Genomic DNA, 57019 nt, shown 5'->3' with positions numbered 1-57019 from the left:
ACCGCTTCGGCGTGGAGCAGCGCGACGCCCTGCGCGGCAAGGGCAAGCAGCCCCCGCACCTGCTGGTGATGACCGCGACACCCATCCCCCGGACGGTCGCCATGACCGTCTTCGGCGACCTGGAGACCTCGGTCCTCGACCAGCTGCCGGCCGGCCGGTCCCCGATCGCCAGCCACGTGGTGCCCGCCGCCGACAAGCCGCACTTCCTCGCCCGCGCCTGGGAGCGGGTCCGCGAGGAGGTGGAGGGCGGCCACCAGGCGTACGTCGTCTGCCCCCGGATCGGCGACGAGGAGGAACAGAAGCAGAAGAAGGGCAAGGCGAGCCCCGAGGACGAGGCCGAGAAGCGCCCGCCGCTCGCCGTCCTGGAGGTCGCCGAACAGCTGCGCACCGGGCCGCTCGCCGGGCTCCGCGTCGAGGTGCTGCACGGCAGGATGCACCCCGACGACAAGGACGACGTCATGCGCCGCTTCGCCGCCGCCGAGGTGGACGTCCTGGTCGCCACCACCGTCATCGAGGTCGGCGTCAACGTGCCCAACGCCACCGCCATGGTGATCATGGACGCCGACCGCTTCGGCGTCTCCCAGCTCCACCAGCTCCGCGGCCGGGTCGGCCGGGGCTCCGCCGCCGGCCTGTGCCTGCTGGTCACCGAGATGCCCGAGGCCAGCCCCGCCCGGCAGCGGCTCGGCGCCGTCGCCTCCACCCTCGACGGCTTCGAGCTCTCCCGTATCGACCTCGAACAGCGCCGCGAGGGCGACGTCCTCGGCCAGGCCCAGTCCGGCGTGCGCTCCTCGCTGCGGATGCTCACCGTCATCGACGACGAGGAGGTCATCACCGCGGCCCGCGAGGAGGCCACCGCCGTCGTCCTCGCCGACCCCGACCTCACCGCCCACCCCGAGCTGCGCACCGCCCTCGACGCGCTGCTCGACAAGGAGCGGGAGGAGTACCTGGAGAAGGGCTGAGACGCGTACGGGCGGCCCGCGCCCGCCCGTACCGGCTCCGTCCGCCATAAGCTGGAGCGCACGCACTGCCTTATGGATGACGAGGACCCCAGATGACCCGCGTGATCGCCGGCACCGCCGGCGGACGCCGACTCGCCGTGCCGCCGGGCACCGGCACCCGACCCACCTCCGACCGGGCGCGGGAGGGCCTCTTCTCCACCTGGGAGTCGTTCCACGGCCTGGAGGGGGCCAGGGTGGCCGACCTGTACGCGGGCTCCGGCGCCGTCGGCCTGGAGGCGCTCTCCCGTGGCGCCGCGCACGCCCTGCTGGTCGAGGCCGACCCCCGCGCCGCGAAGACCGTCCGGGACAACATCGGCTCGCTCGCCCTGCCGGGCGCCGAGCTGCGCACCGGCAAAGCGGAGCAGATCGTGACGGGCCCGGCGCCCGCGGAGCCGTACGACCTGGTCTTCCTCGACCCCCCGTACGCCGTCGAGGACGCCGATCTTCGGGAGATCCTCCTCACAATGCGCTCAGGGGGCTGGATCGCCGACGATGCCCTCGTCACCGTGGAGCGCAGCACCCGGGGCGGCGAGTTCGGCTGGCCGGACGGCTTCGCACCACTGCGGGCCCGTCGCTACGGCGAGGGAACGTTTTGGTACGGTCGCGCCGCCTCTACGTGCGAAGACGCACGATGACCGGACCGGAGAGCGAGGGACCCACGTTGCGACGCGCCGTCTGTCCGGGGTCATTCGACCCCATCACCAATGGACATCTCGACATCATCGCCCGCGCCTCCAAGCTGTACGACGTGGTGCACGTCGCGGTGATGATCAACCAGTCGAAGAAGGGCCTCTTCACGGTCGACGAGCGGATCGGGCTGATCCGAGAGGTCACCGCCGACTTCGGCAACGTCGAGGTCGAGTCCTTCCACGGACTGCTCGTCGACTTCTGCAAGCAGCGCGACATCCCCGCCATCGTCAAGGGGCTGCGGGCCGTCAGCGACTTCGACTACGAGCTCCAGATGGCGCAGATGAACATCGGGCTCTCGGGCGTCGAGACCCTGTTCGTGCCGACCAACCCGACGTACAGCTTCCTGTCGTCCTCGCTGGTCAAGGAGGTCGCGGCCTGGGGCGGCGACGTCTCGCACCTGGTGCCCCCGGCGGTCCTCGGCCGGCTCACCGAACGGCTCGCCGAGCAGCGCTCCGGGCAGTGACCCGCGGCCACCACACCTGACGCTCCGTCACCAGGTCCCGGACGGGGCCCGACTGGCCTTACAGTCGTCCCGTCCGTCTCCATCCAGCTGTAGAGAGTGGCGAGCACCGGTGGACGTGCAGAAGAAGCTCGACGAGATCGTCGCGACGGTCCAGAGCGCCCGTTCCATGCCCATGTCGGCCTCCTGCGTGATCAACCGGGCCGAGCTGCTCGCCCTGCTCGAAGAGGTGCGCGAGGCCCTGCCCGGCTCGCTCGCCCAGGCGCGGGAGCTGATCGGCGGCCGGGAGCAGATGGTCGAGCAGGCCCGCCAGGAGGCCGAGCGGATCATCGAGGCCGCGCACGCCGAGCGCGGCTCGATCGTCTCCGACAGCCAGGTCGCCCGGCAGTCCCAGGGCGAGGCCGACCGCATCCTCACCGAGGCCCGCCGGGAGGCGGAGGAGGTCCGCGCCGAGGCCGACGACTACGTCGACTCCAAGCTGGCCAACTTCGAGGTCGTCCTCAACAAGACCATCGGCTCCGTCGACCGCGGCCGCGAGAAGCTGCTCGGCCGGGGCCCCGGCCTCGACGCGGACGGGTACGCCGACCCGGACGCCCCCGAGTACAGCGCGGACCCGCAGACCCTGATCCACCGCGCCGACGCCTACGTGGACGCCAAGCTGGGCGCCTTCGAGGCCGTGCTCTCCACGACCCTGGAGGCGGTGGGCCGCGGCCGGCAGAAGCTGCACGGCCGGATCGCCTCCGACGACCTCGCCGAGCACATGGCCGCCCAGGACGCCGCCGGCGCCGCCGTGCACACCAGCGACGCCGACTACCTGGCCGGTCTCGCCGAGCTGGCCGACCCGGAGCCCGTGCAGATCCCGCAGCAGCAGGCCCCGCCGCAGCCGCAGCACGACCCGTACGGGTACGCGGCCCAGCAGCAGGTCCCGCAGGCGCAGCCGGTCCCGGTCCAGCAGCCCGACCCGTACGGGTACCAGCAGCAGGACCCGTACGCGTACCAGCAGCCGCAGGCGGATCCCTACGGGTACGCGGCCCAGCAGCAGTACGGCTACGAGCAGCAGCAGCAGCCGGCCCAGCCCGCGCACCAGCCGCAGGCCGCCGCGCTCGACGAGACCAGCTTCTTCGACACGAGCATGATCGATCTGGAGCAGCTGCGCCGCTACGAGCAGGGGCACTGACCGGGGGAGCTCACCCGGATTGGGCCCTGGGCGAAGCGTCCAGTATCCTGGCTCTTCGGTCGCGCGTATGCCCGCGATCCTTGCTGCCCACGGTCGGCAGCCCCCCTCACGATGTGAACGATCCGAAAGCAGGAAGAGCCCTGAGTACGCGCCTCGACCACCGCGACCCCCTCGTGTTCGACACGCACGAGCTGGGGCGGCGTCCTGGCGCCCTCCAGCGGATCTCCCGCACGGTCGACGCCCCCAGGGATCTGGGCGTCGCGGGGGTCATCGGAGTGCCCGAGGGCGCTCCGGTGGAGATCGAACTCCGACTCGAGTCGGTCATGGAAGGGGTGCTTGTCACAGGCACCGCCCGTGCATCGGCCGAGGGGGAGTGCGTAAGGTGTCTGGAGTCCGTGGAGCTTGAGCTCGACGCCGACTTCCAGGAGATGTTCTCGTACCCCGACTCCGACGACCGGGGCCGCTCTAGGGCGGCCGCGGACGACGAAGCCGAGGACGACGAGGACATGATCCCCCTCGAGGACGGCATGTTCGACCTCGAGCCCGTGCTGCGTGATGCGGTGGTGCTCGCACTGCCGATGCAGCCGGTGTGCCGGGAGGACTGTGAAGGTCTGTGTTCCACCTGTGGAATCAACCTGAACGAGAACCCGGACCACCACCACGACGCCGTCGACATTCGTTGGGCGGCACTGCAGGGACTCGCCGGTTCGCAGGGAACCGATGAGAAGGACAACATGAGCGGCTCCTCTGACGGTGACGTCCGAAGCGCCGCCGAGAAGCAGGAGAAGTAGCCGTGGCTGTTCCGAAGCGGAAGATGTCGCGCAGCAACACGCGCCACCGCCGGTCGCAGTGGAAGGCTGCGGTCCCCACCCTGGTTTCGTGCGAGCGTTGCCAGGAGCCGAAGCTGCAGCACATCGCGTGCCCGAGCTGCGGCACCTACAACAAGCGCCAGGTCATCTCGGTCTGAGTGGCTGGTGAGAGGCACGATGTCTGACCACGTCAACACAGCCTCGTCCCACACGCTTCTGGAAGGGCGGCTCGGGTATCAGCTCGAGTCCGCCCTTCTGGTGCGTGCGCTCACCCACCGTTCGTACGCGTACGAGAACGGCGGTCTGCCCACCAACGAGCGTCTTGAGTTCCTCGGGGACTCCGTGCTCGGCCTGGTGGTCACGGACACGCTCTATCGCACCCACCCCGATCTGCCCGAAGGCCAGCTGGCCAAACTGCGGGCCGCGGTGGTCAACTCGCGTGCGCTGGCGGAAGTGGGCCGCGGCCTCGAACTGGGCTCCTTCATCCGGCTCGGCCGGGGTGAAGAGGGCACGGGCGGCCGGGACAAGGCCTCCATCCTCGCCGACACCCTCGAAGCGGTGATCGGCGCGGTCTATCTCGACCAGGGTCTCGACGCGGCGGGTGAGCTGGTGCACCGGCTCTTCGACCCGCTCATCGAGAAGTCCTCGAACCTCGGCGCAGGCCTGGACTGGAAGACCAGTCTCCAGGAGCTGACCGCGGCCGAGGGCCTGGGTGTTCCGGAGTACCTCGTCAGCGAGGAGGGTCCGGACCACGAGAAGACCTTCACTGCTGCCGCCCGCGTCGGTGGTGTCTCGTACGGCACCGGCACCGGCCGCAGCAAGAAGGAAGCGGAACAGCAGGCGGCCGAGTCCGCGTGGCGTGCGATTCGCGCCGCCGCGGACGAGCGCGCGGCGGCGGCGAAGGCCGCTGCCGAGAACGCCTCCGACAACGGTGTGGAAGAGGTCGCCGAACCCTCTTCCGCCGAGGGCCAGGCTCCGGCCTGACCCGTTCGCTTCCCGATGCCCCCGCCCCCTTCCCAGGGGACGGGGGCATCGTCGTGCCGGGACGGTTGTAGGCTGCGGACATCACCCGCAGGAACCGTTCCGGAGGAGTCCCGTGCCCGAGCTGCCCGAGGTCGAGGTCGTACGCCGCGGTCTTGAGCGGTGGGTCGCCGGACGGACCGTCGCCGAGGTCGAGGTCCTGCACCCCCGGGCCGTACGGCGCCATCCGGAGGGCGGCGCGGACTTCGCGGCCCGGCTGAGGGGACACCGGATCGGCACCGCGCGGCGGCGCGGCAAGTACCTGTGGCTGCCGCTCGCCGACGCCGACGCCTCCGTGCTCGGGCACCTCGGCATGAGCGGGCAGCTGCTCGTGCAGCCCGAGGACGCGGCGGACGAGAAGCACCTGCGGATCCGGGTGCGCTTCGCCGACAGCGCCGGCACCGAGCTGCGCTTCGTCGACCAGCGCACCTTCGGCGGGCTCTCGCTGCACGACACCGCCCCCGGCAGCACGGACGGGCTGCCCGACGTCATCGCGCACATCGCGCGCGATCCGCTGGACCCGCTCTTCGACGACGCCGCCTTCCAGACGGCGCTGCGGCTGCGGCGCACCACGGTCAAGCGCGCGCTGCTCGACCAGTCGCTGATCAGCGGCGTCGGCAACATCTACGCCGACGAGGCGCTGTGGCGCGCGAAGCTGCACTACGACCGGCCGACCGCGACCCTGACCCGGCCGCGCTCGGCCGAGCTCCTCGGGCACGCGCGGGACGTGATGAACCAGGCCCTCGCGGCCGGCGGCACCAGCTTCGACGCGCTGTACGTCAACGTGAACGGCGAGTCCGGGTACTTCGACCGCTCGCTCGACGCGTACGGGCGGGAGGGCGAGCCGTGTCACCGCTGCGGTACGCCGATGCGCCGGCGCGCGTGGATGAACCGGTCCAGCTACTACTGCCCGCGCTGCCAGCGCCCGCCGCGCGTCACGGCCTGACCGGCCGGAGGCCCCCGTCCCTCAGGGCGTGACCGGCTCCGCGCGCTCCGCGTCGTACTGCTCGCGGGCGACGAGCACCTGGTCCATCCGGCCCTCGACGAGGTGGATGAGGCCCAGCAGCCGCTCGGCGACCTCCTGGCCCAGCGGGGTCAGCCGGTAGTCCACGCGCGGGGGGTTGGTGGGCTGCGCCTCGCGGTGCACCAGGCCGTCGCGCTCCAGCGCGTGCAGCGTCTGGGACAGCATCTTCTCGCTGACGCCGTCCACCCTGCGCCGCAGCTCGTTGAAGCGGAACGAGCCCTCGTGGAGCGCGCCCAGCGTCAGGCTGCCCCAGCGGCCGGTCACGTGCTCCAGCGTGCCGCGGGACGGACAGGACTTGGCGAAGACATCGAAAGCGAGGTCCGGGTCGTCGGTCATGCCCTCTACCATACTCGCGCACAGCGCTGTGGGTGGGGATGCGCTGCATTGCAGGTTGCGCTGTCGAAAAGTTAGTGCTCTACTTTCTCTCGTCACCCCCTGCCGTCCCCGCCCCGCCGAGGAGCCTTTCCATGACCACGCCCGTCGTCTCCATCGCGTACCACTCCGGCTACGGCCACACCGCCGTCATCGCCGAGGCCGTCCGGAACGGGGCCGCCGACGCCGGTGCCACCGTCCACCTGATCAAGGTCGACGAGATCACCGACGCCGAGTGGGAGCTGCTCGACGGGTCGGACGCCATCGTCTTCGGCTCGCCGACCTACATGGGCACCGCCTCGGGCGCCTTCCACCAGTTCGCTGAGGCCAGCTCGAAGCGCTGGTTCGCCGACGCCTGGCTGGACAAGCTGGCGGCCGGCTTCACCAACTCCGCCTCCAAGAGCGGCGACAAGCTGCACACCCTGCAGTTCTTCCAGACCCTCGCCGGCCAGCACGGCATGACCTGGGTCAACCTGGGCCTGAAGCCCGGCTGGAACAGCAGCACCGCCTCCGAGAACGACATCAACCGGCTCGGCTTCTTCTCCGGCGCCGCCGCCCAGACCCCCAGCGACCTGGGCCCCGAGGCCGTCCACAAGGCCGACGTCGCCACCGCCGAGCACCTCGGCCGCCGCGTCGCCGAGACCGCCCGCACGTTTGCGCTCGGCAAGGCCGCTGCCTGACCCGCGCCCCACGCGAAAGGCCCCGTCACCACAGTGGTGACGGGGCCTTTCGCATGGGCGTACGAGGGTGCGCGCGGGATCCGGGGATCAGGGGTCCGGGATCCGAGGGGCCGGGGAATCAGAGGCCGAAGTCCTGGGTCCACCACGGACCGCCGTCCGCGAAGTGCACGCCCACGCCCAGCGTCTTGTAGTCGCAGTTCAGGATGTTCGCCCGGTGCCCGTCGCTCGCCATCCAGGACTTCATCACCGCGGCCGCGTCCACCTGGCCGCGTGCGATGTTCTCGGCGCCCAGACCGCTCACGCCCGCCGCCTCGGCGCGCACCCAGGGGGTCCGGCCGTCGGGGTCCGTGTGGTCGAAGAAGTTCCGTGCGGCCATGTCCGCGCTGAAGGCGCCCGCCAGGGAGGCGAGCTCCGTGTCGGAGCGGACCGCGACACAGCCCACCTTGGCGCGCTCGGCGTTCACCAGCCGGACGACCTCCGCCTCGGCGGCCGTCTCGCGGGCGGCCAGTGAGCGGACGGTGGCCACCGGCTCCGGGGCCTTCGCGGTCGGCGCCTGGGTCGGGCGGGCCGTCCGGGAGGGCGTGGGCGCCGGGGCCTTCGGGCTCGGCGCGGCCGTCGTCCTCGCGGGCGTGGGCTTCGGAGAAGGCGTCGCCGGGGCCTTCGACGGGGCCTTCGACGGGGTCGCGGCCTTGCCGTTCCCCGTTCCCGTACCCGTGCCCGTACCGGTGCGCTTCGGGGTGGAGTCGCCGGCGGGGGTCGCCGAGGCGCCGCCCTGCGTGGTCAGGCTCGGCGCCTGCTGGGTCGCCGCGCGCTCCTTGCCGCCCGAGCCCGCGCTGCCCACCGTGAACGTGTCACCGCCGGGCAGCAGGCCCGAGGTGACCGCGATCGCGCCGACGGCGACCGCGGCGGAGACACCGAGCAGTCCGGTGCGTACCGGCGCGCCGCGTCGCGCGCCCCGATGGCGTCCCATCCGCTGCCTCCCTGAAGAGCGATCTTTGCTGGTGTTTGCTTCTGTGGATGCTGTCGAACGGGACTCGGCCGAGCGGGTGACTCCCATTCCGTCGGGACTGTACGCCATGACATGCGGGGCTGACGTGCTCGTTCGGTGATCCGCCCGCTAGCGTGCAGCCATGAACGACGACGTACGGATGACCGCCTGGGTGCGCGGCCGGGTACAGGGAGTGGGCTTCCGCTGGTTCACCAGGGCAAACGCACTGGAGATCGGAGGGCTCGTGGGCTTCGCCCTGAACCTCGACGACGGCCGGGTGCAGGTCGTGGCCGAGGGGCCGAGTGAGAATTGCCACCGTCTCCTGGACTGGCTCCGGTCCGACGACACGCCCGGGCGCGTGGACGGGGTCACTGAGATATGGGACACGCCCCGAGGCATCTACGAGACCTTCGCGATCCGCTGAACCCGCCCGACGATCTTGTCCGAACGCCCCCGCGCGACGGCCCGTGAGGGGCGCGCGGGGGGCGCTCACGGCGTACGCGGAAGGGCCGCCGGCAGCGGAAACCCCCTGGTGGTTGCCAAGAAGGGCTTGCCGTGCCAGGCTGCGCGAGTAAGGATGATCTCCAGAGCCCCGAGGCACCGAGTTGCGAGGCGCCGCCGCCCTTCCCGCGGCCGCGGACCCCCCGGTAGCCCTGGATACGGGGCGTGATCGTGTTGACCGTCAAACTTTTTGGTGAGACTCTGGAAGCCCCGCGCACCTTAGCTGTCCGACCGTGAGAACGGCACGACAAAGAGCATGGTCGGGCACCGCGGGTGCGAATCCCTCACGACCCACACCGCTTCGGTCGGTCACTCAGTGTGGAGGACCATCCATCATGGCAAAGGCGCTTCTCGGTTACGTCGGCGGCTCCGACCCGCGACTCCTCGCCGAGATGCGACGGCTTCAGCAGCGCGTCCAGGACCTCGAGTCCGAGCTGGTTCGGATCCAGTCCGAGAACGACGCGCTCGCCGCTGCCGCCGCTCACCACGGAGAGTCGCTGTTGGACAGCATCGACCTCGACGTTCCCAAGGCGGAGCCTGCGCTCACCTGACGCCCCGTGCCGGGGCCTCGGTGAGAAACACTCTCGCTGGAAGGCTAGATATGCAAGGGGCGCCCAGGCGTCCCTTCTTTCTTGCGGCACCTCGTTCCGCGCGCCACCCCGGTCCCCCGGTCCCCTCCTTGGGGGAGGGTGTGCCCTGCGCGTTCACGGGCGAAACCCGACACCCCGGGTAGAGTCCGCAGGCGTGCATCTCAAGGCCCTGACGCTCCGCGGTTTCAAGTCGTTCGCCTCCGCCACCACCCTGCGGTTCGAACCCGGGATCACCTGCGTCGTCGGCCCCAACGGATCCGGCAAGTCCAACGTCGTCGACGGGCTCTCCTGGGTCATGGGCGAACAGGGCGCCAAGTCGCTGCGCGGCGGCAAGATGGAGGACGTCATCTTCGCCGGCACGACCGGGCGCCCCCCGCTCGGCCGCGCCGAGGTCTCGCTGACCATCGACAACTCCGACGGCGCGCTCCCCATCGACTACGCCGAGGTCACCCTCACCCGGATCATGTTCCGCGGTGGCAGCAGCGAATACCAGATCAACGGCGACACCTGCCGGCTGCTCGACATCCAGGACCTGCTCTCCGACTCCGGCATCGGCCGCGAGATGCACGTCATCGTCGGCCAGGGCCAGCTCGACTCCGTCCTGCACGCCGACCCCATGGGCCGGCGCGCCTTCATCGAGGAGGCCGCCGGCGTCCTCAAGCACCGCAAGCGCAAGGAGAAGGCGCTGCGGAAGCTGGACGCGATGCAGGCCAACCTCGCCCGCGTCCAGGACCTCACCGACGAACTGCGCCGCCAGCTCAAACCGCTCGGCCGGCAGGCCGCCGTCGCCCGCCGCGCCGCCGTCATCCAGGCCGACCTGCGCGACGCCCGGCTACGGCTGCTCTCCGACGACCTCGTACGCCTCCGGGAGGCACTCAAGGCCGAAGTCGCCGACGAGGCCGCACTCCTCGCCCGCAAGGAGTCCACCGAGGCCGAGCTGAAGGCCGCCCAGGCCGCCGAGGCCGCGCTGGAGGACGAGGTGCGCCGCCTCGCGCCCCGGCTCCAGCACGCCCAGCAGAACTGGTACGCGCTGTCGCAACTCGCCGAACGGGTGCGCGGCACCGTCTCGCTCGCCGACGCCCGCGTGACCAGCGCGACCGGCCGGCCCGTGGAGGAGCGGCGCGGGCGCGACCCCGAGGACCTGGAGCGCGAGGCCGCCCGGGTCCGCGAGCAGGAGGCCGAACTGACGGCCGCCCTGGAGGCCGCCGAGCGGGCCCTGGAGGACACCGTCGCCCACCGCGCCGAGCTGGAACGCGCCCTCGCCGTCGAGGAGCGGCGCCTCAAGGACGTGGCCCGCGCCCTCGCCGACCGCCGCGAGGGCCTGGCCCGGCTGCACGGACAGGTCAACGCCGCCCGCTCCCGCGCCGCCTCCGCCCAGGCCGAGATCGACCGGCTCGCCGCCGCCCGCGACGAGGCGCGGGACCGGGCGGTCGCCGCACAGGAGGAGTACGAAGAACTGAAGGCCGAGGTGGACGGCCTCGACGACGGCGACACGGAACTGGGGGAGCGGTACGAGACCGCCCGCCGGGAACTCGCCGACGCGGAGTCCGCACTCGCCGCCGCCCGCGAGGCCGCCGGCACGGCCGAACGCGCCCGCGCCGCGGCGGGCGCCCGGCGCGACGCCCTCGCCCTCGGCCTGCGCCGCAAGGACGGCACCGGCGCGCTCCTCACCGCCGGGCTCGCCGGACTCCTCGGCCCGGCCGCCGAACTGCTCACCGTCGCCCCCGGCTACGAGGTCCCGGTCGCCGCCGCCCTCGGCGCCGCCGCCGACGCCCTCGCCGTCACCGGCCCCGCGACCGCCGCCGAAGCCCTCCGGCTGCTCCGCAAGCAGGACGCGGGGCGGGCCTCGCTGCTGCTCGCGGGCGCCGAGGGGCCGGACCGGAACCCGGTGGACCCGGCGCACCCCGCCCCGCCGGCCGGTGCGGTGCCCGCCGCCCCGCTCGTCTCCGGCCCCGCCGAGCTCCTCGGCGCCGTGCGCCGGCTGCTCCGGGACGTCGTCGTGGTCGACGGACTCGACGAGGCCGTCGAGCTCGTCCGCGCCCGGCCCGGGCTCACGGCCGTCACCGCCGAAGGGGACCTCCTGGGGGCGCACTTCGCGCAGGGCGGCGCCGCGGGCGCGCCCAGCCTCCTCGAAGTGCGGGCCTCCGTCGACGAGGCGGCGGCGGAGCTGGCCGGGCTGGACGTGCGCTGCGAGGAGCTGGCGGCCCGGCAGGAGACCGCCGCCGAACGCGGGCGCGCCGCCGCCCGGCTCGTCGAGGAGCTGGGCGAGCGGCGCCGGGCCGCCGACCGGGAGAAGTCGTCCGTCGCCCAGCAGCTCGGGCGGCTCGCCGGACAGGCCAGGGGCGCCGCCGGGGAGGCCGAACGGACCGCCGCGGCCGCCGCGCGGGCCGCGGAGGCCCTGGAGAACGCGCTGGCCGAGGCGGAGGAGCTGGCCGAACGGCTGCTCGTCGCCGAGGAGGCGTCCCTCGGGGACGGGTCGGACGAGGAGCCCGACGGGGCGGTCCGCGACCGGCTCGCCATCGACGGCTCCAACGCGCGCCAGACCGAGATGGAGGCCCGCCTCCAGGTCCGTACCCACGAGGAGCGGGTCAAGGGCCTGGCCGGACGGGCCGACTCCCTGGACCGCGCCGCCCGCGCCGAGCGCGAGGCCAGGACCCGCGCCGAGCAGCACCGGGCCCGGCTGCGCCACGAGGCGGAGGTCGCCGCGGCCGTCGCCTCGGGCGCCCGCCAGCTGCTCGCCCACGTGGAGGTCTCCGTGGTGCGCGCCGAACGCGAACGGGCCCTCGCCGAGGCCGCGAAGGGCGCCCGCGAGCAGGGACTGGGGACCGCCCGCCACCGCGGCCGTGAGCTGACGGCGGAGCTCGACAAGCTCACCGACTCGGTCCACCGCGGCGAGGTCCTGGGCGCCGAGAAGCGGCTGCGGATCGAGCAGCTGGAGAGCCGTTCGCTGGAGGAGCTGGGGGTGGAGCCGGCCGCGCTGGTCGACGAGTACGGCCCGCACCGGCCCGTACCGCCGTCGCCGCCGGCCGAGGGCGAGGAGCTGCCGGAGGACCCGGAGCATCCGCGCAACCAGCAGCGTCCCTTCGTCCGTTCGGAGCAGGAGAAGCGCCTGAAGGCCGCCGAACGGGCGTACCAGCAGCTCGGCAAGGTCAATCCGCTCGCCCTGGAGGAGTTCGCCGCCCTGGAGGAGCGTCACCAGTTCCTCTCCGAGCAGCTGGCGGACCTGAAGAAGACCCGGACCGACCTCCTTCAGGTCGTGAAGGAGGTGGACCTGCGGGTCGAGCAGGTCTTCACCGAGGCGTACCGGGACACGGCCCGCGAGTTCGAGGGCGTGTTCTCCCGGCTCTTCCCGGGCGGCGAGGGCCGGCTGGTGCTCACCGACCCGGACGACATGCTCCGCACCGGCATCGACGTCGAGGCCCGTCCGCCGGGCAAGAAGGTCAAGCGGCTCTCGCTGCTCTCCGGCGGCGAGCGCTCGCTGACGGCCGTGGCGCTGCTCGTCTCCATCTTCAAGGCCAGGCCCAGCCCGTTCTACGTGATGGACGAGGTCGAGGCGGCGCTGGACGACACCAACCTCCAGCGGCTGATCCGGATCATGCAGGAGCTCCAGGAGTCCTCGCAGCTGATCGTCATCACCCACCAGAAGCGCACGATGGAGGTCGCCGACGCGCTGTACGGCGTGTCGATGCAGGGCGACGGCGTCTCGAAGGTGATCAGCCAGCGGCTGCGGTGAGCGGGAGCGAGCCCACCATTCGTTCAATGGTTGAACTCAGCAGCCCTCAAGGTGCTTATTAAGTCACACGACATCGAGTATTGACTTAGAAACTTGAAGGCATAGTCTCTGACGCGTTGCTTTTACCTTCAAGTGGTCGGCGGCGTGAAGTTGTGCGCCACTTGAAGGGCTCGCCCCCCACCGCACCGGCGACGCTGCCGGAGCGCCCCGAGGAGTCCTTGTGACCAGCACCGCGCAGGCGCCCACACCGCCGCCGTCCGAAGGGCGTTCCGCCCATCCGGACCACATCGGACACGTCATCTTCATCTCGGCCTCGGCCGCGATGGGCGGCTTCCTCTTCGGTTACGACAGCTCCGTCATCAACGGCGCGGTCGAGGCCATCCGCGACCGGTACGACATCGGCTCGGCGGCCCTGGCCCAGGTCATCGCCATCGCGCTGATCGGCTGCGCCATCGGCGCCGCCACCGCCGGCCGGATCGCCGACCGCATCGGCCGGATCCGCTGCATGCAGATCGCCGCCGTCCTCTTCACCATCAGCGCCGTCGGCTCGGCCCTGCCCTTCGCCCTGTGGGACCTGGCCTTCTGGCGCATCGTCGGCGGCTTCGCCATCGGCATGGCCTCGGTGATCGGCCCCGCCTACATCGCGGAGGTCGCCCCCGCCGCGTACCGCGGCCGCCTCGGCTCCTTCCAGCAGGCCGCGATCGTCATCGGCATCGCCATCTCCCAGCTGGTCAACTACGGCATCCTCCAGCTGGCCGACGGCGACCAGCGCGGCAAGATCGGCGGCCTGGAGGCCTGGCAGTGGATGCTCGGCGTGATGGTCGTGCCCGCGATCCTCTACGGCCTGCTCTCCCTCGCGATCCCCGAGTCCCCGCGCTTCCTCATCTCCGTGGGCCGCGTCGACCGCGCCAAGGAGGTGCTCGCCGAGGTCGAGGGCCACGGCGTCGACCTGGACCACCGGGTCGCCGAGATCGACCACGCCATGCGCAGCGAGCACAAGTCCACCTTCAAGGACCTGATGGCGGCGGGCTCCAGGTTCAAGCTGCTGCCGATCGTCTGGGTCGGCATCGGGCTCTCCGTCTTCCAGCAGCTCGTCGGCATCAACGTCGCCTTCTACTACTCGGCGACCCTGTGGCAGTCCGTCGGCATCGACCCGTCGAGCTCGTTCTTCTACTCGTTCACCACGTCGATCATCAACATCATCGGCACCGTGATCGCGATGGTCCTGGTCGACCGGGTCGGCCGCAAGCCGCTCGCCCTGGTCGGCTCCGTCGGCATGGCGATCGCCCTCGCCTTCGAAGCCTGGGCCTTCTCCGCCGACCTCGTCGACGGCAAGCTGCCCACCACCGAGGGCGTCGTGGCGCTCGTCGCCGCCCACGTCTTCGTCCTCTTCTTCGCCCTCTCGTGGGGCGTGGTCGTGTGGGTCTTCCTCGGCGAGATGTTCCCGAACCGGATCCGCGCCGCCGCCCTCGGCGTCGCCGCCTCCGCCCAGTGGATCGCCAACTGGGCCATCACGGCCAGCTTCCCGTCCCTCGCGGACTGGAACCTCTCCGGCACCTACGTCATCTACGCGGTCTTCGCCGTGCTCTCGATCCCCTTCGTGCTCCGGTACGTCAAGGAGACCAAGGGCAAGGCGCTGGAGGAGATGGGCTGAACCCCGCTGCCCCTCTCCTCGTACCCGAGACCGCCCCGGCCGGAGCCCGATGCCCCGGGCCGGGGCGGTTCGGCTACCCCTTGAGCCGGGGCAGCACCGCGTCGCAGAACAGGCGCACGCTCCGCCAGCCCTCCTCGACCGGCATCCCGCCGCACAGCGGATGCAGCACCAGACTGTCGAGCTCCCGCCCGAGCGCCACGCACTCCTCGGGCGTCACCACCCGGTAGACCCCCTCCGCGCGCAGCTCCGCCACGCTCCCCGCCCCCGAGCGCACCGCCGAGCGGATGTCCTTCGACTGCCAGGAGGCGTACGTGCGGGCCTCGTGCAGGAAGTGCTCCCCGAACTCCGCCCAGGTCCGGTCCGGGTCCTCCGACACGTGCAGCAGCGGGGTCTCGCGGGCCGGCATCATCGTCCAGCCCTCCGTGCCGTGCGCGGCGCACTGCTCCTGGTAGTACGTCTCCAGCTCGGGCAGGTGCGCGCTGGGGAAGAAGGGCAGCCCCAGCCGGGCCGCCCGCCGGGCCGCCGCCTTCGACGAGCCGCCGACCAGGAGCAGCGGGTGCGGCTGGGTGAAGGGCCGCGGGGTGATCCGCACCGTCCGGCCCTGGTACGTGAAGGGCTCGCCCGACCAGGCCGTCAGCAGGGTCTCCAGGAGCAGGTCCTGCAGCTTGCCGCGGCGGCCCCAGTCGACCCCGCGCTCCTCGTACTCCTCCGGCCGGTAGCCGATCCCGGCGACGGTCACCAGCCGGCCCGCGCTCAGCAGGTCCAGGACGGCGATCTCCTCCGCCAGGCGCAGCGGGTCGTGCAGCGGGCCGATGATCGCGGAGACGGTGACGGCGATCCGCCGGGTGGCGCCGAAGACGGCCCCGGCGAAGGCGAAGGGGGAGGGGAGCCAGTTGTTGACGGCCCCGTGGTGCTCCTCGGTCTGCACGGTGTCGACGCCGTGCGCGTCGGCGTGGGCCGCCATCTCGACGGCCGCCCGGTAGCGGGCCGAGAGGGAGACCGGGTCCGCGCGCGGATCGACGAGGTTGAACCGTACGACGGTGAACGGCATGGGAAGTCCCCCTCCACGGGTGCGTCGGAGGGGGACGGTATCTGACGTGGCGTCAGATGAGAACGGTCGTGCGCGTCCCGCCGGACTCCTCGCCCGACTTCTCGCCGGCCACCACGGCCGGCCGCGCCGCCCGCTCGCGGGGGAGCACCGCGTACAGCACGCCCGCCACCACGATCGTCGCCGCCCAGCCCAGGCCGTTCCGCCCGATCCAGGAGGAGGCCAGCGGGCCGGAGAACCAGTCGACCCTGGTGAACAGCAGACCCACCACCAGCGCCACGCCCCAGGCGGTCATCGCCTGCCAGGCGAAGCCGCCCCGGTACCAGTACGCGCTGGTCCGGGTGGTGTCCATCAGCGCCTCGGCGTCGTACGTCCGGCGGCTCAGCATGTCCACGCCGAAGACGCCGATCCACGCCGAGAACGCGACCGCGAGCAGGGTCAGGAAGGAGATGAAGGAGCCGATGAAGCTGGTCGCCACCACCATCAGCAGGAAGCCGAAGATCAGGCTGATCACCGCGTTCACGCTGACCGCCGCGGCCCGGGGCACCTTGATGCCGAGGGTCTGCGCGGTGAAGCCCGCCGAGTACATCGACATCGAGTTGATCAGCAGCATCCCGATCAGCGCGATCAGCAGGTACGGCACCGAGATCCAGGCCGGCAGCAGCTCGCCGATGAAGGAGACCGGGTCCTGCGCCGAGGCCAGGTCCGGCGTCGAGACCGCCATCACCGCGCCCATCAGGACCATCGGCAGCACCACGATGCCGGCGCCGCCGACGGTCGTGCCGACCAGGCCCTTGGAGGAGGCGGTCCGCGGCAGGTAGCGGGTGAAGTCGGGGCCGGACGGCACCCAGCTGATGCCGCCCGCCGCGATGGTGCCGACACCGGCCACCAGCATCGCCGTCGAACCGGCCGGCTTGGCGAAGACCGCCGACCAGTCCGTGTTCGCCACCAGGTAGACGAGGACCAGCACGGAGAAGGCGCCGAAGAGGTACGTCGACCACTTGCTGCACACCCGCAGCGCGTTGATGCCGAGCCCGGAGACCAGGAAGGTGCAGGACACGAAGAGCAGCAGCGTCACCACGATGAGCGCCGTGTTGGACTTCACACCGAACAGCAGGTCGAGCACGGTCAGCACCGCGTAGGCGCCGGTGACCGCGTTGATGGTCTCCCAGCCCCAGCGGGCCACCCAGATCAGCGCGCCCGGGAACAGGTTCCCGCGCTGCCCGAAGACCGCGCGGGACAGCGCCATGCCGGGTGCCCCGCCGCGCTTGCCCGCGATCGAGATCAGCCCGACGATCCCGTACGACAGGACCGGCGCGGCCACCGCGACGAACAGCACCTGCCAGAAGTTCAGGCCGTTGAAGACGATCAGGCCCGCGCCCATGGTGAGCAGCAGCACACTGATGTTGGCGGCGACCCAGGTCGGGAAGAGCTCACCGACCCGGCCGGTCCGCTCGGCGTCGGGGACGGGTTCGAGGCCGCGGCTCTCCAGCGTGCCGCCGCTCGGCGCGCCTTCGGTCTCGGAGGCGTGGGGCATGGGACTACTCCGTACAAATGTGGGGGACCCACCCAGACTACGTGCTCCTCGAACAGTGCTCCCGTGGCCGATACTGGACGGGTTATGGAACTCATCCTTGCTGTAGTCATCGCTCTGGTCGTCGCGGTCGCCGTGACCAGCGGACTCGTGATCAGCGGTCGCAAGAAGAAGCAGCTGCCGCCCGCCGAGCCGCCGTCCACCACGCCGACCATCACCGCTCCGCCCGCCGAACCGCACGTCGGCGACGAGGCGGAGACGCCGCGGGAAGAACCACGCCGCACCGTCGAAGAGGTCACCCTCCCCGCCCCCGAGGCCCCCGAGGCCACCGCTCCGGTCGAGGAGCCGGTCGCCGAGGCCCCCGAGATCGAGGTGCCCGAGCCGACCGCCGGCCGCCTCGTGCGGCTCCGGGCCCGGCTCGCCCGCTCCCAGAACTCGCTCGGCAAGGGGCTGCTGACGCTCCTGTCCCGCGAGCACCTCGACGAGGACACCTGGGAGGAGATCGAGGAGACCCTCCTCACCGCCGACGTCGGCGTCGCCCCCACCCAGGAGCTGGTCGAGCGCCTGCGCGACCGGGTCAAGGTGCTCGGCACCCGCACCCCCGAGGAGCTGCGCGGTCTGCTGCGCGAGGAGCTCGTCGCCCTCCTCGGCGCCGACCTCGACCGCGCGGTGAAGACCGAGAGCCCCGAGGACGTCCCGGGCGTCGTGATGGTCGTCGGCGTCAACGGCACCGGCAAGACCACCACCACGGGCAAGCTGGCCCGGGTGCTCGTCGCCGACGGCAAGTCCGTCGTGCTCGGCGCCGCCGACACCTTCCGCGCCGCCGCCGCCGACCAGCTCCAGACCTGGGGCGAGCGCGTCGGCGCCCGCACCGTGCGCGGCCCGGAGGGCGGCGACCCGGCGTCGATCGCCTACGACGCGGTCAAGGAGGGCATCGCCGAGAAGGCGGACGTCGTCCTCATCGACACCGCCGGCCGGCTGCACACCAAGACCGGCCTCATGGACGAGCTCGGCAAGGTCAAGCGCGTCGTCGAGAAGCACGGCCCGCTGGACGAGATCCTGCTCGTCCTCGACGCCACCACCGGCCAGAACGGTCTGATCCAGGCCCGCGTCTTCGCCGAGGTCGTCGACATCACCGGCATCGTCCTCACCAAGCTGGACGGCACCGCCAAGGGCGGCATCGTCATCGCCGTCCAGCGCGAGCTGGGCGTCCCGGTCAAGCTGATCGGCCTGGGCGAGGGTCCCGACGACCTCGCCCCGTTCGAGCCCGGCGCGTTCGTGGACGCCCTCATCGGCGACTGATCCACCACCCGCGTACGAGGAAGGCCCCCACCGGATCCGGCGGGGGCCTTCCTCGTACGTACGGGGGAGGGGGCGGGGCTGAGGGGGAGAGGCGGGGTCAGGGGGAGGAGCCAGGGGGGGGCGGGGACGCCTCAGAAGTGCGTCCGGTGACAGATGTACGCCAGCGTGCCGAGCAGCAGCCGGGCCTGCGGCGGTGCTCCCGCCGTGTCCAGGGTCGGCGGGCGCAGCCAGCGCACCGGGCCGAGGCCGCCCAGATCCGAGGGCGGGGCGGTGACATGGGCACCCTCACCCAGGCAGTGCAGGTCCAGGTCGGCGTCGTCCCAGCCCATCCGGTAGAGCAGCCGCGGCAGCTCGGCCGCGGCGCCCGGGGCCACGAAGAACTGCGCCCGGCCGGTCGGGGTGGCGCACACCGGGCCCAGCGGCAGCCCCATGCGCTCCAGCCGGACCAGCGCCCTGCGGCCCGCCGCCTCCGCGACCTCGATGACGTCGAAGGCCCGGCCGACCGGCAGCAGCAGGGCCGCCCCCGGGTAGCGGGACCACGCCTTGGTCGCGTCGTCGAGGCCGGCCCCGGCCGGGACCGGCTCGGCGAAGGAGAGCGGATGCGCCCCCGGTGCCGTACAGCCGAGGTCGCCGCAGGAGCAGCGGCCCGCGACCGCCCTCGCCCCCGGGACCACGTCCCAGCCCCACAGTCCGGTGTACTCGGCCACCGCTGTGCACTCCGTGGTGCGCAGGCGGCGGCGTGAGCCGGACCGCAACTCACGAATGCCGCCGATCGTGAAGCCCATGCCCCCTCCAACGGGTCGGAAGCGCCGGTGGTTACGGACCGGGGAGCCCCCATCGCGCTCCGCCGCCCCGAGGGGCGTGCGGTGACGCGGGGGGTGGTGCGGACCGCTGCGCGCGCCTCCCCGCGCATCGGTTCACGGACCCTGCTCCTTCGCCTGTCAAGTGAATCGCGTTCCGTGCGGGGCGAGTTCATTCGAAGGGGTGGCGAAAGGTGGCGTTTCTCGAATCGCCATGCCGGAGGGGGTGATCGTAGGATTACCTTCGGTACACGAACCCGGGGCGGATCGCACGCACGGGTATGCCGGAGGCAAGCCGGTTTTCCGTTCGAAGGAGTACAAACACCGGACGGGAACCGTGAAACACGGCATCCTGGCAGGGGTTCGCAGGACGGCATTCAGGTGGATGGGGGCGTTCCAGTGGGCGGCAACGGCGCAGACGGTTCGACTGCCGGCAAGCGCCCGAACGAACAGCTGAGTTCGTGGTTCGTGCGCAGCGGCTGGTCGAAGGGCGAACTGGCGCGCCAAGTGAACCGCCGGGCCCGCCAGATGGGCGCGCACCACATCTCCACCGACACCTCGCGGGTGCGCCGCTGGCTCGACGGCGAGCAGCCCCGCGAACCCATCCCGCGCATCCTCTCCGAGCTGTTCTCCGAACGCTTCGGCTCCGTCGTCGCCGTCGAGGACCTCGGACTGCGCACCGCCCACCAGTCGCCGTCCGTCTCCGGCGTCGACCTGCCCTGGGCCGGCCCCCAGACCGTCTCGCTGCTCAGCGAGTTCTCCCGCAGCGACCTCATGCTCGCCCGCCGGGGCTTCCTCGGCTCCTCCCTCTCGCTCGCCGCCGGCCCCACCCTCATCGAACCGATGCAGCGCTGGCTGGTGCCCACCCCGGCCGGCGAGCCGCTGCCCGGACCCGCCCCCGACGAGCGCCGCGCCCACCGGCTCTCCCCGGTCGAGCTCGACCTGCTGGAGTCCACCACCGCGATGTTCCGCCAGTGGGACGCCCAGTGCGGCGGCGGACTGCGCCGCAAGGCGGTCGTCGGACAGCTCCACGAGGTCACCGACCTGCTCCAGGAGCCGCAGCCCGCCGCCACCGCCCAGCGCCTCTTCAGCTGCGCGGCCGAGCTGGCCGAACTGGCCGGCTGGATGAGCTACGACGTGGGCCTGCAGCCCACGGCCCAGAAGTACTTCGTGCTCGCCCTGCACGCCGCGAAGGAAGCCGGCGACAAGCCCCTCGGCTCGTACATCCTCTCCTCCATGAGCCGCCAGATGATCCACCTCGGCCGGCCCGACGACGCCCTCGAACTCATCCACCTCGCCCAGTACGGCAGTCGGGACTGCGCCACCCCGCGCACCCAGGCCATGCTGTATGCGATGGAGGCCCGCGCCTACGCCAACATGGGCCAGCCCTCCAAGTGCAAGCGGGCCGTGCGGATGGCCGAGGACACCTTCTCCGACGTCGGCCTCGACGGCGAGCCCGAGCCCGACTGGATCCGCTTCTTCTCCGAGGCCGAGCTCAACGGCGAGAACTCGCACTCCTACCGCGACCTGGCCTACGTCGCCGGCCGCTCCCCGACCTACGCCTCGCTCGCCGAGCCCGTCATGGAGCGCGCCGTCGAACTCTTCGAGAAGGACCCCGAGCACCAGCGCAGCTACGCCCTCAACCTCATCGGCATGGCCACCGTCCACCTCCTCAAGCGGGAGCCCGAGCAGTCGGTCGCCCTCGCCGAGAAGGCCCTCGGCGTCGCCCGCAAGGTCCGCTCCGAGCGGGTGAACACCCGGCTCCGCAAGACCGTCGACACCGCGGCCCGCGACTTCGGCGACATGGCCGAGGTCGTCCGCCTCACCGACCGGCTCACCGCACTGCTCCCGGAGACCGCCGAGGCCGTCTGAGCCCCACCGCAGGACCCCACCGACCCCGGCCGCGCCGGCCGTCCCGTAAAGCCCGACTCGGCTCCCCCGCCGCAAGGTCACACGGACGCCGGCGCGGCCGGTTCTCCTCGTCCCCCGCGGGCGGACCGGACCCCGCGGAGGGTACGCCCGTCACCTCCCCGTGACCCCGGCGTTCACGGTCGCGTAACACACCCCACCCCTTCGTCACTGCGGCGAAACATCGAGCGGCATCGGCGGAAACCGGCCTGCGCGAATCTCTGGCGCATAACCGGCCACCCCTCACGGCCAAGCCGCTCCGGCCCCGCCCCGCACAGGCCGCATTCGACGACGAGGAGACGCCGATGGCAGCAGCCATCACGACCCTGGCAGCAGACGCGCCCGCGCTGTCCGCCGCCAACACCGGGTTCATGCTCATCTGCTCCGCCCTGGTCATGCTGATGACCCCGGCTCTCGCCTTCTTCTACGGAGGCATGGTCCGCGTCAAGTCCACCCTCAACATGCTGATGATGAGCTTCATCAGCCTCGGGATCGTCACGATCCTCTGGGTGCTCTACGGCTTCAGCATCGCCTTCGGCACCGACTCCGCCTCGCTCTTCGGCTGGTCCTCCGACTACGTCGGCCTCAGCGGCATCGGCATCACCGAACTGTGGGACGGCTACACCATCCCGGTGTACGTCTTCGCCGTCTTCCAGCTCATGTTCGCGATCATCACCCCGGCCCTCATCAGCGGCGCCCTCGCCGACCGCGTCAAGTTCTCCGCCTGGGCCCTGTTCATCACCCTGTGGGTCACGATCGTCTACTTCCCCGTCGCCCACTGGGTCTGGGGCACCGGCGGCTGGCTCTTCGAGATGGGCGTCATCGACTTCGCCGGCGGCACCGCCGTCCACATCAACGCGGGCGCGGCGGCCCTCGGCGTCATCCTCGTCATCGGCAAGCGGGTCGGCTTCAAGAAGGACCCGATGCGCCCGCACAGCCTCCCGCTGGTCATGCTCGGCGCCGGCCTGCTCTGGTTCGGCTGGTTCGGCTTCAACGCCGGCTCCTGGCTCGGCAACGACGACGGCGTCGGCGCCGTGATGTTCGTCAACACCCAGGTCGCCACCGCCGCCGCCATGCTCGCCTGGCTCGCCTACGAGAAGCTGCGCCACGGCTCCTTCACCACCCTCGGCGCCGCCTCCGGCGCGGTCGCCGGCCTCGTCGCCATCACCCCCTCCGGCGGCTCCTGCTCCCCGCTCGGCGCGATCGCCATCGGCGCCGTCGCCGGCCTGCTCTGCGCCATGGCCGTCGGCCTCAAGTACAAGTTCGGCTACGACGACTCCCTCGACGTCGTCGGCGTCCACCTCGTCGGCGGTGTCGTCGGCTCCCTCCTCGTCGGCTTCTTCGCCACCGGCGGCGTCCAGTCCGACGCCAAGGGCCTCTTCTACGGCGGCGGCCTCGACCAGCTCGGCAAGCAGGCCATCGGCGTCTTCTCCGTCCTCGCCTACTCTCTGATCGCCTCCGCGGTCCTCGCCCTCCTCATCGACAAGACGATGGGGATGCGGGTCGCCGAGGACGACGAGATCTCCGGCATCGACCAGGTCGAGCACGCGGAGACCGCGTACGACTTCAGCGGAGCGGGTGGCGGCAGCTCCACGCGCAGCACCGCCGTGGCCGCCCCCGCCCCGACGGAGAACAAGAAGGTGGACGCATGAAGCTCATCACCGCGGTCGTGAAGCCGCACCGGCTCGACGAGATCAAGGACGCCCTCCAGGCCTTCGGCGTCCACGGCCTCACCGTCACCGAGGCCAGCGGATACGGCCGCCAGCGCGGCCACACCGAGGTCTACCGGGGCGCCGAGTACACCGTCGACCTCGTCCCCAAGATCCGCATCGAGGTCCTGGTCGAGGACGAGGACGCCGAACAGCTCATCGACGTCGTCGTGAAGGCCGCCCGCACCGGCAAGATCGGTGACGGAAAGGTGTGGAGCGTCCCGGTCGAGACCGCCGTACGGGTCCGCACCGGCGAACGCGGTCCGGACGCCCTCTAGGACCTGTCCGTAGGGCGACGACGCTGACAAGGAGCCGCCGGGTGACGAGCATCGACCTGAACACGGAAACCGACGACACGGGACCCGACGGCTACGCGGCGGCCCGGCTGCGTCTTCTCACCGAGAAGACGCGGTCCGGGCCGCCGCGCCGTGCCGAGCTCTCCCGCCTCACCGACGCCTGGCTCGCGGCCCTCCTCGCCGCCGGCCTCGGCGCCGCCGGACGCCCGCCACGAGGGGTGGCACTCGTCGCCGTCGGCGGCTACGGGCGCGGCGAACTCTCCCCGCGCAGCGACCTCGACCTGCTGCTCCTGCACGACGGCACCGCCGACCCCGGCGCCGTCGCCACCCTCGCCGACCGCGTCTGGTACCCGGTCTGGGACCTCGGCCTCGCCCTCGACCACTCCGTCCGCACCCCCGCCGAGGCCCACCGGGCCGCCGCCGAGGACCTCAAGGTCCAGCTCGGCCTCCTCGACGCCCGGCCCGTCGCGGGCGACGCCGGCCTCGTCACCGCCCTGCGCACCACCGTCCTCGCCGACTGGCGCAACCAGGCCACCCGCCGGCTGCCCGAACTCGACGCCCTGTGCCGGGACCGCGCCGAACGCAGCGGCGAACTCCAGTACCTCCTCGAACCCGACCTCAAGGAGGCCCGCGGCGGACTGCGCGACACCCAGGCGCTGCGCGCCGTCGCCGCCTCCTGGGTCGCCGACGCGCCCCGCGAAGGACTCGACGAGGCCCGCCGCCGCCTCCTCGACGCCCGCGACGCCCTCCACCTCGCCACCGGCCGGGCCACCGACCGCCTCGCCCTCCAGGAACAGGACGCCGTCGCCGCCGAACTCGGCCTCCTCGACGCCGACACCCTGCTGCGCGAGGTGTACGAGGCCGCCCGGACCGTCTCGTACGCCTCCGACGTCACCTGGCGCGAGGTCAACCGGGTCCTCAAGGCCCGCGCCGGGCGGCCCCGGCTGCGCGGCCTCCTCGGCGGACGCGGCCGGGCGGGCGCCGGCCGCCCCGGCGGGGCGAAACCGCCCGCCGAGCGCACCCCGCTCGCCGAGGGCGTCGTCGAGATGGACGGCGAGGTCGTCCTCGCCCTCGGCGCCCTCCCCCAAGCCCTCGGCTTCGGCCGAGCAGGGGGGACCCCCATCGAACGCGACCCCGTCCTGCCGCTGCGGGCCGCGGCCGCCGCCGCCCAGGCCGGCCTCCCGCTCTCCCCGCACGCCGTGCGCCGCCTCGCCGACACCGCCAAGGCCCTGCCGACGCCCTGGCCCGCCGAGGCCCGCGAGGAGCTCGTCACCCTCCTCGGCGCCGGCGAGTCCACCGTCCCCGTCTGGGAGGCCCTGGAGGCCGGAGGACTGATCACCCGGCTGCTGCCCGACTGGGAACGCGTCCGCTGCCGCCCCCAGCGCAACCCCGTCCACACCTGGACCGTCGACCGGCACCTCGTCGAGACCGCCGTCCGCGCCGCCTCCCTCACCCGCCGCGTCCACCGGCCCGACCTGCTCCTCGTCGCCGCCCTCCTGCACGACATCGGCAAGGGCTGGCCCGGCGACCACTCCGTCGTCGGCGAGACCATCGCCCGCGACGTCGCCGCCCGGATCGGCTTCGACAGCGCCGACGTCGGCGTCGTCGCCACCCTCGTCCGCCACCACCTGCTCCTCGTCGAGACCGCCACCCGGCGCGACCTCGACGACCCCGCCACCGTCCAGTCCGTCGCCACCGCCGTCGGCACCCTCGGCGCCCTGGAACTCCTGCACGCCCTCACCGAGGCCGACGCCCTCGCCACCGGGCCCGCCGCCTGGTCCACCTGGCGGGCCTCTCTGGTGGCCGATCTCGTCAAACGCGTCGCCGGGGTGCTCGCGGGGGAGGAGCCGCCCGACCCGGAGGCCGCCGCGCCCAGCGCCGAACAGGAACGGCTCGCCATCGAGGCGCTGCGCACCGGCGAACCCGTCCTCGCCCTGCACACCGAACCCGTCCTCGCCGAACCCGGGGAGGCCGAACCGGTCGGCGTCGAACTCCTCGTCGCCCTGCCGGAGCGGCCCGGCGTGCTGCCCGCCGTCGCCGGCGTCCTCGCCCTGCACCGGCTCACCGTCCGCGCCGCCGAGCTGCGCGCCGTCGCCCTGCCGGCCGGACTCGGCACCGGCCCCGTCCTCGTCCTCGACTGGCGGGTCGCCGCCGCGTACGGCTCCCTGCCCGAGGCCCACCGGCTCCGCGCCGACCTCGTCCGCGCCCTGGACGGCTCCCTCGACATCCCCGCCCGGCTCGCCGAACGCGACGCCGCCTACCCGCGCCGCCGCGGGGTCACCGCGCCCCCGCCCCGCGTCACCGTGGCCGCCGCCGACTCCCGGCTCGCCACCGTCCTGGAGGTCCGCGCCCAGGACGCCCCCGGCCTGCTGCACCGGATCGGGCGCGCCCTGGAGGGCGCCGAGGTCCGGGTCCGCAGCGCCCATGTGTCGACGCTGGGCGCCAACGCGGTCGACACCCTGTACGTGACCCGTCCGGACGGCAGCCTGCTCTCCTCCGAGGAGGCCGCGGGGCTGGCGAAGACCCTGGAGGAGGCGCTGGGCTGACGGGTGTGACCTGCGCTTTCACGGCTCGTTGAGCACGGAGTGCTCCCCGTTGGACGGGGGTGCTCCTGAGGAGCTTGTGGGCATCCTCGGCGGCGACACCTGCTCCCCACCCGCGCGGGGTTCGCGTGGCCTCGCCCGCCAGATCCGGCGGGCGAGGCCACGTACTTCGAGCGGCCGGATACCCTGGAGGGCAGTCCGCCCGCCCGCTCCCGACACCGAGGATCCGCGACCACCGTGTTCGATACCCTCTCCGACCGCCTTGCAGCGACTTTCAAGAACCTCCGTGGCAAGGGTCGCCTGTCCGAGGCGGACATCGACGCCACCGCGCGCGAGATCCGTATCGCCCTGCTCGAAGCTGACGTCGCCCTGCCGGTCGTCCGGGAGTTCATCAAGCAGGTCAAGACCCGTGCCCTCGGCTCCGAGGTCTCCAAGGCGCTCAATCCGGGCCAGCAGGTCATCAAGATCGTCAACGACGAGCTGATCACCATCCTCGGCGGCGAGACCCGCCGCCTGCGGTTCGCCAAGACGGCGCCGACCGTGATCATGCTCGCCGGTCTCCAGGGTGCCGGTAAGACCACCCTCGCCGGAAAGCTGGGCCTCTGGCTCAAGGGCCAGGGCCACTCCCCGCTGCTCGTCGCCTGCGACCTCCAGCGCCCCAACGCCGTCACCCAGCTCTCCGTGGTCGCCGACCGCGCGGGCGTGGCCTTCTACGGCCCCCAGCCGGGCAACGGCGTGGGCGACCCGGTGCAGGTCGCCAAGGACTCCATCGAGTACGCGCGCGGCAAGCAGTACGACATCGTCATCGTCGACACCGCCGGCCGCCTGGGCATCGACCAGGAGCTGATGCAGCAGGCCGCGGACATCAGGGACGCGACCTCGCCCGACGAGATCCTCTTCGTCGTCGACGCCATGATCGGTCAGGACGCGGTCAACACCGCGGAGGCCTTCCGTGACGGCGTCGGCTTCGACGGCGTGGTGCTCTCCAAGCTGGACGGCGACGCCCGCGGTGGTGCCGCGCTCTCCATCGCGCACGTCACCGGCAAGCAGATCATGTTCGCCTCCAACGGCGAGAAGCTGGACGACTTCGACGCGTTCCACCCGGACCGCATGGCGTCCCGCATCCTCGGGATGGGCGACATCATGTCGCTCATCGAGAAGGCCGAGCAGACCTTCAGCCAGGAAGAGGCCGCCAAGATGGCCTCCAAGCTGGCGTCCAAGAAGGGCCAGGAGTTCACGCTCGACGACTTCATGGCGCAGATGGAGCAGGTCCGGAAGATGGGCTCCATCTCCAAGCTGCTCGGCATGCTCCCCGGCATGGGCCAGATGAAGGAGCAGATCGCCAACATCGACGAGCGCGAGGTCGACCGCGTCGGCGCGATCATCAAGTCGATGACCCCGGCCGAGCGCCAGGACCCGACGATCATCAACGGCTCCCGCCGCGCCCGTATCGCCAAGGGTTCCGGTGTCGAGGTCAGCGCGGTCAAGGGCCTGGTCGAGCGGTTCTTCGAGGCCCGCAAGATGATGTCCCGCATGGCCCAGGGCGGTGGCATGCCGGGCATGCCCGGGATGCCCGGCATGGGTGGCGGCCCCGGCCGGCAGAAGAAGCAGATCAAGCAGGCCAAGGGCAAGCGCAAGAGCGGCAACCCGATGAAGCGGAAGGCCGACGAGCAGGCCGCCGCGGAGCGTCGCGAGCAGGCGCAGGCCGGCGGCGCCTTCGGGCTGCCGGCGGCGGGCGAGGGCCCGGGCGAGTTCGAGCTGCCCGACGAGTTCAAGAAGTTCATGGGCTGACCCGGGCCGGTTCCCGGAGCGAAGCCCGACGGAGAGGGGCCCGTGGCGGTGCGAAACCGCCGCGGGCCCCTTCTCACTCCCTCGAACCACCCGTAATGCCGGGAATGTCCCGCTCTTCGATACTGAGGCCACAGCCGCCCCGAGGAGAGCACGTGGCCAACCCCGTACCCCCGCGCGACCGGACCGACCAGCCCTGGCGCTCGGAAGGGGCCCCGCCGCCCCCGCCGCCCAAGCGGAGGATGCCCGGCGGCTGGGGCAGCCTCATCCTCACGGCGCTCGCGGTCTACCTGATCGCCAACCTCGTGCTCGGCTTCTTCAACGAGGGCGACGGGCCGACCATCTCGTACACCGAGTTCGACAAGCAGGTCGCGGCCGGCAACGTCACCAAGATCTACTCCAAGGGCGACGCCATCCAGGGGCAGCTGAAGAACAAGCAGCCCGTCCCCGACGGCGACGGCGACTACACCAAGTTCCAGACCCAGCGGCCCGCCTTCGCCGACGACGACCTGTGGGCGCAGCTCACCAAGCAGAACGTCGTCGTCACCGCCAAGCCCGTCGTCGAGGAGCGCAGCTTCCTCGCCAACCTGCTCATCTCGCTCGCCCCCATGCTGCTGCTGGTCGTGCTGTGGGTGTTCATCGCCCGCCGGATGAGCGCCGGCATGGGCGGCGCCGGCGGCATGCTCGGCCGCAAGGCGCCGCCCAAGCCCGTCGAGCTGGACGGCGGCACGCGCACCACCTTCGCCGACGTCGCCGGCATCGACGAGGTCGAGGGCGAGCTCAACGACGTCGTCGACTTCCTCAAGAACCCCGACGCCTACCGTGCGATGGGCGCCAAGATGCCCCGCGGCGTGCTGCTCGCCGGACCGCCCGGAACCGGCAAGACGCTGCTCGCCCGCGCCGTCGCGGGCGAGGCCGGCGTGCCCTTCTTCTCCGCCTCCGCCTCCGAGTTCATCGAGATGATCGTCGGCGTCGGCGCCTCCCGCGTCCGCGAACTCTTCGCCGAGGCCCGCAAGGTCGCCCCCGCCATCATCTTCATCGACGAGATCGACACCATCGGCCGGGCCCGTGGCGCCGGCGCCGGCATGGGCGGCCACGACGAGCGCGAGCAGACCCTCAACCAGATCCTCACCGAGATGGACGGCTTCACCGGCTCCGAGGGTGTCATCGTGATCGCCGCCACCAACCGGGCCGACGTCCTCGACCCCGCCCTCACCCGCCCCGGCCGCTTCGACCGGATCGTGCACGTCAACCCGCCCGACCGCGGTGGGCGCGAGGCCATCCTCAAGATCCACACCCGGGAGATCCCGCTCGCCCGCGACGTCGACCTCGAACACGTCGCCAAGACCACCCCGGGCATGACCGGCGCCGAACTCGCCAACCTCGCCAACGAGGCCGCGCTGCTCGCCGTCAAGCGCCAGCAGAAGGCCGTCACCCGGTCCGACCTCTCCGACGCCCTGGAGAAGGTCCAGCTCGGCGCCGAACGCCCGCTCGTCATGCCCGAGGAGGAGCGCCGCCGCACGGCGTACCACGAGAGCGGCCACGCCCTGCTCGGCATGCTCCAGCCCGGCGCCGACCCCGTCCGCAAGATCACCATCGTGCCCCGCGGCCGCGCCCTCGGCGTCACCCTGTCGACGCCCGAGTCCGACAAGTACGCCTACACCGAGGACTACCTGCGCGGCCGGATCATCGGCGCGCTCGGCGGCATGGCGGCCGAGCAGGTCGTCTTCGGCGTGATCACCACCGGCGCCGAGAGCGACCTGGAACAGGTCACCAACATCGCCCGCGGGATGGCCGGCCGCTGGGGCATGAGCGAACGCGTCGGCCGCCTCACCGCCATCCCCGGCGACGCCCAGCAGGCCTACGGACTCTCCGCCGCCCCCGCCACCCTCGACACCGTCGACGCGGAGATGCGCCGCATCGTCGACGAGTGCTACGAGAGCGCCCTGCGCCTGCTCCAGGAGCACCGCGACCAGCTGGACGCCCTCGCCGAGGCGCTCCTCGCCAACGAGACCCTGGAGGAGGACGCGGCCTACCGGGCGGCCGGGATCCCGCGGCTGCGGAAGGAGTAGCCCCGTAGCGGGGCCACTCCGGCCCCGTCTACGGCACCCGGGCGATCACGTACCGGAAGTCGTTCGGCATCCACACCGTGCCGTCCGCGCGGACGTACGGCTCCAGCGCCTCCAGCAGCTCCTTCTCCACCTGGTGCGGATCCGTCGCCCGGACCGCCACGTCGAAGTCGCCCGTCGACAGCAGCCCCCGCACCGCGCTGTCCGCGTCCGCGTAGCCGAACGGGCAGGCCACCCGGCCCGAACCCTCCCAGCGCAGCCCGGCCGCCGCCAGCACCTCCTCCAGGTCCTCCCGCACCACCGGCCGCCAGCCCGTCAGCCGCGCCGCGATCCGCAGCACCGGGTCCGTCGCGCAGCGCTCCGGCGGGCCCCAGCCCGCCACCACGACGGCGGCGCCCGACTGGGCCAGGGGGGTGAAGTCACCCGCCCGCGCCGCGACCGGGCCCGTCCCGTGGAAGGCGGTGACGACGTCGTACGCGGCGCCCTCCGGCGGCCCCGCCGCGCTCACCGTGCCCTCCGGCAGCCGCTCCCTCGCCAGCGCCAGGCGCGCGAGGTCCCCGTCCACGCCGGCCACCCTGGCGCCCCGCGCCGCCGCCATCAGGAGCGCCAGACCGGAGCCGCAGCCCAGGCCGAGCACCGAGGACCGGGCGCCCACGCCGAGCCGGTCGTACACCGCCTCGTAGAGGGGCACGAGCATCCGTTCCTGGATCTCGGCCCAGTCGCGCGCGGGGTGGTGCGGGACGAGCGTAGGTGTCATGGAAAGCGCCCCAATCGGTGCCTGGACGACGACCCCCCGTAGTCAGGGAACTGCGCATCCCGGCCCGCGTCCAGTGCTCGCGCCGTACGACTTCCGGACAGCGGGAGCGACGGTTTCCCGACGTTCGGGGGGCGGTGCCCGACTTCGGGCAAAGGCCCGGTACTGTCCCTCCCACCAGCCTCCCGGCGCGTGTGCCGACACCGTGCGCCGGGGCGTATGCGCCGCTACGCACCGGCTTGACGGGCAACCAGGGCAACTGACGGGTACGTGCAAAATATTTGGGATGCCCCGGAATGGAACCCGGAGGGGATCCGGCTCGTTGTACCCGACGTGAGCACGACACCCCCTGTTCTCGCCGCAGAGCTGGCACAGGCGTGGGCCGACATTCAGCGGTACCACCCCGAGCTGCCCGACCTTGCCGCGCCCGAGTCCCTGATCGGAGAGTCGTCGTCCGCCTGTGGCGCCGAACTCTCCTTCGAGCGACTGCTCCATGAGGCAGTCCACGGCATCGCCGCCGCCCGAGGAGTGCGCGACACCTCCCGGGCCGGCCGCTACCACAACCGCAGATTCCTCGCGATCGCCGAGGAACTGGGCCTCGACCACCCCGAGGAGCCGCATGCCAGCAGCGGCTTCTCGCTGGTCACGCTGAACGCCGAGGCCAGGCGCCGATACCGGCCCACCATCGAGCGGCTCCAGCGCGCGCTCAAGGCCCACACGGTCGCGACGGCCGCCGACACCAAGCGCTCCTTCCGAGGGCCGGCCGCCCGGCACGGTTCCTCGGGCGGCGGCGTGCGGGTCAAGGCCGTCTGCGACTGCGGGCGCAACGTGCGCGTGGTCCCGTCCGTGCTCGCCCAGGCGCCGATCGTCTGCGGCGGCTGCGGCAAGCCCTTCCGCATCCCCGAGGCAGTGGGCGCCGCCAGCTGACCTCGGCAGGTGTGGCACAATGGCTAGCTGTACTCGACAGTCGCACAGGACCCCTCTCTCCTCCGGCTGACGCGTCCTCCGGGCCCCTCGGGTTCCGCAACCCCACGTGGCATCCCGTTGGTGCCCAACCACGTCAAGACCAGGAGACACCACTCCAGTGGCAGTCAAGATCAAGCTCAAGCGCCTCGGCAAGATCCGCCAGCCCCACTACCGCATCGTCGTCGCCGACTCGCGCACCCGCCGCGACGGTCGCGCGATCGAGGAGATCGGCCTCTACCACCCGACGTACAACCCGTCGCGTATCGAGGTCGACTCCGAGCGTGCGCAGTACTGGCTGTCCGTCGGCGCCCAGCCGACCGAGCCGGTTCTCGCCATCCTGAAGCTCACCGGTGACTGGCAGAAGGCGAAGGGCCTCCCGGCCCCGGAGAAGCCGCTGCTCGCCCCGGCGACCAAGGAAGCCAAGCGCGCCACGTTCGACGAGTTCGCCAAGGCGCTCGAGGGCGGCGACGCCAAGGGCGAGGCCATCACCCCGAAGGCCAAGAAGGCCGACAAGAAGGCGGACGAGGCCGAGGCCGAGTCCACCACTGAGTCGACCGAGGCCTGAGCATGCTCGAGGAGGCTCTCGAGCACCTCGTGAAGGGCATCGTCGACAACCCCGACGATGTGCAGGTCGCCTCGCGCAACCTGCGTCGCGGCCGTGTGCTTGAGGTCCGGGTGCACCCCGACGACCTCGGCAAGGTGATCGGCCGCAACGGCCGCACCGCACGTGCGCTGCGTACCGTCGTGGGCGCCATCGGCGGCCGTGGCATCCGCGTCGACCTCGTCGACGTGGATCAGGTGCGCTGAAAAGAGAACACCGGCACGGGCCGGGGAGGGCCTAGCGCCCACCCCGGCCCGTTGTCGTACCCACGGGAAAGACAGGAGAGAGTGGAGAAGTGCAGCTGGTAGTCGCGCGGATCGGCCGCGCCCACGGCATCAAGGGCGAGGTCACCGTCGAAGTGCGGACCGACGAGCCCGAGCTCAGGCTCGGCCCCGGAGCAGTCCTGCTCACCGACCCGGCCTCCACCGGGCCGCTCACCATCGAGACCGGCCGGGTGCACAGCGGCCGCCTCCTGCTGCGCTTCGAGGGCGTCAAGGACCGCACCGCGGCCGAGGCCCTGCGCAACACGGTCCTCATCGCCGAGATCGACCCCGAGGAGCTGCCGGAGGAGGAGGACGAGTACTACGACCACCAGCTCATGGACCTCGACGTGGTCCTCGCCGACGGCACCGAGATCGGCGTCATCTCCGAGATCTCCCACCTGCCGTCCCAGGACCTCTTCATCGTGGAGCGCCCCGACGGCAGCGAGGTGATGATCCCCTTCGTCTCGGAGATCGTCACCGAGATCGACCTGGAGAACCAGCGGGCCGTGATCGTCCCGCCGCCCGGCCTGATCGACGACCGCGCCGAGATCGCCTCCGCCCGCGAGGACGAGTCCGCCGACGCCTCCGAGTCCGCTGACGCCTCCGACGCCTCCGAGTCCTCCGAGGGTGACGAGTCCGGGGACCGCGCATGAGGCTCGACGTCGTCACGATCTTCCCCGAGTACCTCGAACCGCTGAACGTGTCGCTGGTCGGCAAGGCCCGCGCCCGCGGCCAGCTCGACGTCCACGTCCACCACCTGCGCGACTGGACGTACGACCGGCACAACACCGTCGACGACACCCCGTACGGCGGCGGCCCCGGCATGGTCATGAAGACCGACCCCTGGGGCGACGCGCTCGACCAGACCCTCGCCGACGGGTTCGAGGCCGGCGCCCACGGCCCGGTCCTCGTCGTCCCCACCCCCAGCGGCCGGCCCTTCACCCAGGAGCTCGCCGTCGAGCTCTCCGAGCGGCCCTGGCTGGTCTTCACGCCCGCCCGCTACGAGGGCATCGACCGCCGGGTCATCGACGAGTACGCCACCCGGATGCCGGTCTACGAGGTGTCCATCGGCGACTACGTGCTGGCCGGCGGCGAGGCCGCCGTCCTGGTCGTCACCGAGGCCGTCGCCCGGCTGCTGCCCGGTGTCCTCGGCAACGCCGAGTCGCACCGGGACGACTCCTTCGCCCCCGGCGCCATGGCCAACCTCCTGGAGGGGCCCGTCTACACCAAGCCCCCCGAGTGGCGCGGCCGCGGCATCCCCGACGTGCTGCTCAGCGGGCACCACGGGAAGATCGCGCGCTGGCGGCGCGACGAGGCGTTCCGCCGCACCGCGGCCAACCGGCCGGACCTGATCGAGCGCTGCGACCCCGCCGCGTTCGACAAGAAGGACCGGGAGATCCTCTCCATGATGGGCTGGGCCCCCGAGCCCGGCGGCCGATTTTGGCGCAGGCCCGACGGCGTGGAAGAATAGGCCGCTGTCGTACGTCCGGCGCGCGCCCCTGCCACAGGGGGACGACGCCCGCCAGAGACGCACGGCGATCACCGACCATTCGTACGTACCGCTGATGACCTGTGGCATCAGCGAGGAAAGAGACCTCCATGGCCTCCCTGCTCGACCAGGTCAACGCCGGTTCGCTCCGCGCCGACGTCCCGGCCTTCCGTCCCGGTGACACCGTGAACGTCCACGTTCGCGTCATCGAGGGCAACCGCTCCCGTATCCAGCAGTTCAAGGGCGTCGTCATCCGCCGCCAGGGCTCCGGCGTCTCCGAGACCTTCACCGTTCGCAAGGTCTCCTTCTCCGTCGGCGTCGAGCGCACCTTCCCGGTGAACTCCCCGATCTTCGAGAAGATCGAGGTCGTGACCCGCGGTGACGTCCGTCGCGCCAAGCTCTACTACCTCCGTGAGCTGCGCGGCAAGGCCGCGAAGATCAAGGAGAAGCGCGACCGCTGACCCTCGGTCCACAGGGTGGCGGGATAAACTCTGCCCCCGATGGACACCGAAGCACAGCACACGGAGCGCGATCGCTCCTCCGACGAGGAGGAGCGGTCGCGCTCCGCGCGCATGTCCGGGGCCTTCGCCGCCGCCGGACCGCTCACCTGGCGCCGCACCGGCATGATCGGTGTGGCCTGCATGGTCTTCCTGCTGCTGTTCAGCCACTTCGTGCTCCAGCCCTTCCTGGTGCCCAGCGGCTCCATGGAACCCACCCTCCGGGTCGGCGACCGGATCCTCGTCAACAAGCTGGCGTACCGGTTCGGCGACGAGCCGCGCCGGGGTGACGTCGTCGTCTTCGACGGCACCGGCTCCTTCGTCCGGCAGGCGCCGGGCGGCAACCCGGTCACCGGCGCCCTGCACGACGCGGCCGCCGCCCTCGGCCTCGCCGAGCCCGACGAGACCGACTTCGTGAAGCGGGTCGTCGGCACCGGCGGCGACCGGGTGGTCTGCTGCGACAAGGACGGCCGGATCAGCGTCAACGGCGCCCCCGTCCAGGAGCGGTACGTGATGCTGGGCGACCAGCCGTCCAAGGTGCCGTTCGACATCGTGGTGCCGCCCGGCACCCTGTGGGTCATGGGCGACCACCGCAGCCAGTCCAGCGACTCCCGCGACCACCTCGGGCAGCCCGGCGGCGGCATGGTCCCGGTCGACAAGGTCATCGGGCGCGCCGACTGGATCGGCTGGCCCTTCGGCCGCTGGTCCACCGTCCAGGGGACGGACGCCTTCGCCGCCGTGCCCGACTGGACCGGCGGCGGACACGCCGGGAGCGCCCCGGGCCGCGCGGCCCCGCCGGGCGACGCCGGACGCGGCCATGGGTAGGCGGGGCCGGACGCCCGACGGGCGCCACGGCGCCGCCGCGGACACGGGCAGCGATACGGGCCCCGGCCCCGGCCCCGGCACCGCCGCCGACACCGGCCACGGGCCGGAGGACGACGGCCGCGACGGGCGCGCGCTGCCGGGGCGGGCCGAGCGGCGCAGACTGGCCCGCAAGGTGCAACGGCGCCGCCGGCGCTCCGCGATCAAGGAGATCCCGCTCCTCGTCACCGTGGCCGTCCTGATCGCCCTGGTCCTCAAGACCTTCCTCGTACAGGCCTTCGTGATCCCGTCCGGCTCGATGGAGCAGACGATCCGGATCGACGACCGGGTGCTGGTCGACAAGATGACGCCCTGGTTCGGCTCCCGGCCGCAGCGCGGGGACGTCGTCGTCTTCAAGGACCCGGGCGGCTGGCTCCAGCACGAGACCGCCGCGCCGGCCGACGACCCGGTGGGCGTCAAGCAGGTCAAGCAGGCGCTGACCTTCATCGGACTGCTGCCCTCGGCCGACGATCAGGACCTCATCAAGCGCGTGGTGGCGGTCGGCGGGGACACCGTGAAGTGCTGCGGCGAGGACGGGCGGATCACCGTCAACGGCGTACCGTTGGACGAACCGTACCTGCACCCGGGGAACGCACCTTCGAAGATCCCCTTCGAGGTGAAGGTCCCGCAGGGAAGGATCTTCGTCATGGGCGACCACCGGGCGAACTCCGCCGACTCGCGCTACCACCTGGACGAGAAGGACCACGGCACCGTCTCCGAGGACCAGGTCGTGGGCCGGGCCGTCGTCATCGCCTGGCCCGTGGGCCACTGGCGGCGGCTCGAGGAACGATCGGCCTTCGCCTCCGTCCCGTCACCCGAAGACGGCGCGGTGGACGGGGCCGAAGCGCGGGGTGTGTCGCATAGTGTGTCCCAGCGCAATCTGAACGGATTGCCCGGGCTCCCGACCCCTGCGGAACTCCCGCTCGTTATGGGAGTGGTGGGCCTGTCCCTGTTCCGGGACAGGCGATTGCACGGATTGAGGAGTGGATGTGGGGGATTTGGCGGTCGGCGCACGATCCGGACACGACGAGCCCGAGAAGAGGCCCGATCGGCCCGCGCAACAGGCGGCGGCCATGACGGATGACTCCACGGGCCGTCCGAACGGTGACGCGGGCTCCGACCAGGGCCCGGACCAGGACGCCACCCCGTCCGGCGACACCGGCGACGGCGGCGCGGACACCGGCCGCGGCGCCAAGGGCCCGAAGAAGCCGCGCTCCTTCTGGAAGGAGCTGCCGCTGCTGATCGGCATCGCGCTGATCCTCGCGCTGCTGATCAAGACCTTCCTGGTGCAGGCGTTCTCGATTCCCTCGGACTCGATGATGAACACCCTCCAGCGCGGTGACCGGGTGCTCGTCGACAAGCTCACCCCGTGGTTCGGCTCCGAGCCCGAGCGCGGCGAGGTCGTCGTCTTCCACGACCCGGGCGGCTGGCTGGAGGAGGGCAAGACGCCCGAGCCCAACATCGTGCAGAAGGCCCTCAGCTTCATCGGCCTCATGCCGTCCGCCGAGGAGAAGGACCTGATCAAGCGGGTCATCGCGGTCGGCGGCGACACCGTCTCCTGCAAGGAGGGCGGCAAGGTCACGGTCAACGGCAAGGAGCTCGACGAGACCGCGTACCTGTACCCGGGCTCCGTGCCCTGCGAGCCCGTCTTCGGCCCGATCAAGGTCCCCGAGGGCCGCATCTGGGTCATGGGCGACAACCGGCAGAACTCCCTGGACTCCCGCTACCACCAGGAGCTCGCCGGCGGCGGCACCGTCTCCAACGACGAGGTCGTCGGCCGCGCCGTCGTCATCGCCTGGCCGGTGACCCGCTGGGCCACCCTGCCGGTCCCGGCCACCTTCGACCAGCCCGGCCTCAGCCAGGCGCTGGCCGTCGCCCCGGGCGCGGCGGGCGTCGCCGGTGCGCTTCCGCTGGTGCTGTGGCGCCGGAAGAAGCTGGCCGCACGCCATACCGCCGAGTAGTAACCCGCGGGTAGGGTGCCCTCCCGGACCGTCGCACGGACGGTCCGCGGACCCCTGAGGTGCCCATGAGCGTCAATCCGCGTACCAAGGACGGCCGCGGTCGTCTCGGCAGCGTGCTGTCGGGACTGGCCGTGGCCGTCGGCTGTGTGCTCTTCCTCGGCGGCTTCGCGCTCGGGGCCGTGCTGTACCAGCCGTACACGGTGCCCAGCGACTCCATGACCCCCACCCTCGCGGTCGGCTCCAAGGTGCTCGCCGAACGCATCGACGGCGCGGACGTCCGGCGCGGCGACGTCGTCGTCTTCGCCGACCCGCTCTGGGGCAACGTGACCATGGTCAAGCGGGTCGTGGGCGTCGGCGGCGACACCGTCGCCTGCTGCGGCACCGACGGGCGGCTCCTGATCAACGGCAAGCCGGTCGACGAACCGTATCTGCCGAAGGGCCAGCCTGGCTCGAACTACGTCTTCTCGACCACCCTCCCGGCCGGGAAGCTGTTCCTCCTCGGCGACGAGCGGCGCAACTCGGTCGACTCCCGCGCCCACCTCCAGGACGCCGCCCACGGCGCCGTGCCGGCCTCCTCCGTCGTCGGCCGCGTCGACGCCGTCGCCTGGCCCTCCCCGACCGTCCTCGAACGGCCCGCGAGCTTCAAGGCGCTGCCCGGCGGGATCTCCGCCCCCGGGCCCGTCGCGCCGCTCTTCTACGCGATCGTCGCCGGGTGTGTACTGATCCTGGCCGGGGCCGCCCACGGACCGCTCTCCCGGCTCGGCGCCCGCCGGCAGGCGCCGGCGGCCGGGAACACCAGGGACAGGGTGAGCGCGTGACGGAGGCGACCGAGAACCGGCGGGTGGCCCGGGTCGTCCTGCTCGACCCCGACGACCGCATCCTCCTCCTGCACGGCTTCGAACCCGACGACCCCGACCGGACCTGGTGGTTCACGCCCGGCGGCGGACTGGAGGGCGACGAGAGCCGGGAGGAGGCCGCACTGCGCGAGCTCGCCGAGGAGACCGGCATCACCGAGGTCGAACTCGGCCCCGTGCTGTGGCGGCGCTCCTGCTCCTTCCCGTTCGACGGGCGCCGCTGGAACCAGGACGAGTGGTACTTCCTCGCCCGTACCACCCGGACGGACACCGCCCCCGCGGGCCTCACCGAACTGGAGGCCCGCAGCATCGCCGGCCTGAGGTGGTGGACTTCCGCCGAACTGTCGGCGGCCCGTGAGACGGTGTACCCCGACAGACTCGCCGAGTTGCTGCGCACGCTGCTCGATGAAGGACCTCCCAGCGCGCCGCTCGTGCTCGCCCCGGAAATCGTTTAGGGGCCCGTGCGACTGGCGCACAATAGGGGGACGCACGGCTGAAGGGGAACATGCCATGAGCGCCGAGGACCTCGAGAAGTACGAGACCGAGATGGAGCTGAAGCTCTACCGGGAGTACCGCGATGTCGTCGGGCTGTTCAAATACGTGATCGAGACCGAGCGGCGCTTCTACCTCACCAACGACTACGAGATGCAGGTGCACTCGGTCCAGGGCGAGGTCTTCTTCGAGGTCTCGATGGCCGACGCCTGGGTCTGGGACATGTACCGGCCCGCCAGGTTCGTCAAGCAGGTCCGCGTCCTGACCTTCAAGGACGTGAACATCGAGGAGCTCAACAAGAGCGACCTGGAGCTTCCCGGCAGCTGACCGGCGCCCGACCCGCGACCGGCCGGTCCACCCGCACGGGTGAGCGGGTTTTCCACAGCGCCCCCTCCGTCCACAGCCCCGCACGCGGGCCCGCCCACCTCCGTCACAGTCGGTGACGGAGGTGGTACCGAATGAACGCGACCCGAGCCCTCGGGCGGTACGGAGAAGAGCTCGCCGCCCGCCGGCTGACCGCGGCCGGCCTGCACGTCCTCGCCAGGAACTGGCGGTGCGGCCGCACCGGAGAGATCGACATCGTCGCCCGCCACGGCGACACCCTCGTCGTCTGCGAGGTCAAGACCCGGCGCGAGGGGGCCTTCGAGCACCCGATGGCAGCCGTCACCCCGCGCAAGGCCGAGCGCCTGCGGCGCCTCGCCGCCTGCTGGCTCGACCGGCACGGCGGCCCACCCGCCGGGGGAGGCGTCCGCATCGACCTCGTCGGTGTCCTGCTGCCCCGCCGCGGCGCACCCGTCCTCACCCACGCCCAGGGGGTGGCGTGATGGGATTCGCCCGCACCTGCTCCGTCGCCCTGGTCGGCGTCGAAGGCGTCGTCGTCGAGGTCCAGGCCGACCTCGAAGCCGGCGTCGCCGCCTTCACCCTCGTCGGCCTCCCCGACAAGAGCCTCACCGAGAGCCGCGACCGGGTCCGCGCCGCGATCGTCAACTCCCAGGCCGAATGGCCCCAGAAGAAGCTCACCGTCGGCCTCAGCCCCGCCTCCGTGCCCAAGGGGGGCTCGGGATTCGACCTCGCCGTGGCGGCCGCCGTGCTCGGCGCCGCCGAGCGCATCGACCCGCGCAGCATCGCCGACCTCGTCCTCATCGGCGAACTCGGACTCGACGGGCGCGTCCGGCCCGTCCGCGGCGTCCTGCCCGCCGTGCTCGCCGCCGCCGACGCCGGATACCGGCAGGTCGTCGTCCCCGAACAGACCGCGGGCGAGGCCGCGCTCGTGCCCGGCGTCTCCGTCCTCGGCGTCCGCAGCCTGCGCCAGCTCATCGCCGTCCTCTCCGACGAACCCCTCCCCGACGAAGAGCCCCTGGAGGCGGGCCGCCCCGACCCCATGCTCGCCGGACTCCTCGTCCCCGGCGCCGGCGTCGGCACCGGACTCTCCGCCGACCCCGCCGACGGACCCGACCTCGCCGACGTCGCCGGACAGCACACCGCCCGCCGGGCCCTGGAGATCGCCGCCGCCGGCGGCCACCACCTGCTGCTCTCCGGACCGCCCGGCGCGGGCAAGACCATGCTCGCCGAGCGGCTCCCCGGCATCCTGCCGCCGCTCACCCGCCACGAATCCCTCGAAGTCACCGCCGTCCACTCGGTCGCCGGGATCCTCCCGCCCGGCGAACCCCTCGTCCACCGCCCGCCCTACTGCGCACCCCACCACTCCGCGACCATGCAGTCCCTCGTCGGCGGCGGCAACGGACTGCCCCGCCCCGGCGCGGTCTCCCTCGCCCACCGGGGCGTGCTCTTCCTCGACGAGGCGCCCGAGTTCTCCACGAAGTCCCTCGACGCCCTGCGCCAGCCCCTCGAGTCCGGCCATGTCGTCATCGCCCGGGCCGCCGGCGTCGTCCGCCTCCCCGCCCGCTTCCTCCTCGCCCTCGCGGCCAACCCCTGCCCCTGCGGCCGCCACACCCTCCACGGCGCCGGCTGCGAATGCCCCGCCTCCCTCATCCGCCGCTACCAGGCCCGGCTCTCCGGACCCCTGCTCGACCGCGTCGACCTGCGCGTCGAGGTCGAGCCCGTCACCCGCTCCGACCTCCTCGGCCAGGGCGGCCGGGGCGAGCCGAGCCGCACCGTCGCCGACCGCGTCCGCGAGGCCAGGGCCCGCGCCGCCGCCCGCCTCGACGGCACCCCCTGGACCGTCAACAGCGAGGTCCCCGGCCACGAGCTGCGCACCCGGTACGTCACCGAACCCGGCGCCCTCGCCGCCGCCGAACGCGACATCGAACGGGGCCTGCTCACCGCCCGCGGCCTCGACCGGGTCCTCCGGGTGGCCTGGACCGTCGCCGACCTCGCGGGCCACGCCCGCCCCGGCGCCGACGACCTCGCGCTCGCCCTCGAACTGCGCACCGGGATCGCCCGGGGCGTCCCCGTCGGCGCGGGGGAGCGGCGATGACCGCCCGGGAGCCGGACCGCCTCGCCCGCGCCGCCCTCACCCACGTCGTCGAACCGGGCGACGAGCACGCGGGCCGCGCCCTGCGCCGCCACGGGGCCACCGGCCTGCTGCGGCTGCTCCGGGAGGACCGCGAGCCGGGCCCCGACGCCTTCCCCGGGACCGGGGCCCGGCGCGTCGACGGCTGGCGGCGCCGGGCCCGCACCGCCGCACCCGAGCGGGACCTCGACCTCCTCGCCCGGCTCGGCGGACGCTTCCTGGTCCCCGGCGACCCCGAGTGGCCGCGCCAGCTCGACGACCTGGCGGACGCCCGCCCCGTCGGCCTCTGGACGCGCGGGCCGGCCGACCTGCGCGGCTGGGCCCTGCGCTCGGTCGCCGTCGTCGGCGCCCGCGCCTGCACCCCCTACGGGGCCCACACCGCCGCCACCCTCGCCGCCGGGCTCGCCGAGCGCGGCTGGGTCGTCACCTCCGGAGCGGCCTTCGGCGTCGACGGCGCCGCCCACCGGGGCGCCCTCGGCTCCGGCGGCGCCACCGTCGCCGTCCTGGCCTGCGGGGTCGACGTGCCCTACCCGCCCGGCCACGCCGGCCTCATCCGCCGCATCGCCGAACAGGGTCTGGTCGTCGGCGAACTCCCGCCCGGCGCCCACCCGACCCGCAGCCGGTTCGTGCTGCGCAACCGCGTCATCGCCGCCCTCACCCGCGGCACGGTGGTCGTCGAGGCCGAGTACCGCAGCGGCTCCCTGGTCACCGCCCGCGCCGCGGCCCGGCTCGGGCGGTACGTCATGGGCGTCCCAGGCCCCGTCACCAGCGGACTCTCCGCGGGGGTCCACGAACTCCTGCGCGGCGAGGCCACCCTCGTCACCGACGCCGCCGAGGTCGTCGAACTGGTCGGCGCCATCGGACAGCTCGCCCCGACGCGCCGAGGCCCCGTGCTGCCGCGCGACCTGCTCGCCCCCGACACCGCCCGGGTCCTCGAAGCGCTGCCCGGGCGAAGTCCCGCCCCGCTGGCCGAGATCGCCGCACGCGCCGGCGGGCACCCCGACCACACCCTCGCCAAGCTGTACGAACTCCACTCCCTGGGGTTCGTCGAACGACGCCGGGACGACTGGCAGTTGACGAACACGAGGACAGAAGCCTCGAACACCCGGCATGGCGGTACTTGACCTGGAGCATTCGGGTGAAAGGGTGACGGGGATGAGCAATCGAGTTCTCTCGGGCACACCCGAGGGGCCGACGCGCGCCTCGGCCCCCGTTCGAAGGTGTGGCCGACGGTGCCCACCCGGAGCGGCGCGATCCCCCGATGTTCGCGCACCGCGACAGCCCACTCACGCTACGCTCACAAGAATCCCCCGCCCGACCGACGGACCTCCTCCTTCACACTCGACTTCACACCCGACAGCAGAACGGCTCAAGGCGACGCATGCCCCAGCACACCTCCGGGTCTGACCGCGCTGCGGTGCCCCCAGCAGCCCGGGGCACCGTGCGACCGCCCGCACCGACCTCGCTCGACGAGCTGTGGCGCTCGTACAAGGACAGCGGCGACGAGCGGCTGCGGGAGCAGCTGATCCTGCACTACTCGCCCCTCGTGAAGTACGTCGCCGGACGCGTCAGCGTCGGCCTGCCCTCCAACGTCGAGCAGGCCGACTTCGTCTCCTCCGGGGTCTTCGGGCTCATCGACGCGATCGAGAAGTTCGACGTCGAGCGGGCCATCAAGTTCGAGACCTACGCCATCACGCGCATCCGCGGCGCGATGATCGACGAACTCCGGGCCCTGGACTGGATCCCCCGCTCCGTGCGTCAGAAGGCCCGCAACGTCGAACGGGCCTACGCCACCCTGGAGGCGCAGCTGCGGCGCACCCCGTCCGAGCCCGAGGTCGCGGCGGAGATGGGCGTCACCCTGGAGGAACTGCACTCCGTCTTCAGCCAGTTGTCCCTGGCCAACGTGGTCGCCCTGGAGGAGCTGCTGCACGTCGGCGGCGAGGGCGGTGACCGGCTCTCCCTCATGGACACCCTCGAGGACACCGCCGCCGACAACCCCGTCGAGGTCGCCGAGGGCCGTGAGCTGCGCCGACTCCTCGCGCGGGCGATCAACACCCTCCCCGAGCGGGAGAAGACCGTCGTCACGCTCTACTACTACGAGGGCCTCACCCTCGCCGAGATCGGGCACGTCCTCGGCGTCACCGAGAGCCGGGTCAGTCAGATCCACACCAAGTCCGTCCTCCAGCTGCGCGCCAAGCTGGCCGACGTAGGGCGCTGACCGGGCGGCCCGGTCCCGCCGTAGAGTGGGTCCGTGCCAAGGATTCGAGCGGCCTCGGTGGCCGAGCACCGGACGATGCAGCGAGGCGCCCTGCTGGACGCCGCGCGATCCCTGCTGTCCGAAGGCGGGACGGAGGCATTGACCTTCCCCGCCCTCGCCGAGCGCACGGGCCTGGCCCGCTCCTCGGTCTACGAGTACTTCCGCTCCCGCGGGGCGGTGGTCGAGGAGCTGTGCGCCGTCGACTTCCCGGTCTGGGCCGCCGAGGTCGAGGCCGCCATGGCCGCGGCCCCGACCGCCGAGGGCAAGGTCGAGGCCTATGTGCGCACCCAGCTGGAGCTCGTCGGAGACCGGCGCCACCGCGCGGTCGTCGCGATCTCCGCGAGCGAGCTGGACGACGGCGCCCGCGAGAAGATCCGTGCCGCGCACGGCGGCCTGGTCACCATGATCGTCGACGCCCTCGGCGCCCTGGGCCGCCCTCAGCCCCGCCTGGAGGCGATGCTCCTCCAGGGCGTGGTGGACGCGGCGGTGCGCCGTATCGAGCTGGGCGCGGCCGAGGACCCGGCGGTCATCGCCGAGGCGGCGGTCTCGATGGCCCTCGGCGGAGTCCGCGGCGTCTGACCCCGGGGCGTCGGCCCGGCGGCCGACAGGGTCACAGGCAGGGGCGTGGGCACCGACGGGACCATCGGTCCGGTCGTCGGCAGGAGCCGGGGCCGGCCGCCGCGCAGCAGTGCCAGCGGGTCCAGATAGCGGCTGCCGCGCAGCAGGCCCCAGTGCAGGCAGGACCGTGGGCAGTGCCCGCCCGCGGCGACCCGGGCCACCACCTCGCCCGGGCGGACGGCGGTACCGGCCTCGACGAGGGGCTCCACCGGCCCGTACGTCGTCCGCAGGGGCGGCAGGCCGGTGCCCGTGAGGATGAGGGTGAGGACGCCCCGGCCGCCGACCGGGCCCGCGAAGGCGACCGTGCCCGCGGCGGGGGCCGCCACCGGGGTGCCCGGCGGGGCCGCGAGATCGACGCCGCGGTGACCGGCCGCGTACGGACCGGGCGGCGGCTCGAAGCCGCGCAGGACCTCGGGGCGGGGCGGCCCGACCGGCCAGACGGCCGTGAGCAGGGACAACAAGGGCAGCAGGAGCAGCGTGACAGGGCGCATGGCAGCAGGCTGCCCGGCCCGTCGCCGCCCGCACCGGGACGGCCCGGATCTGTGGACGACCGGGCGGTTGTGGACAGCGCCGTCACCCGCCGCCTCCGGGGTCCCGTACACTTTCCATGGCGACTCGGGTCACCGGGTCGACTTCGCACGCCCCGCCATCGGTCTCCGTGACGGATGGCAGCGCCTTTCGGTCCCTCGTGGCACGGCGCGCCGGGGCGTCAGGAACACAACCGAGAAACCAAGGAGATGGCCATGGCCGTCGTCACGATGCGGGAGCTGCTGGAGAGCGGCGTCCACTTCGGTCACCAGACCCGTCGCTGGAACCCGAAGATGAAGCGCTTCATCTTCACCGAGCGCAACGGCATCTACATCATCGACCTGCTCCAGTCGCTGTCGTACATCGACCGCGCCTTCGAGTTCGTCAAGGAGACCGTCGCGCACGGCGGCTCCATCATGTTCGTGGGTACGAAGAAGCAGGCGCAGGAGGCCATCGCCGAGCAGGCGACGCGCGTCGGCATGCCGTACGTCAACCAGCGCTGGCTGGGTGGCATGCTCACCAACTTCTCCACCGTCTACAAGCGTCTGCAGCGCCTCAAGGAGCTCGAGCAGATCGACTTCGAGGACGTGGCCGCCTCCGGTCTCACCAAGAAGGAGCTCCTGGTCCTCTCCCGCGAGAAGGCCAAGCTGGAGAAGACCCTCGGTGGTATCCGCGAGATGCAGAAGGTGCCGAGCGCCGTCTGGATCGTCGACACCAAGAAGGAGCACATCGCCGTCGGTGAGGCGCGCAAGCTCCACATCCCGGTCGTCGCGATCCTCGACACCAACTGCGACCCCGACGAGGTCGACTACAAGATCCCGGGCAACGACGACGCGATCCGCTCCGTCACCCTGCTCACCCGCGTGATCGCCGACGCCGTCGCCGAGGGCCTCATCGCCCGCTCCGGCGCCGCGACCGGCGACTCGAAGCCGGGCGAGAAGGCCGCCGGCGAGCCCCTCGCCGAGTGGGAGCGCGACCTGCTGACGGGTGAGAAGAAGGCCGACGAGGCCGAGGTCCAGACCTCCGCCGAGACCGAGAAGGTCGCGGACGCCGAGGCTGCCGACGCCGCCGCCGAGGTCGTCGCCGAGGCTCCGGCCGCGGACGCCGAGGCTGTCGTCGAGGCTCCGGCCGCCGACGCCGAGCAGGCCTGACCCTTCAGGACCCTGAGGTCCTTCGGGTGAAGACGGCGGGGGCCCACGAAGCCCCCGCCGTCCCCCCGTGGACCCGCCCGATCTTTCAGACTTCGAGAGAGAAACAGACTCATGGCGAACTACACCGCCGCTGACGTCAAGAAGCTCCGCGAGCTCACCGGCGCCGGCATGATGGACTGCAAGAAGGCCCTGGACGAGGCCGACGGCGATGTCGACAAGGCCGTAGAGGCCCTGCGCATCAAGGGCCAGAAGGGTGTCGCCAAGCGTGAGGGCCGCTCCGCCGAGAACGGCGCCGTGGTCTCCCTCATCGCGGACGACAACACCGCCGGCACGATCGTCGAGCTGAAGTGCGAGACGGACTTCGTCGCCAAGGGTGACAAGTTCCTCGCCGTCGCCAACGCGCTGGCCGCGCACGTCGCCGCCACCGCCCCGGCCGACATCGAGGCGCTGCTCGCCTCCGAGATCGAGCCCGGCAAGACCGTCCAGGCTTTCGTGGACGAGGCCAACGCCAACCTCGGCGAGAAGATCGTCCTCGACCGCTTCGCGCAGTTCGCCGACGGTTACGTCTCCGCGTACATGCACCGCACCATGCCCGACCTGCCCCCGCAGATCGGTGTCCTGGTCGAGCTGGACAAGGAGAACGCCGAGGTCGCGAAGGGTGTCGCGCAGCACATCGCCGCGTTCGCCCCGAAGTACCTGACCAAGGACGAGATCCCGGCCGACGTCGTCGAGTCCGAGCGTCGCATCGCCGAGGAGACCACCCGCGCCGAGGGCAAGCCCGAGGCCGCGATCGCCAAGATCGTCGAGGGTCGTCTCAACGGCTTCTTCAAGGACGCGACGCTGCTCGGCCAGCCGTACGCCCTTGACAACAAGAAGTCCGTCCAGAAGGTCCTGGACGAGGCCGGTGTCACCCTGAAGCGCTTCGCCCGCATCAAGGTCGGCATCTGAGTCCGTCAGCAACGGACACCGGACCCCGGTAGGGTCTGAGGCAGCCGCCCGCGTTCGCGTCGGACGGCCGCAGATCTGACGAGGAGGCCATTGCCGTACGGGAAGCCGCAAGGACCCCAGGCAATGGCCTTCTTCGTATGTGCACGAGGAGACCTCCATGAATCAGGGCGCCGCCGCACAGGGCGACGACAACAACGGCAAGAAGACCGGCCGCTACATGCTGAAGCTGTCCGGAGAAGCCTTCTCCGGCGGTACCGGCCTGGGGGTCGACCCGGACGTCGTGCACGCCATCGCGCGTGAGATCGCCGCCGTGGTCCGCGACGGCGCGGAGATCGCGATCGTGATCGGCGGAGGAAACTTCTTCCGTGGCGCCGAGCTCCAGCAGCGCGGCATGGACCGGGCCCGCTCGGACTACATGGGCATGCTCGGCACCGTGATGAACTGCCTCGCCCTCCAGGACTTCCTGGAGAAGGAGGGCATCGACTCCCGCGTCCAGACCGCCATCACCATGGGCCAGGTCGCGGAGCCGTACATCCCGCTGCGCGCCGTGCGCCACCTGGAGAAGGGCCGCGTCGTCATCTTCGGCGCCGGCATGGGCATGCCGTACTTCTCCACCGACACCACCGCCGCGCAGCGCGCGCTGGAGATCGACGCCGAGGCCCTGCTGATGGGCAAGAACGGTGTCGACGGGGTCTACGACTCCGACCCGAAGGCCAACCCCGACGCGGTCAAGTTCGACGCGCTGGAGTACGGCGAGGTGCTCTCCCGCGACCTCAAGGTCGCCGACGCCACCGCCATCACGCTGTGCCGGGACAACAACCTCCCGATCCTCGTCTTCGAACTCCGCGCCGAGGGCAATATCGCGCGCGCGGTCAAGGGTGAGAAGATCGGCACTCTCGTGAGCGACCAGGGCACCCGGGCCTGACCCGAACCGGGAACCGCCCCGCGAGGGGATGGACAGAGCCCTGCCGGTCGTACCACCGTGCAGGACACAACGCGACGACACGCAGGAGCAAGTGGTGATCGAAGAGACCCTCCTCGAGGCCGAGGAGAAGATGGAGAAGGCGGTCGTGGTCGCCAAGGAGGACTTCGCCGCGATCCGCACCGGCCGTGCGCACCCGGCGATGTTCAACAAGATCGTGGCCGACTACTACGGCGCCATCACGCCCATCAACCAGCTGGCGTCGTTCTCGGTGCCGGAGCCGCGCATGGCCGTGGTGACCCCGTTCGACAAGAGCGCGCTGCGCAACATCGAGCAGGCCATCCGCGACTCGGACCTGGGCGTCAACCCCAGCAACGACGGCAACATCATCCGTGTGACGTTCCCCGAGCTGACGGAGGAGCGCCGCCGCGAGTACGTCAAGGTCGCGAAGACCAAGGCCGAGGACTCGAAGGTCTCCATCCGCTCCGTGCGCCGCAAGGCCAAGGACGCCCTCGACAAGCTGGTCAAGGACAAGGAGGCCGGCGAGGACGAGGTGCGCCGCGCCGAGAAGGAGCTCGACGACACCACCGCGAAGTACGTCGCGCAGGTGGACGAGCTGCTGAAGCACAAGGAAGCCGAGCTCCTCGAGGTCTGATGAACGACTCTTCCTGGGGGGCCCCGGCCGGAACCGGCTTCGGGGGACCCGACCAGGGGCCTGCCCCGGCGGGTCCCGCCTACGAAGGGCGGCGGGCGGCGCAGACTCGGCCCATGCCCATCGTGTCCGACGACGTTCCCGCCGGCGACAACCAGGACGATCACGACCGGGGGGCCGCCCAGCAGGGCGGTCCCCTGTTCCATGACGAGACGCCGCACGAGCACCCGCAGGAGCCCATGTCCAGCCCGTCCCAGCCCACCCCCGCGCCTTCGCCCCGGCAGCAGCCGCGGCAGAAGAAGAGCGCGGGCCGTGACCTGGGCGCGGCCATAGGGGTCGGCCTCGGCCTCGGCGCCGTCATCGTCGCGTCGCTGTTCATCTGGAAGCCGGCCTTCGTCGGCGTGATAACGGTCGCCGTGGTGGTCGGACTGTGGGAGCTCACCTCCCGCCTTCAGGAGCGCAAGGGCATCAAGGCCCCGCTGGTCCCGCTCGCGATCGGCGGCGCCGCCATGGTCGTCGCCGGGTACGTGCGGGGTGCGGAGGGCGCCTGGGTCGCCATGGCCCTGACCGCGCTCGCCGTCCTGGTGTGGCGCATGACGGAACCGCCCGAGGGCTATCTGAAGGACGTAACGGCGGGCGTCTTCGCCGCGTTCTACGTGCCGTTCCTCGCCACCTTCGTGGCGATGCTGCTGACCGCCGACGACGGCCCGCAGCGGGTGCTGACCTTCCTGATCCTCACGGTGGTCAGCGACACCGGCGCGTACGCGGTCGGCTGGCGCTTCGGCAAGCACAAGCTGGCCCCGCGCATCAGCCCCGGCAAGACCCGCGAGGGCCTGCTCGGCGCGGTGGCCTTCGCGATGGCGGCCGGCGCGCTGTGCATGCAGTTCATGATCGACGACGGCACCTGGTGGCAGGGCCTGCTCCTCGGCCTCGCGGTCGCGGCCAGCGCGACCCTGGGCGACCTGGGCGAGTCGATGATCAAGCGCGACCTCGGCATCAAGGACATGGGCACCTTGCTGCCCGGCCACGGCGGCATCATGGACCGGCTGGACTCCCTGCTGCCGACGGCGCCGGTGGTCTGGCTGCTGCTGGTGCTGTTCGTCGGCAGCGGCTGACGGCCGCAGCCCCCGCGCTCCTCGTACGAAGGGCCCGCCGCCTCCTGGGCAGCGGGCCCTTCGGCGTCCGCCGTCCGGGTGAGCTCGGCGCGGCTCGCCGGTCCGGCGCGGGCCCTGCGGGGAGGATCCCGCCATGACACCGAAGGCTCGCTCGGCCGGGAAGCCCCCGGGGTCCCTGACCGTCCTCCTGACCCTCGCGTCCGGACAGTTCCTGATGGCGCTCGACAGCTCCGTCATGAACGTGTCCATCGCGACCGTGGCCGCCGACGTCGACACCACGGTGACCGGCATCCAGGGCGCCATCACCGCGTACACGCTGGTCATGGCGATGTTCATGATCCCCGGCGGCAAGGTGGGGGCGCTGATCGGCCGCAAGAGGGCCTTCATGATCGGCTGCTGCATCTACGGCGTCGGCTCGCTCACCACCGCCCTCGCGCCGAACCTGACGGTGCTGCTGATCGGCTGGTCCTTCCTCGAAGGCATCGGAGCGGCGCTCATCATGCCCGCGATCGTGGCCCTGGTGGCCGGGAACTTCCCCACCGAACGGCGCCCCTTCGCGTACGGCATCGTGGCGGCGGCCGGTGCCGTCGCCATCGCCCTCGGCCCGCTCATCGGCGGCGTCGCCACGACCTACTTCTCCTGGCGCTGGGTCTTCGCCGGCGAGGTGCTCCTGGTCCTCGTCATCCTCGTGTTCGCCCGCTCCATCGCCGACGCCGTGTCCGAGGAGCGCCCGCGCATCGACCTCGTCGGCGCCCTGCTGTCCGCCGCCGGGCTCGGGATCTTCGTGTACGGCGTGCTGCGCTCCGACGAATGGGGCTGGGTCCGCCCCAAGACCGGCGCACCCGCCTGGCTCGGCGTGTCCATGGTCGTGTGGACGGGACTGGCGGGACTGCTCCTGATCTGGCTCTTCCTGCGCTGGGAGGCCCGGCTGGTCAAGCGGGGCAGGGAACCCCTCATCGACCCGCACATGCTGCACAACCGGCAGCTCACCGGCGGCCTGACCATGTTCTTCTTCCAGTACCTCGTACAGATGGGCGTCTTCTTCGTCGTCCCGCTCTACCTGTCCGTCGCCCTCGGCCTGTCCGCGCTGGCCACCGGCGCGCGCATCCTGCCGCTGTCGCTGACCCTGCTGGCCGCCGCCCTCCTGATCCCGCGCTTCCTCCCGGACGTCTCGCCCCGCCGGGTGGTGCGCCTCGGGGTGCTCGCGCTGCTCGCCGGGGCGGTCGTCCTGATGGCGGCCCTCGACGCCGACGCGGGCGCGGAGATCGTCACCCTTCCGCTGCTGCTGATCGGCCTCGGCATGGGCGCGCTCGCCTCCCAGCTCGGCTCGGTCACCGTCTCCGCCGTCCCCGACCGGCAGAGCGCGGAGGTCGGCGGCATCCAGAACGCCGTCACCAACCTCGGCGCCTCCATCGGCACCGCCCTGGCCGGCTCCCTCATGATCGCGGCGCTCACCTCCTCCTTCCTGGCCAGCGTCGAGCAGAACCCGGCCATCCCCAGCGACGTCAAGAGCACCGCCTCCGTCCAACTGGAGAGCGGCGTCCCGTTCCTCTCCGACGCCCAGCTCACCACTGCCCTCGACGACGCCGGCGTCAGCCCCGAGGTCACCGACGCCGCCCTGGAGCTCAACGCCGCCGCCCGCCTCGACGGCCTCCGCGCCGCCCTCGCGATCCTCGCCGCGGCCTCCGCCGTCGCCCTCTTCTTCACCTCGGGCATCCCCCGGACCCAGCCGGGCGCACCCGCGCCGTGAGGGAGGGGTGACGCCCGGGACGCCCGGGGTCCGGCGGGCAACGGCCCGGAACGGCCGGGAACGGGCGCACCGGTCCGCGTCTGCGACACTGGTAGGACCATGCCCAAGCCCGGAGAACTCACTTTCGTCGCCCCGCGCGGAGCCAAGCAGCCCCCGCGGCACCTCGCCGACCTCACGCCCGCCGAGCGCAAGGAGGCGGTCGCCGCGATCGGCGAGAAGCCGTTTCGCGCCAAGCAGCTGTCCACGCACTACTTCGCGCGCTACGCGCACGACCCGGCGGAGTGGACCGACATCCCCGCCGCGTCGCGCGAGAAGCTGGCGGGGGAGCTGCTGCCCGATCTGATGTCGGTGGTGCGGCACATCTCGTGCGACGACGACACCACCCGTAAGACGCTGTGGCGGCTGCACGACGGCACGCTCGTCGAGTCGGTGCTCATGCGCTACCCGGACCGGGTGACCATGTGCATCTCCTCGCAGGCCGGCTGCGGGATGAACTGCCCGTTCTGCGCCACCGGCCAGGCGGGGCTCGACCGCAACCTGTCCACGGCCGAGATCGTGCACCAGATCGTCGACGGCATGCGCGCCCTGCGCGACGGCGAGGTCCCAGGCGGGCCGGCCCGGCTGTCCAACATCGTCTTCATGGGCATGGGCGAGCCGCTCGCCAACTACAAGCGGGTCGTCGGTGCCGTCCGCCGGCTCACCGACCCCGAGCCGGACGGCCTCGGCCTGTCCCAGCGCGGCATCACCGTCTCCACCGTCGGGCTCGTCCCGGCGATGCTGCGGTTCGCCGACGAGGGCTTCAAGTGCCGCCTCGCGGTCTCGCTGCACGCCCCCGACGACGAGCTGCGCGACACCCTGGTGCCCGTGAACACCCGGTGGAAGGTCCGCGAGGTCCTCGACGCCGCCTGGGAGTACGCGGAGAAGTCCGGGCGCCGCGTCTCCATCGAGTACGCCCTGATCCGGGACATCAACGACCAGGCCTGGCGCGGCGACCTCCTCGGCAAGCTGCTCAAGGGCAAGCGGGTGCACGTCAACCTGATCCCGCTGAACCCGACGCCCGGCTCGAAGTGGACCGCCTCCCGTCCCGAGGACGAGAAGGCGTTCGTCGAGGCCATCGCCCGCCACGGCGTGCCCGTCACCGTCCGCGACACCCGCGGTCAGGAGATCGACGGTGCCTGTGGACAGCTGGCCGCCGCCGAACGCTGACCTTGTACTCTGAGCTCGAACACATCTTCATATTCCGACAGGGGAGCGCCACAGCGCTGAGAGTGCGGTGACCGTCAGACCGCAGACCCTCTGAACCTCGCCCAGGTCATTCTGGGTAGGAAGTTCGGTCGTAACTCGAGCTGTTGCGCCCTGCCCGCGTCCGGTTTCCCCGGGCGCGGGCGGGGCCGCGTCTCTTCCTGGACACCCCCAGGAGGACCACCACGTGAACACCACGAAGGCCGCCGCCGTCGCGCTCGCCGCGGCGCTCGGCGTCACCACCCTCGCCGCCTGCGGCGGCGGGGACGGCGGCAAGGACAAGGCCACCGGCACGCCCGCGCCGAAGACCGTCACCCTCGTCAGCCACGACTCCTTCAACGCCTCCAAGGAGGTGCTGGCGGAGTTCACCCGGCAGACCGGTTTCACGGTCAAGGTCCTCAAGAGCGGCGACGCCGGCGAGGCCGTCAACAAGGAGATCCTGACCAAGGGCTCCCCCCAGGGCGACGTCTTCTTCGGCGTCGACAACACCCTGCTCTCCCGCGCCCTCGACAACGGCATCTTCACGTCGTACGAGGCGAAGGGCCTGAACCGGATCCCCGCCGCGCTCCAGCTCGACAAGGAGCACCGGGTCACCCCGATCGACTCCGGCGACATCTGCGTCAACTACGACAAGCAGTACTTCGCCGACAAGAAGCTGGCGCCGCCGCAGTCCTTCGACGACCTGGCCAAGCCTGCGTACAAGGACCTCCTCGTCGTCGAGAACCCCGAGCGCTCCTCCCCGGGCCTCGGCTTCCTCCTCGGCACCGCCGCGAAGTACGGCGACGGCGGCTGGCAGGACTACTGGAAGAAGCTCAAGGCCAACGGCGTGAAGACCGTCGACAGCTGGGAGCTCGCCTACAACCAGGAGTTCTCCGGCTCCGCCGGCGGCAAGAAGGCCAAGGGCGACCGTCCGCTCGTCGTCTCCTACGCCTCCAGCCCGCCGGTCGAGGTGCTCTACTCCGAGCCCCAGCCGAAGGTGGCGCCCACCGGTGTCTCCACCGGCACCTGCTTCCGGCAGACCGAGTTCGCGGGCCTGCTGAACGGGGCGAAGAACCCCGAGGGCGGCAAGGCGCTGATCGACTTCCTGATCTCCAAGAAGTTCCAGGACGACATGCCGCTCCAGATGTTCGTCAACCCCGTCACCGACGACGCAACCCTCCCCGAGCTGTTCACCAAGCACGGCGTGGTCGTCGACAAGCCGGAGACCATGGCGCCCGACAAGATCGCCGCCAACCGTGACCAGTGGATCCAGCAGTGGACCTCGCTCGTCGTGAAGTAGCCCGCCCGGGCCGTACGGGGAACGCGGCGCGGCTGGCCCTCATGGTGCTGCCCGTCGCGTTCTTCGCGGTCTTCTTCGCCTGGCCCGTCGTCTCGATCGTCGAGCGCGGGCTCAGGCCGGACGGGCACTGGGAGCTCGGCCGCTTCGCCCAGACGCTGAGCAGCCCGGAGATCCTCGACGTCCTGTGGTTCACGCTGTGGCAGGCGCTCGCCTCCACCGCGCTCACCCTGCTCGTCGCCCTGCCCGGCGCGTACGTCTTCGCCCGTTTCGACTTCCCCGGCAAGGGGCTGCTGCGGGCCGTCGTCACCGTGCCCTTCGTGCTGCCCACCGTCATGGTCGGCACCGCGTTCCTCGCCCTGCTGGGCCGCCGCGGACTGCTCGACGAGCTGTGGGGCGTCCGCCTCGACACCACCGTCTGGGCCATCCTCATCGCCCACGTCTTCTTCAACTACGCCGTCGTCGTCCGTACCGTCGGCGGTCTCTGGTCCCAGCTCGACCCCCGCCAGGAAGAGGCCGCCCGGGTGCTCGGCGCCTCCCGCTGGCGGGCCTGGCGCACGGTGACCCTGCCGGCCCTCGGGCCGTCCGTCGCCGCCGCCGCGCTCATGGTGTTCCTGTTCACCGCGAGCTCCTTCGGCATCGTGCAGATCCTCGGCGGCCCCGCGTACTCCACCCTGGAGACCGAGATCTACCGGCAGACCGCCGACCGGCTCCAGCTGTCCACGGCCGCGGTCCTCACCCTGGTGCAGTTCGTCGCCGTCGGCGCGGTCCTCGCCGTGCACGCCCGGATGGTGCGCCGCCGCGAGACCGCGCTGAGGCTGGTCCCGCCGGAACGGACCTCCGCCCGCCCGCGCGGCGCCGGGCAGTGGCTGCTGCTCGGCGCGGTCCTGCTCTCCATCGGCCTGCTGATCCTCGCGCCGCTCGGCGTCCTCGTGGAACGCTCCCTCGCCACCCCCACCGGCTACGGCCTCGACTACTACCGCGCGCTCCAGTCCGTCGACGAGAACGGCACCTTCCTCGTGCCGATGACCGACACCATCGTCAACTCGCTCCAGTACGCGCTCGCCTCCACCGCCATCGCCGTCGTCATCGGCGGCCTCGCCGCGGCGGCGCTGACCTTCCGCCGCTCCCGGCTCCGCCCGAGCGGGAGGACCCCCGTGGGCGAGCGCCTGGTCCGCGGCTTCGACGCGCTGCTCATGCTGCCGCTCGGGGTGTCCGCCGTCACCGTCGGCTTCGGCTTCCTCATCACCCTCGACGAGCCGCCGCTCGACCTGCGGGCCAGCTGGATCCTGGTGCCGCTCGCCCAGGCCCTGGTCGGCGTCCCCTTCGTCGTACGGACCATGCTGCCGGTGCTGCGCGCGGTCGACGAACGCCTCCGGGAGGCCGCCGCCGTGCTCGGGGCCTCGCCCTGGCGGGCCTGGCGCGAGGTCGACCTGCCCCTCGTACGGCGGGCGCTGCTCATCGCCGCCGGCTTCGCCTTCGCCGTCTCGCTCGGCGAGTTCGGCGCCACGGTCTTCATCGCCCGCCCCGACAACCCGACCCTGCCGGTGGCCGTGGCCCGGCTCCTGGGCCGGCCGGGCGAGCTCAACTACGGCCAGGCCATGGCCCTCTCGACGATCCTCATGGTGGTGTGCGCGGTGTCCCTGCTGCTCCTCGAACGGCTCCGCAACGACCGGACCTCGGGGGAGTTCTGATGCTGACGCTCCACGACGCGACCGTACGGTTCGGGGACCGCGCGGTGCTCGACGCGGTGGACCTGGAGGTCGCCGACCACGAGATCGTGTGCGTGCTCGGCCCCAGCGGCAGCGGCAAGTCCACCCTGCTGCGGGCCGTCGCCGGACTCCAGCCGCTCTCCGCCGGCCGGGTGCTGCTCGGCGGCACGGACCAGACCGGGGTGCCGGTGCACCGGCGCGGGGTCGGCCTCATGTTCCAGGACCACCAGCTGTTCCCGCAGCGGGACGTCGCCGGGAACGTGGCGTTCGGGCTGCGCATGCACGGGGTCGCCAAGGCCGAACAGGGCGCCCGGGTCGAGGAGTTGCTCGACCTCGTCGGCCTTCCCGGGGCCGGCCGCCGGGCCGTCTCCTCGCTCTCCGGCGGCGAACAGCAGCGCGTCGCCCTCGCCCGGGCGCTCGCGCCCCGCCCCCGGCTGCTCATGCTGGACGAACCCCTCGGCCAGCTCGACCGGGGCCTGCGCGAACGGCTCGTCGTCGAACTCCGCGGCCTCTTCGGACGGTTGGGCACCACGGTGCTCGCCGTCACCCACGACCAGGGCGAGGCCTTCGCGCTCGCCGACCGGGTCGTGGTCATGCGGGACGGCGGCATCGCCCAGACCGGCACGCCCCTGGAGGTCTGGGGGCGGCCCGCCTCCGCGTTCGTGGCCCGCTTCCTCGGCTTCGACAACGTGGTCGCGGCGACCGTCACCGGAGCCGCCGCCACCACCGTCTGGGGGAAGATCCCCGTCCCGGACGGCTCCCCCCAGGGCGAACGCCGCCTCCTCGTCCGCCCCGGCGGCGTCCGGCTCGTCGCCCCCGACGAGGGCCTCGCCTGCCGCGTCGCGTCCCGCACCTTCCGCGGCAACCACGTCGCCGTCCGCCTCCACCCCGCCGAAGGCCCGCCCCTGGAGGCGGAGTTCCCGCTGCGCGAGGCGCCGGACGAGGGGGCCGAGGTGGGCGCGGTGTTCCGGGCGGAGGACGTGGTGGTGCTCGACGCCTGACCCGCGCGCCGCCACGTCAGCAGCGCCCGCACGCCCTGCGGGTCGCCCGCTGGAAGACGCGGGTCGCCCGGCCGAGCGCCAGACCGAAGACGCAGAAGCCGCCGTAGGCGACGGCGACGACCCACGGGGCGTGATCGGCCATGCCGACCTCGATCACGCCGGTCCAGGCCAGGACGCCGAGCACCGCGAGGAAGACGCCGAACGGGGCCAGCGCGCCCGCCCCGGCCCACCCCAGGGCGAGCAGCGCCGGGCGGGGCAGCCGCCGCCCCCACGGCCGGGTCAGCGCCAGCGCCAGCAGCATCCCCACCACGGCGAGGACCGCCGTGACGTCGACCCCGTGGTCGTACAGCCACAGCCCCAGATCGCTCGTGTAGCGGGGATCCGCGCCCGGTCGGCCGCTGCCCGTGTACCCGGGCGTGAAGCCCAGCGCCCACGCCGTCTTCAGCGCGGCGTACGGCACGAGCGCGGCGACGGCCACCAGCCCCGCACGGCTCGCGTCGCCCGCCACGGCCGCGGCCCGTCCGCCGCAGTACGCGCAGCTGCCGAGCAGCGCGCGGCGCCGGGCCAGTGCCGCGCACCCCCACAGCACGGCGCCCAGGATCGCGAAGCCCTCGTTGGACCAGGCCGCCCAGTCCATCGGCTCCTGGTTGCGGGACAGGACGTACAGCAGGCGCACCGGGCTCAGCAGGAAGCCGAACCCCCAGGTCACGCACAGCCCGGCGACCGCCCAGGCCGCCAGGGTGAGCCCCCGGGCGCGCGGGGCGCGGAGCAGCGCGTACGCGAGGACGGCGGCCGCCCCGTACAGCCCGGCCGCGGCCGCCTCGAAGCCCGGCCCCGTGCCCTTGCCGAGCAGCGCGTAGCCGAAGGCCGGGCCGGTGGCGGCGGCGAGGGCCGCGCCCGCCGCGTACAGCACGGACCAGACGAGGGCGGCGCGCCCCGCCCA

54 protein-coding genes, 1 pseudogene and 1 riboswitch (2 of these 56 only partly in view) are annotated in these 57019 nt (G+C 72.3%); of the genes and pseudogenes, 47 read left to right on the top strand and 8 right to left on the bottom strand.

The genetic code is table 11. The features are described from left to right. The 8 genes from recG to mutM form a co-directional block, all read left to right on the top strand. Positions 1-959 carry the end of an ATP-dependent DNA helicase RecG gene (gene recG / locus AB0Q96_RS34370; protein WP_365332447.1) on the top strand. The gene continues 1192 nt to the left of window position 1, outside the view, so 959 of the gene's 2151 nt are visible here — the last part of the coding sequence; its start codon lies off the left edge, out of view; its stop codon occupies positions 957-959. A gap of 92 nt (positions 960-1051) precedes the next feature. After that, positions 1052-1633 (top strand): 16S rRNA (guanine(966)-N(2))-methyltransferase RsmD, encoded by a 582-nt coding sequence (rsmD, locus tag AB0Q96_RS34365; RefSeq protein WP_365332438.1) that lies wholly within the window; start codon positions 1052-1054, stop codon positions 1631-1633. Between the two features lie 26 nt (positions 1634-1659). Further along, positions 1660-2151 carry a pantetheine-phosphate adenylyltransferase gene (coaD, locus tag AB0Q96_RS34360; protein ID WP_365332437.1) on the top strand — a complete coding sequence of 164 codons (492 nt, stop codon included), beginning with the start codon at positions 1660-1662 and terminating at the stop codon, positions 2149-2151. Between the two features lie 109 nt (positions 2152-2260). Next, positions 2261-3325, top strand: a complete 1065-nt coding sequence (locus tag AB0Q96_RS34355; RefSeq protein WP_365332436.1) for an ATP synthase F0 subunit B — start codon at positions 2261-2263, stop codon at positions 3323-3325. A 113-nt stretch (positions 3326-3438) separates the two neighbouring features. After that, a complete protein-coding gene (locus AB0Q96_RS34350; protein WP_365332434.1) occupies positions 3439-4116 on the top strand; it encodes a DUF177 domain-containing protein in 678 nt (225 codons plus the stop codon). Between the two features lie 2 nt (positions 4117-4118). Beyond that, positions 4119-4292, top strand: a complete 174-nt coding sequence (gene rpmF, locus AB0Q96_RS34345) for a 50S ribosomal protein L32 (protein WP_329424582.1) — start codon at positions 4119-4121, stop codon at positions 4290-4292. Between the two features lie 19 nt (positions 4293-4311). Beyond that, entirely contained in the window at positions 4312-5118 is an 807-nt protein-coding gene (rnc, locus tag AB0Q96_RS34340) for a ribonuclease III (RefSeq protein ID WP_365332432.1), read from the top strand. 112 nt (positions 5119-5230) lie between these two features. Further along, positions 5231-6100 carry a bifunctional DNA-formamidopyrimidine glycosylase/DNA-(apurinic or apyrimidinic site) lyase gene (mutM, locus tag AB0Q96_RS34335; RefSeq protein ID WP_365332430.1) on the top strand — a complete coding sequence of 290 codons (870 nt, stop codon included), beginning with the start codon at positions 5231-5233 and terminating at the stop codon, positions 6098-6100. Positions 6101-6121: 21 nt separating this feature from the next. Here the strand turns inward: mutM and AB0Q96_RS34330 are convergent, their stop codons facing one another. Next, a complete protein-coding gene (locus tag AB0Q96_RS34330; protein WP_365332428.1) occupies positions 6122-6514 on the bottom strand; it encodes a helix-turn-helix domain-containing protein in 393 nt (130 codons plus the stop codon). 131 nt (positions 6515-6645) lie between these two features. On the opposite strand from AB0Q96_RS34330, the gene AB0Q96_RS34325 reads away from it, so the two are divergent. Beyond that, positions 6646-7230, top strand: a complete 585-nt coding sequence (locus AB0Q96_RS34325) for a flavodoxin family protein (RefSeq protein WP_365332426.1) — start codon at positions 6646-6648, stop codon at positions 7228-7230. Positions 7231-7348: 118 nt separating this feature from the next. Here the strand turns inward: AB0Q96_RS34325 and AB0Q96_RS34320 are convergent, their stop codons facing one another. Beyond that, entirely contained in the window at positions 7349-8200 is an 852-nt protein-coding gene (locus AB0Q96_RS34320) for a CAP domain-containing protein (protein WP_365332424.1), read from the bottom strand. 160 nt (positions 8201-8360) lie between these two features. Between AB0Q96_RS34320 and AB0Q96_RS34315 the strand changes: the two genes are divergently transcribed. The 4 genes from AB0Q96_RS34315 (at position 8361) to AB0Q96_RS34300 (ending at position 14696) form a co-directional block, all read left to right on the top strand. Further along, a complete protein-coding gene (locus AB0Q96_RS34315; RefSeq protein WP_365332422.1) occupies positions 8361-8642 on the top strand; it encodes an acylphosphatase in 282 nt (93 codons plus the stop codon). A gap of 412 nt (positions 8643-9054) precedes the next feature. Continuing rightward, positions 9055-9270: a hypothetical protein gene (locus AB0Q96_RS34310; RefSeq protein ID WP_351671903.1), complete on the top strand. Its 216-nt coding sequence runs from the start codon at positions 9055-9057 to the stop codon at positions 9268-9270. Positions 9271-9463: 193 nt separating this feature from the next. After that, positions 9464-13042 (top strand): chromosome segregation protein SMC, encoded by a 3579-nt coding sequence (gene smc, locus AB0Q96_RS34305; protein WP_365332420.1) that lies wholly within the window; start codon positions 9464-9466, stop codon positions 13040-13042. Between the two features lie 220 nt (positions 13043-13262). Beyond that, positions 13263-14696, top strand: a complete 1434-nt coding sequence (locus AB0Q96_RS34300; RefSeq protein ID WP_365332418.1) for a sugar porter family MFS transporter — start codon at positions 13263-13265, stop codon at positions 14694-14696. A gap of 73 nt (positions 14697-14769) precedes the next feature. Here AB0Q96_RS34300 and AB0Q96_RS34295 read toward each other — a convergent pair whose 3' ends face one another. Together AB0Q96_RS34295 and AB0Q96_RS34290 are read right to left on the bottom strand one after the other, a co-directional pair. Further along, a complete protein-coding gene (locus AB0Q96_RS34295) occupies positions 14770-15747 on the bottom strand; it encodes an LLM class flavin-dependent oxidoreductase (protein WP_365332415.1) in 978 nt (325 codons plus the stop codon). Positions 15748-15799: 52 nt separating this feature from the next. Continuing rightward, a complete protein-coding gene (locus tag AB0Q96_RS34290) occupies positions 15800-17281 on the bottom strand; it encodes a cytosine permease (protein ID WP_365332413.1) in 1482 nt (493 codons plus the stop codon). 84 nt (positions 17282-17365) lie between these two features. Between AB0Q96_RS34290 and ftsY the strand changes: the two genes are divergently transcribed. Continuing rightward, entirely contained in the window at positions 17366-18580 is a 1215-nt protein-coding gene (ftsY, locus tag AB0Q96_RS34285; protein ID WP_365332411.1) for a signal recognition particle-docking protein FtsY, read from the top strand. 131 nt (positions 18581-18711) lie between these two features. Here ftsY and AB0Q96_RS34280 read toward each other — a convergent pair whose 3' ends face one another. Then, positions 18712-19365 carry a bifunctional DNA primase/polymerase gene (locus tag AB0Q96_RS34280; protein ID WP_365332409.1) on the bottom strand — a complete coding sequence of 218 codons (654 nt, stop codon included), beginning with the start codon at positions 19363-19365 and terminating at the stop codon, positions 18712-18714. Positions 19366-19779: 414 nt separating this feature from the next. Between AB0Q96_RS34280 and AB0Q96_RS34275 the strand changes: the two genes are divergently transcribed. From AB0Q96_RS34275 to ftsH, 6 genes are all read left to right on the top strand, one after another. Further along, the gene (locus tag AB0Q96_RS34275; RefSeq protein ID WP_365332407.1) at positions 19780-21252 is read left to right on the top strand and encodes a hypothetical protein; all 1473 of its coding nucleotides are present in this window, start codon (positions 19780-19782) and stop codon (positions 21250-21252) included. Between the two features lie 341 nt (positions 21253-21593). Further along, positions 21594-22940, top strand: a complete 1347-nt coding sequence (locus AB0Q96_RS34270; RefSeq protein ID WP_365332406.1) for an ammonium transporter — start codon at positions 21594-21596, stop codon at positions 22938-22940. Beyond that, positions 22937-23275 (top strand): P-II family nitrogen regulator, encoded by a 339-nt coding sequence (locus AB0Q96_RS34265; protein WP_329424608.1) that lies wholly within the window; start codon positions 22937-22939, stop codon positions 23273-23275. Before AB0Q96_RS34270 ends, AB0Q96_RS34265 begins: the two co-directional genes overlap by 4 nt. Before the next feature lie 41 nt (positions 23276-23316). Further along, entirely contained in the window at positions 23317-25839 is a 2523-nt protein-coding gene (locus tag AB0Q96_RS34260; RefSeq protein ID WP_365332404.1) for a [protein-PII] uridylyltransferase, read from the top strand. 234 nt (positions 25840-26073) lie between these two features. Continuing rightward, a complete protein-coding gene (gene ffh, locus AB0Q96_RS34255; protein WP_365332402.1) occupies positions 26074-27627 on the top strand; it encodes a signal recognition particle protein in 1554 nt (517 codons plus the stop codon). Between the two features lie 152 nt (positions 27628-27779). Further along, on the top strand, positions 27780-29696 hold the full coding sequence (gene ftsH / locus AB0Q96_RS34250; RefSeq protein ID WP_365332400.1) for an ATP-dependent zinc metalloprotease FtsH: 1917 nt from the start codon (positions 27780-27782) through the stop codon (positions 29694-29696). 28 nt (positions 29697-29724) lie between these two features. Here the strand turns inward: ftsH and AB0Q96_RS34245 are convergent, their stop codons facing one another. Next, on the bottom strand, positions 29725-30450 hold the full coding sequence (locus AB0Q96_RS34245) for a methyltransferase domain-containing protein (protein ID WP_365332398.1): 726 nt from the start codon (positions 30448-30450) through the stop codon (positions 29725-29727). Positions 30451-30780: 330 nt separating this feature from the next. Here AB0Q96_RS34245 and AB0Q96_RS34240 point away from each other — a divergent pair, with 330 nt between their 5' ends. The 17 genes from AB0Q96_RS34240 (at position 30781) to AB0Q96_RS34160 (ending at position 43740) form a co-directional block, all read left to right on the top strand. Continuing rightward, positions 30781-31374, top strand: a complete 594-nt coding sequence (locus AB0Q96_RS34240) for a hypothetical protein (protein ID WP_351667678.1) — start codon at positions 30781-30783, stop codon at positions 31372-31374. Positions 31375-31531: 157 nt separating this feature from the next. Then, the gene (rpsP, locus tag AB0Q96_RS34235; RefSeq protein ID WP_361177624.1) at positions 31532-31978 is read left to right on the top strand and encodes a 30S ribosomal protein S16; all 447 of its coding nucleotides are present in this window, start codon (positions 31532-31534) and stop codon (positions 31976-31978) included. 2 nt (positions 31979-31980) lie between these two features. Beyond that, positions 31981-32220: an RNA-binding protein gene (locus AB0Q96_RS34230; protein WP_005311361.1), complete on the top strand. Its 240-nt coding sequence runs from the start codon at positions 31981-31983 to the stop codon at positions 32218-32220. An 89-nt stretch (positions 32221-32309) separates the two neighbouring features. Then, positions 32310-32930 (top strand): ribosome maturation factor RimM, encoded by a 621-nt coding sequence (rimM, locus tag AB0Q96_RS34225; RefSeq protein WP_365332396.1) that lies wholly within the window; start codon positions 32310-32312, stop codon positions 32928-32930. After that, positions 32927-33748: a tRNA (guanosine(37)-N1)-methyltransferase TrmD gene (gene trmD / locus AB0Q96_RS34220; protein ID WP_365332394.1), complete on the top strand. Its 822-nt coding sequence runs from the start codon at positions 32927-32929 to the stop codon at positions 33746-33748. Before rimM ends, trmD begins: the two co-directional genes overlap by 4 nt. 128 nt (positions 33749-33876) lie before the next feature. After that, positions 33877-34227: a 50S ribosomal protein L19 gene (rplS, locus tag AB0Q96_RS34215; protein WP_329424626.1), complete on the top strand. Its 351-nt coding sequence runs from the start codon at positions 33877-33879 to the stop codon at positions 34225-34227. Positions 34228-34266: 39 nt separating this feature from the next. Further along, positions 34267-35088: a signal peptidase I gene (gene lepB, locus AB0Q96_RS34210; RefSeq protein WP_365332392.1), complete on the top strand. Its 822-nt coding sequence runs from the start codon at positions 34267-34269 to the stop codon at positions 35086-35088. Continuing rightward, positions 35081-36208 carry a signal peptidase I gene (lepB, locus tag AB0Q96_RS34205; protein WP_365332390.1) on the top strand — a complete coding sequence of 376 codons (1128 nt, stop codon included), beginning with the start codon at positions 35081-35083 and terminating at the stop codon, positions 36206-36208. Before lepB (AB0Q96_RS34210) ends, lepB (AB0Q96_RS34205) begins: the two co-directional genes overlap by 8 nt. Further along, positions 36123-37085 (top strand): signal peptidase I, encoded by a 963-nt coding sequence (lepB, locus tag AB0Q96_RS34200; RefSeq protein WP_365332445.1) that lies wholly within the window; start codon positions 36123-36125, stop codon positions 37083-37085. Before lepB (AB0Q96_RS34205) ends, lepB (AB0Q96_RS34200) begins: the two co-directional genes overlap by 86 nt. 65 nt (positions 37086-37150) lie before the next feature. Further along, on the top strand, positions 37151-37903 hold the full coding sequence (gene lepB, locus AB0Q96_RS34195) for a signal peptidase I (RefSeq protein WP_365332388.1): 753 nt from the start codon (positions 37151-37153) through the stop codon (positions 37901-37903). Then, the gene (locus AB0Q96_RS34190; protein WP_365332386.1) at positions 37900-38394 is read left to right on the top strand and encodes an NUDIX hydrolase; all 495 of its coding nucleotides are present in this window, start codon (positions 37900-37902) and stop codon (positions 38392-38394) included. The genes lepB (AB0Q96_RS34195) and AB0Q96_RS34190 overlap by 4 nt, the downstream gene beginning before the upstream one ends. A 55-nt stretch (positions 38395-38449) precedes the next feature. Beyond that, the gene (locus tag AB0Q96_RS34185; protein ID WP_005311352.1) at positions 38450-38758 is read left to right on the top strand and encodes a DUF2469 domain-containing protein; all 309 of its coding nucleotides are present in this window, start codon (positions 38450-38452) and stop codon (positions 38756-38758) included. A gap of 131 nt (positions 38759-38889) precedes the next feature. Continuing rightward, the gene (locus AB0Q96_RS34180; RefSeq protein ID WP_365332384.1) at positions 38890-39255 is read left to right on the top strand and encodes a YraN family protein; all 366 of its coding nucleotides are present in this window, start codon (positions 38890-38892) and stop codon (positions 39253-39255) included. Continuing rightward, positions 39255-40868 (top strand): YifB family Mg chelatase-like AAA ATPase, encoded by a 1614-nt coding sequence (locus tag AB0Q96_RS34175; protein WP_365332382.1) that lies wholly within the window; start codon positions 39255-39257, stop codon positions 40866-40868. The genes AB0Q96_RS34180 and AB0Q96_RS34175 overlap by 1 nt, the downstream gene beginning before the upstream one ends. Beyond that, positions 40865-42028 carry a DNA-processing protein DprA gene (dprA, locus tag AB0Q96_RS34170; RefSeq protein ID WP_365332380.1) on the top strand — a complete coding sequence of 388 codons (1164 nt, stop codon included), beginning with the start codon at positions 40865-40867 and terminating at the stop codon, positions 42026-42028. Before AB0Q96_RS34175 ends, dprA begins: the two co-directional genes overlap by 4 nt. A gap of 257 nt (positions 42029-42285) precedes the next feature. Further along, on the top strand, positions 42286-43122 hold the full coding sequence (gene whiG / locus AB0Q96_RS34165) for an RNA polymerase sigma factor WhiG (RefSeq protein WP_365332378.1): 837 nt from the start codon (positions 42286-42288) through the stop codon (positions 43120-43122). Positions 43123-43179: 57 nt separating this feature from the next. Further along, positions 43180-43740, top strand: a complete 561-nt coding sequence (locus AB0Q96_RS34160; protein ID WP_365332444.1) for a helix-turn-helix domain-containing protein — start codon at positions 43180-43182, stop codon at positions 43738-43740. A gap of 176 nt (positions 43741-43916) precedes the next feature. Here the strand turns inward: AB0Q96_RS34160 and AB0Q96_RS34155 are convergent. Next, a pseudogene (locus tag AB0Q96_RS34155) lies at positions 43917-44270 on the bottom strand (M23 family metallopeptidase); the annotation flags it as partial. Positions 44271-44522: 252 nt separating this feature from the next. On the opposite strand from AB0Q96_RS34155, the gene rpsB reads away from it, so the two are divergent. From rpsB to AB0Q96_RS34105, 10 genes are all read left to right on the top strand, one after another. Further along, a complete protein-coding gene (rpsB, locus tag AB0Q96_RS34150) occupies positions 44523-45458 on the top strand; it encodes a 30S ribosomal protein S2 (RefSeq protein ID WP_365332376.1) in 936 nt (311 codons plus the stop codon). A gap of 111 nt (positions 45459-45569) precedes the next feature. Next, complete coding sequence (gene tsf, locus AB0Q96_RS34145) at positions 45570-46406, top strand: translation elongation factor Ts (protein WP_361177603.1); 837 nt, start codon at positions 45570-45572, stop codon at positions 46404-46406. A gap of 157 nt (positions 46407-46563) precedes the next feature. Further along, positions 46564-47331, top strand: a complete 768-nt coding sequence (gene pyrH, locus AB0Q96_RS34140; protein ID WP_365332374.1) for a UMP kinase — start codon at positions 46564-46566, stop codon at positions 47329-47331. 94 nt (positions 47332-47425) lie between these two features. Then, positions 47426-47983 carry a ribosome recycling factor gene (gene frr, locus AB0Q96_RS34135; protein WP_329424646.1) on the top strand — a complete coding sequence of 186 codons (558 nt, stop codon included), beginning with the start codon at positions 47426-47428 and terminating at the stop codon, positions 47981-47983. After that, positions 47983-49095 (top strand): phosphatidate cytidylyltransferase, encoded by a 1113-nt coding sequence (locus tag AB0Q96_RS34130; RefSeq protein ID WP_365332371.1) that lies wholly within the window; start codon positions 47983-47985, stop codon positions 49093-49095. The genes frr and AB0Q96_RS34130 overlap by 1 nt, the downstream gene beginning before the upstream one ends. A 133-nt stretch (positions 49096-49228) precedes the next feature. Continuing rightward, a complete protein-coding gene (locus AB0Q96_RS34125) occupies positions 49229-50845 on the top strand; it encodes an MFS transporter (protein ID WP_365332369.1) in 1617 nt (538 codons plus the stop codon). A 99-nt stretch (positions 50846-50944) separates the two neighbouring features. Continuing rightward, a complete protein-coding gene (gene rlmN / locus AB0Q96_RS34120) occupies positions 50945-52051 on the top strand; it encodes a 23S rRNA (adenine(2503)-C(2))-methyltransferase RlmN (protein WP_365332367.1) in 1107 nt (368 codons plus the stop codon). A 29-nt stretch (positions 52052-52080) separates the two neighbouring features. Next, positions 52081-52191: riboswitch (TPP riboswitch) on the top strand. A gap of 83 nt (positions 52192-52274) precedes the next feature. Next, positions 52275-53366, top strand: coding sequence for a thiamine ABC transporter substrate-binding protein (locus tag AB0Q96_RS34115; RefSeq protein WP_365332365.1), 1092 nt, complete (start codon positions 52275-52277; stop codon positions 53364-53366). Positions 53367-53407: 41 nt separating this feature from the next. Continuing rightward, entirely contained in the window at positions 53408-55057 is a 1650-nt protein-coding gene (locus tag AB0Q96_RS34110; RefSeq protein WP_365332442.1) for an iron ABC transporter permease, read from the top strand. Then, positions 55057-56076 carry an ABC transporter ATP-binding protein gene (locus AB0Q96_RS34105; RefSeq protein ID WP_365332363.1) on the top strand — a complete coding sequence of 340 codons (1020 nt, stop codon included), beginning with the start codon at positions 55057-55059 and terminating at the stop codon, positions 56074-56076. The genes AB0Q96_RS34110 and AB0Q96_RS34105 overlap by 1 nt, the downstream gene beginning before the upstream one ends. 16 nt (positions 56077-56092) lie before the next feature. Here AB0Q96_RS34105 and AB0Q96_RS34100 read toward each other — a convergent pair whose 3' ends face one another. Next, positions 56093-57019, bottom strand: the 3' portion of a protein-coding gene (locus AB0Q96_RS34100) for a hypothetical protein (RefSeq protein ID WP_365332361.1). It continues 42 nt past the right edge of the window; the window shows 927 of its 969 coding nt (coding positions 43-969); its start codon lies beyond the right edge, outside the window; the stop codon is at positions 56093-56095.

It is taken from the genome of Streptomyces sp. NPDC093111 (genome assembly GCF_040683955.1).
Lineage (GTDB): Bacteria > Actinomycetota > Actinomycetes > Streptomycetales > Streptomycetaceae > Streptomyces.
Note: the sequence above shows the minus strand (reverse complement) of the source record. Positions and strands in the feature narration are given on the sequence as shown.

Coding starts and splice junctions, on each gene's coding strand:
- rsmD (WP_365332438.1), top strand. CDS start 1,052: ATGACCCGCGTGATCGCCGGCACCGCCGGCGGACGCCGACTCGCCGTG.
- rnc (WP_365332432.1), top strand. CDS start 4,312: ATGTCTGACCACGTCAACACAGCCTCGTCCCACACGCTTCTGGAAGGG.
- AB0Q96_RS34330 (WP_365332428.1), bottom strand. CDS start 6,514: ATGACCGACGACCCGGACCTCGCTTTCGATGTCTTCGCCAAGTCCTGT.
- AB0Q96_RS34325 (WP_365332426.1), top strand. CDS start 6,646: ATGACCACGCCCGTCGTCTCCATCGCGTACCACTCCGGCTACGGCCAC.
- AB0Q96_RS34320 (WP_365332424.1), bottom strand. CDS start 8,200: ATGGGACGCCATCGGGGCGCGCGACGCGGCGCGCCGGTACGCACCGGA.
- AB0Q96_RS34315 (WP_365332422.1), top strand. CDS start 8,361: ATGAACGACGACGTACGGATGACCGCCTGGGTGCGCGGCCGGGTACAG.
- AB0Q96_RS34310 (WP_351671903.1), top strand. CDS start 9,055: ATGGCAAAGGCGCTTCTCGGTTACGTCGGCGGCTCCGACCCGCGACTC.
- AB0Q96_RS34295 (WP_365332415.1), bottom strand. CDS start 15,747: ATGCCGTTCACCGTCGTACGGTTCAACCTCGTCGATCCGCGCGCGGAC.
- AB0Q96_RS34290 (WP_365332413.1), bottom strand. CDS start 17,281: ATGCCCCACGCCTCCGAGACCGAAGGCGCGCCGAGCGGCGGCACGCTG.
- ftsY (WP_365332411.1), top strand. CDS start 17,366: ATGGAACTCATCCTTGCTGTAGTCATCGCTCTGGTCGTCGCGGTCGCC.
- AB0Q96_RS34280 (WP_365332409.1), bottom strand. CDS start 19,365: ATGGGCTTCACGATCGGCGGCATTCGTGAGTTGCGGTCCGGCTCACGC.
- AB0Q96_RS34270 (WP_365332406.1), top strand. CDS start 21,594: ATGGCAGCAGCCATCACGACCCTGGCAGCAGACGCGCCCGCGCTGTCC.
- AB0Q96_RS34265 (WP_329424608.1), top strand. CDS start 22,937: ATGAAGCTCATCACCGCGGTCGTGAAGCCGCACCGGCTCGACGAGATC.
- AB0Q96_RS34245 (WP_365332398.1), bottom strand. CDS start 30,450: ATGACACCTACGCTCGTCCCGCACCACCCCGCGCGCGACTGGGCCGAG.
- AB0Q96_RS34230 (WP_005311361.1), top strand. CDS start 31,981: ATGCTCGAGGAGGCTCTCGAGCACCTCGTGAAGGGCATCGTCGACAAC.
- trmD (WP_365332394.1), top strand. CDS start 32,927: ATGAGGCTCGACGTCGTCACGATCTTCCCCGAGTACCTCGAACCGCTG.
- rplS (WP_329424626.1), top strand. CDS start 33,877: ATGGCCTCCCTGCTCGACCAGGTCAACGCCGGTTCGCTCCGCGCCGAC.
- lepB (WP_365332392.1), top strand. CDS start 34,267: ATGGACACCGAAGCACAGCACACGGAGCGCGATCGCTCCTCCGACGAG.
- lepB (WP_365332390.1), top strand. CDS start 35,081: ATGGGTAGGCGGGGCCGGACGCCCGACGGGCGCCACGGCGCCGCCGCG.
- lepB (WP_365332388.1), top strand. CDS start 37,151: ATGAGCGTCAATCCGCGTACCAAGGACGGCCGCGGTCGTCTCGGCAGC.
- AB0Q96_RS34185 (WP_005311352.1), top strand. CDS start 38,450: ATGAGCGCCGAGGACCTCGAGAAGTACGAGACCGAGATGGAGCTGAAG.
- AB0Q96_RS34180 (WP_365332384.1), top strand. CDS start 38,890: ATGAACGCGACCCGAGCCCTCGGGCGGTACGGAGAAGAGCTCGCCGCC.
- AB0Q96_RS34175 (WP_365332382.1), top strand. CDS start 39,255: ATGGGATTCGCCCGCACCTGCTCCGTCGCCCTGGTCGGCGTCGAAGGC.
- dprA (WP_365332380.1), top strand. CDS start 40,865: ATGACCGCCCGGGAGCCGGACCGCCTCGCCCGCGCCGCCCTCACCCAC.
- whiG (WP_365332378.1), top strand. CDS start 42,286: ATGCCCCAGCACACCTCCGGGTCTGACCGCGCTGCGGTGCCCCCAGCA.
- rpsB (WP_365332376.1), top strand. CDS start 44,523: ATGGCCGTCGTCACGATGCGGGAGCTGCTGGAGAGCGGCGTCCACTTC.
- tsf (WP_361177603.1), top strand. CDS start 45,570: ATGGCGAACTACACCGCCGCTGACGTCAAGAAGCTCCGCGAGCTCACC.
- pyrH (WP_365332374.1), top strand. CDS start 46,564: ATGAATCAGGGCGCCGCCGCACAGGGCGACGACAACAACGGCAAGAAG.
- AB0Q96_RS34130 (WP_365332371.1), top strand. CDS start 47,983: ATGAACGACTCTTCCTGGGGGGCCCCGGCCGGAACCGGCTTCGGGGGA.
- AB0Q96_RS34125 (WP_365332369.1), top strand. CDS start 49,229: ATGACACCGAAGGCTCGCTCGGCCGGGAAGCCCCCGGGGTCCCTGACC.
- rlmN (WP_365332367.1), top strand. CDS start 50,945: ATGCCCAAGCCCGGAGAACTCACTTTCGTCGCCCCGCGCGGAGCCAAG.
- AB0Q96_RS34110 (WP_365332442.1), top strand. CDS start 53,408: ATGGTGCTGCCCGTCGCGTTCTTCGCGGTCTTCTTCGCCTGGCCCGTC.
- AB0Q96_RS34105 (WP_365332363.1), top strand. CDS start 55,057: ATGCTGACGCTCCACGACGCGACCGTACGGTTCGGGGACCGCGCGGTG.